Source organism: Azoarcus sp. Soil_N_20 (genome assembly GCF_057656155.1).
In genome coordinates, this window is record NZ_JBDGKX010000014.1 from 1 (window position 1) to 57,671 (window position 57,671).

Annotated in this window: 46 protein-coding genes and 3 tRNA genes; 32 read left to right on the top strand and 17 right to left on the bottom strand. The window is 63.6% G+C overall.

Annotated elements, in window-relative coordinates:
• Positions 1-155: 155 nt before the first annotated feature.
• From AC3A35_RS21955 to AC3A35_RS21965, 3 genes are all read right to left on the bottom strand, one after another.
• Positions 156-230: transfer RNA gene (locus AC3A35_RS21955), tRNA-Thr, on the bottom strand.
• Positions 231-254: 24 nt separating this feature from the next.
• A tRNA-Gly gene (locus AC3A35_RS21960) sits at positions 255-328 on the bottom strand.
• A 78-nt stretch (positions 329-406) separates the two neighbouring features.
• A tRNA-Tyr gene (locus tag AC3A35_RS21965) sits at positions 407-491 on the bottom strand.
• Between the two features lie 189 nt (positions 492-680).
• Between AC3A35_RS21965 and AC3A35_RS21970 the strand changes: the two genes are divergently transcribed.
• Positions 681-1,325 (top strand): LysE family translocator, encoded by a 645-nt coding sequence (locus AC3A35_RS21970; RefSeq protein ID WP_487438523.1) that lies wholly within the window; start codon positions 681-683, stop codon positions 1,323-1,325.
• 37 nt (positions 1,326-1,362) lie between these two features.
• Complete coding sequence (locus tag AC3A35_RS21975; RefSeq protein WP_487438525.1) at positions 1,363-3,177, top strand: ABCB family ABC transporter ATP-binding protein/permease; 1,815 nt, start codon at positions 1,363-1,365, stop codon at positions 3,175-3,177.
• Positions 3,178-3,225: 48 nt separating this feature from the next.
• Here the strand turns inward: AC3A35_RS21975 and AC3A35_RS21980 are convergent, their stop codons facing one another.
• Positions 3,226-4,626 carry a diguanylate cyclase domain-containing protein gene (locus AC3A35_RS21980; protein WP_487438527.1) on the bottom strand — a complete coding sequence of 467 codons (1,401 nt, stop codon included), beginning with the start codon at positions 4,624-4,626 and terminating at the stop codon, positions 3,226-3,228.
• A 123-nt stretch (positions 4,627-4,749) separates the two neighbouring features.
• Here AC3A35_RS21980 and AC3A35_RS21985 point away from each other — a divergent pair, with 123 nt between their 5' ends.
• Both AC3A35_RS21985 and AC3A35_RS21990 read left to right on the top strand, forming a co-directional pair.
• Complete coding sequence (locus AC3A35_RS21985; RefSeq protein WP_487438529.1) at positions 4,750-6,489, top strand: cation:proton antiporter domain-containing protein; 1,740 nt, start codon at positions 4,750-4,752, stop codon at positions 6,487-6,489.
• Positions 6,490-6,545: 56 nt separating this feature from the next.
• Entirely contained in the window at positions 6,546-7,436 is an 891-nt protein-coding gene (locus AC3A35_RS21990) for a transporter substrate-binding domain-containing protein (RefSeq protein ID WP_487438531.1), read from the top strand.
• Positions 7,437-7,455: 19 nt separating this feature from the next.
• On the opposite strand, the gene cysB is transcribed toward AC3A35_RS21990, so the two are convergent.
• The gene (gene cysB / locus AC3A35_RS21995; protein ID WP_487438532.1) at positions 7,456-8,397 is read right to left on the bottom strand and encodes an HTH-type transcriptional regulator CysB; all 942 of its coding nucleotides are present in this window, start codon (positions 8,395-8,397) and stop codon (positions 7,456-7,458) included.
• Between the two features lie 188 nt (positions 8,398-8,585).
• Between cysB and AC3A35_RS22000 the strand changes: the two genes are divergently transcribed.
• The 10 genes from AC3A35_RS22000 to AC3A35_RS22045 all read left to right on the top strand — a co-directional run bounded on the left by AC3A35_RS22000 (position 8,586) and on the right by AC3A35_RS22045 (position 18,499).
• Positions 8,586-10,265, top strand: a complete 1,680-nt coding sequence (locus AC3A35_RS22000; protein WP_487438534.1) for a nitrite/sulfite reductase — start codon at positions 8,586-8,588, stop codon at positions 10,263-10,265.
• Positions 10,258-10,797 carry a DUF934 domain-containing protein gene (locus AC3A35_RS22005; protein WP_487438536.1) on the top strand — a complete coding sequence of 180 codons (540 nt, stop codon included), beginning with the start codon at positions 10,258-10,260 and terminating at the stop codon, positions 10,795-10,797. Before AC3A35_RS22000 ends, AC3A35_RS22005 begins: the two co-directional genes overlap by 8 nt.
• Positions 10,794-11,576, top strand: a complete 783-nt coding sequence (locus AC3A35_RS22010; protein WP_487438538.1) for a phosphoadenylyl-sulfate reductase — start codon at positions 10,794-10,796, stop codon at positions 11,574-11,576. Before AC3A35_RS22005 ends, AC3A35_RS22010 begins: the two co-directional genes overlap by 4 nt.
• A 3-nt stretch (positions 11,577-11,579) precedes the next feature.
• A complete protein-coding gene (locus tag AC3A35_RS22015; protein ID WP_487438539.1) occupies positions 11,580-11,726 on the top strand; it encodes a hypothetical protein in 147 nt (48 codons plus the stop codon).
• Between the two features lie 8 nt (positions 11,727-11,734).
• Positions 11,735-12,649, top strand: a complete 915-nt coding sequence (cysD, locus tag AC3A35_RS22020) for a sulfate adenylyltransferase subunit CysD (protein WP_487438540.1) — start codon at positions 11,735-11,737, stop codon at positions 12,647-12,649.
• A 461-nt stretch (positions 12,650-13,110) separates the two neighbouring features.
• The gene (gene cysN, locus AC3A35_RS22025; protein ID WP_487438541.1) at positions 13,111-14,394 is read left to right on the top strand and encodes a sulfate adenylyltransferase subunit CysN; all 1,284 of its coding nucleotides are present in this window, start codon (positions 13,111-13,113) and stop codon (positions 14,392-14,394) included.
• A gap of 139 nt (positions 14,395-14,533) precedes the next feature.
• Entirely contained in the window at positions 14,534-15,466 is a 933-nt protein-coding gene (gene cbiB, locus AC3A35_RS22030) for an adenosylcobinamide-phosphate synthase CbiB (protein WP_487438542.1), read from the top strand.
• Entirely contained in the window at positions 15,459-16,439 is a 981-nt protein-coding gene (cobD, locus tag AC3A35_RS22035) for a threonine-phosphate decarboxylase CobD (protein ID WP_487438543.1), read from the top strand. The genes cbiB and cobD overlap by 8 nt, the downstream gene beginning before the upstream one ends.
• A gap of 13 nt (positions 16,440-16,452) precedes the next feature.
• Positions 16,453-17,361 carry a cobalamin-binding protein gene (locus tag AC3A35_RS22040; protein ID WP_487438544.1) on the top strand — a complete coding sequence of 303 codons (909 nt, stop codon included), beginning with the start codon at positions 16,453-16,455 and terminating at the stop codon, positions 17,359-17,361.
• Between the two features lie 85 nt (positions 17,362-17,446).
• On the top strand, positions 17,447-18,499 hold the full coding sequence (locus tag AC3A35_RS22045) for an MBL fold metallo-hydrolase (protein WP_487438545.1): 1,053 nt from the start codon (positions 17,447-17,449) through the stop codon (positions 18,497-18,499).
• Between the two features lie 3 nt (positions 18,500-18,502).
• Here the strand turns inward: AC3A35_RS22045 and AC3A35_RS22050 are convergent, their stop codons facing one another.
• Positions 18,503-19,651 carry a M48 family metallopeptidase gene (locus AC3A35_RS22050; protein ID WP_487438546.1) on the bottom strand — a complete coding sequence of 383 codons (1,149 nt, stop codon included), beginning with the start codon at positions 19,649-19,651 and terminating at the stop codon, positions 18,503-18,505.
• Positions 19,652-19,941: 290 nt separating this feature from the next.
• Between AC3A35_RS22050 and AC3A35_RS22055 the strand changes: the two genes are divergently transcribed.
• Both AC3A35_RS22055 and AC3A35_RS22060 read left to right on the top strand, forming a co-directional pair.
• The gene (locus AC3A35_RS22055; RefSeq protein WP_487438547.1) at positions 19,942-21,495 is read left to right on the top strand and encodes a DEAD/DEAH box helicase; all 1,554 of its coding nucleotides are present in this window, start codon (positions 19,942-19,944) and stop codon (positions 21,493-21,495) included.
• 336 nt (positions 21,496-21,831) lie between these two features.
• The gene (locus tag AC3A35_RS22060; RefSeq protein ID WP_487438548.1) at positions 21,832-23,127 is read left to right on the top strand and encodes an acetyl-CoA hydrolase/transferase family protein; all 1,296 of its coding nucleotides are present in this window, start codon (positions 21,832-21,834) and stop codon (positions 23,125-23,127) included.
• A 213-nt stretch (positions 23,128-23,340) separates the two neighbouring features.
• Here AC3A35_RS22060 and AC3A35_RS22065 read toward each other — a convergent pair whose 3' ends face one another.
• A complete protein-coding gene (locus tag AC3A35_RS22065) occupies positions 23,341-23,916 on the bottom strand; it encodes a tetratricopeptide repeat protein (protein WP_487438549.1) in 576 nt (191 codons plus the stop codon).
• 248 nt (positions 23,917-24,164) lie between these two features.
• Here AC3A35_RS22065 and AC3A35_RS22070 point away from each other — a divergent pair, with 248 nt between their 5' ends.
• The 6 genes from AC3A35_RS22070 to AC3A35_RS22095 all read left to right on the top strand — a co-directional run bounded on the left by AC3A35_RS22070 (position 24,165) and on the right by AC3A35_RS22095 (position 31,719).
• A complete protein-coding gene (locus AC3A35_RS22070) occupies positions 24,165-24,596 on the top strand; it encodes a pilin (protein WP_487438550.1) in 432 nt (143 codons plus the stop codon).
• Positions 24,597-24,724: 128 nt separating this feature from the next.
• Positions 24,725-26,680, top strand: a complete 1,956-nt coding sequence (locus tag AC3A35_RS22075; protein ID WP_487438552.1) for a tetratricopeptide repeat protein — start codon at positions 24,725-24,727, stop codon at positions 26,678-26,680.
• Positions 26,677-28,713 (top strand): hypothetical protein, encoded by a 2,037-nt coding sequence (locus AC3A35_RS22080; protein ID WP_487438553.1) that lies wholly within the window; start codon positions 26,677-26,679, stop codon positions 28,711-28,713. The genes AC3A35_RS22075 and AC3A35_RS22080 overlap by 4 nt, the downstream gene beginning before the upstream one ends.
• Positions 28,714-28,815: 102 nt before the next feature.
• On the top strand, positions 28,816-29,697 hold the full coding sequence (locus AC3A35_RS22085) for a glycosyltransferase family 2 protein (protein WP_487438554.1): 882 nt from the start codon (positions 28,816-28,818) through the stop codon (positions 29,695-29,697).
• Positions 29,698-29,875: 178 nt separating this feature from the next.
• Entirely contained in the window at positions 29,876-30,973 is a 1,098-nt protein-coding gene (locus AC3A35_RS22090) for a glycosyltransferase family 4 protein (protein ID WP_487438555.1), read from the top strand.
• On the top strand, positions 30,970-31,719 hold the full coding sequence (locus tag AC3A35_RS22095) for a class I SAM-dependent methyltransferase (RefSeq protein ID WP_487438556.1): 750 nt from the start codon (positions 30,970-30,972) through the stop codon (positions 31,717-31,719). Before AC3A35_RS22090 ends, AC3A35_RS22095 begins: the two co-directional genes overlap by 4 nt.
• A 169-nt stretch (positions 31,720-31,888) precedes the next feature.
• On the opposite strand, the gene AC3A35_RS22100 is transcribed toward AC3A35_RS22095, so the two are convergent.
• From AC3A35_RS22100 to AC3A35_RS22125, 6 genes are read right to left on the bottom strand one after another with little or no spacing between them, the layout of a single operon-like run.
• The gene (locus AC3A35_RS22100; protein ID WP_487438558.1) at positions 31,889-33,076 is read right to left on the bottom strand and encodes a glycosyltransferase family 4 protein; all 1,188 of its coding nucleotides are present in this window, start codon (positions 33,074-33,076) and stop codon (positions 31,889-31,891) included.
• Positions 33,030-34,004 (bottom strand): hypothetical protein, encoded by a 975-nt coding sequence (locus AC3A35_RS22105; protein ID WP_487438559.1) that lies wholly within the window; start codon positions 34,002-34,004, stop codon positions 33,030-33,032. The genes AC3A35_RS22100 and AC3A35_RS22105 overlap by 47 nt, the downstream gene beginning before the upstream one ends.
• 46 nt (positions 34,005-34,050) lie before the next feature.
• Complete coding sequence (locus AC3A35_RS22110; protein ID WP_487438560.1) at positions 34,051-35,172, bottom strand: DegT/DnrJ/EryC1/StrS family aminotransferase; 1,122 nt, start codon at positions 35,170-35,172, stop codon at positions 34,051-34,053.
• On the bottom strand, positions 35,169-36,146 hold the full coding sequence (locus tag AC3A35_RS22115; protein ID WP_487438561.1) for an NAD-dependent epimerase/dehydratase family protein: 978 nt from the start codon (positions 36,144-36,146) through the stop codon (positions 35,169-35,171). The genes AC3A35_RS22110 and AC3A35_RS22115 overlap by 4 nt, the downstream gene beginning before the upstream one ends.
• 2 nt (positions 36,147-36,148) lie before the next feature.
• Complete coding sequence (locus AC3A35_RS22120) at positions 36,149-36,871, bottom strand: class I SAM-dependent methyltransferase (protein ID WP_487438562.1); 723 nt, start codon at positions 36,869-36,871, stop codon at positions 36,149-36,151.
• Positions 36,868-37,731, bottom strand: a complete 864-nt coding sequence (locus AC3A35_RS22125; protein WP_487438564.1) for a methyltransferase, TIGR04325 family — start codon at positions 37,729-37,731, stop codon at positions 36,868-36,870. The genes AC3A35_RS22120 and AC3A35_RS22125 overlap by 4 nt, the downstream gene beginning before the upstream one ends.
• A 73-nt stretch (positions 37,732-37,804) precedes the next feature.
• Here AC3A35_RS22125 and AC3A35_RS22130 point away from each other — a divergent pair, with 73 nt between their 5' ends.
• The 3 genes from AC3A35_RS22130 to AC3A35_RS22140 all read left to right on the top strand — a co-directional run bounded on the left by AC3A35_RS22130 (position 37,805) and on the right by AC3A35_RS22140 (position 42,866).
• The gene (locus AC3A35_RS22130) at positions 37,805-39,139 is read left to right on the top strand and encodes a flippase (protein WP_487438565.1); all 1,335 of its coding nucleotides are present in this window, start codon (positions 37,805-37,807) and stop codon (positions 39,137-39,139) included.
• On the top strand, positions 39,123-39,803 hold the full coding sequence (locus AC3A35_RS22135; RefSeq protein ID WP_487438566.1) for a class I SAM-dependent methyltransferase: 681 nt from the start codon (positions 39,123-39,125) through the stop codon (positions 39,801-39,803). Before AC3A35_RS22130 ends, AC3A35_RS22135 begins: the two co-directional genes overlap by 17 nt.
• Before the next feature lie 1,104 nt (positions 39,804-40,907).
• Complete coding sequence (locus AC3A35_RS22140; RefSeq protein WP_487438567.1) at positions 40,908-42,866, top strand: carbonic anhydrase; 1,959 nt, start codon at positions 40,908-40,910, stop codon at positions 42,864-42,866.
• A gap of 29 nt (positions 42,867-42,895) precedes the next feature.
• Here the strand turns inward: AC3A35_RS22140 and AC3A35_RS22145 are convergent, their stop codons facing one another.
• The gene (locus AC3A35_RS22145) at positions 42,896-44,299 is read right to left on the bottom strand and encodes an aminotransferase-like domain-containing protein (protein ID WP_487438569.1); all 1,404 of its coding nucleotides are present in this window, start codon (positions 44,297-44,299) and stop codon (positions 42,896-42,898) included.
• A 154-nt stretch (positions 44,300-44,453) separates the two neighbouring features.
• On the opposite strand from AC3A35_RS22145, the gene AC3A35_RS22150 reads away from it, so the two are divergent.
• The 7 genes from AC3A35_RS22150 (at position 44,454) to AC3A35_RS22180 (ending at position 52,436) form a co-directional block, all read left to right on the top strand.
• Positions 44,454-44,909, top strand: coding sequence for a hypothetical protein (locus tag AC3A35_RS22150; RefSeq protein ID WP_487438571.1), 456 nt, complete (start codon positions 44,454-44,456; stop codon positions 44,907-44,909).
• Positions 44,910-45,062: 153 nt separating this feature from the next.
• Positions 45,063-45,707: a TetR/AcrR family transcriptional regulator gene (locus AC3A35_RS22155; RefSeq protein ID WP_487438572.1), complete on the top strand. Its 645-nt coding sequence runs from the start codon at positions 45,063-45,065 to the stop codon at positions 45,705-45,707.
• Positions 45,704-46,798, top strand: coding sequence for an efflux RND transporter periplasmic adaptor subunit (locus AC3A35_RS22160; RefSeq protein ID WP_487438573.1), 1,095 nt, complete (start codon positions 45,704-45,706; stop codon positions 46,796-46,798). Before AC3A35_RS22155 ends, AC3A35_RS22160 begins: the two co-directional genes overlap by 4 nt.
• Positions 46,795-49,989: an efflux RND transporter permease subunit gene (locus AC3A35_RS22165; protein WP_487438574.1), complete on the top strand. Its 3,195-nt coding sequence runs from the start codon at positions 46,795-46,797 to the stop codon at positions 49,987-49,989. Before AC3A35_RS22160 ends, AC3A35_RS22165 begins: the two co-directional genes overlap by 4 nt.
• A gap of 135 nt (positions 49,990-50,124) precedes the next feature.
• A complete protein-coding gene (locus tag AC3A35_RS22170) occupies positions 50,125-50,778 on the top strand; it encodes a protein-L-isoaspartate O-methyltransferase family protein (protein ID WP_487438575.1) in 654 nt (217 codons plus the stop codon).
• A 9-nt stretch (positions 50,779-50,787) separates the two neighbouring features.
• Positions 50,788-51,111: a rhodanese-like domain-containing protein gene (locus AC3A35_RS22175; RefSeq protein ID WP_487438576.1), complete on the top strand. Its 324-nt coding sequence runs from the start codon at positions 50,788-50,790 to the stop codon at positions 51,109-51,111.
• Between the two features lie 17 nt (positions 51,112-51,128).
• A complete protein-coding gene (locus AC3A35_RS22180; RefSeq protein WP_487438577.1) occupies positions 51,129-52,436 on the top strand; it encodes a TolC family outer membrane protein in 1,308 nt (435 codons plus the stop codon).
• Positions 52,437-52,524: 88 nt separating this feature from the next.
• On the opposite strand, the gene AC3A35_RS22185 is transcribed toward AC3A35_RS22180, so the two are convergent.
• The 3 genes from AC3A35_RS22185 to AC3A35_RS22195 all read right to left on the bottom strand — a co-directional run bounded on the left by AC3A35_RS22185 (position 52,525) and on the right by AC3A35_RS22195 (position 57,573).
• Positions 52,525-55,599 (bottom strand): efflux RND transporter permease subunit, encoded by a 3,075-nt coding sequence (locus AC3A35_RS22185; protein ID WP_487438578.1) that lies wholly within the window; start codon positions 55,597-55,599, stop codon positions 52,525-52,527.
• Positions 55,596-56,573, bottom strand: coding sequence for an efflux RND transporter periplasmic adaptor subunit (locus AC3A35_RS22190; protein ID WP_487438579.1), 978 nt, complete (start codon positions 56,571-56,573; stop codon positions 55,596-55,598). Before AC3A35_RS22190 ends, AC3A35_RS22185 begins: the two co-directional genes overlap by 4 nt.
• 85 nt (positions 56,574-56,658) lie before the next feature.
• Positions 56,659-57,573, bottom strand: a complete 915-nt coding sequence (locus tag AC3A35_RS22195; protein WP_487438581.1) for an FHA domain-containing protein — start codon at positions 57,571-57,573, stop codon at positions 56,659-56,661.
• Positions 57,574-57,671 lie beyond the last annotated feature (98 nt).

A 57,671-nucleotide genomic window follows, 5' to 3' on the forward strand; every position in this document is an offset into this window, starting at 1 on the left:
GTCTTGCCGTGGTCAACGTGGCCAATCGTGCCAACGTTTACGTGCGGCTTCGTACGCTCAAACTTGCTCTTAGCCATATCGACACCCTTTAATCAGAATCAGAATTTTCGAACCGATGACTCCGACACCGTCACGCCGGACGAGGCAGATAGATGTGGTGCCCTTGACGTGGATTGAACACGTGGCCTCTCCCTTACCAAGGGAGTGCTCTACCACTGAGCTACAAGGGCGCCGAAACCTGTACTTCCAAAAACTGGAGCGGGTGAAGGGAATCGAACCCTCGTCATAAGCTTGGAAGGCTTCTGCTCTACCATTGAGCTACACCCGCACACGCCAAACGACCGTCTGTCGACTCACTACAACCGCATCGCATGCTGCAAGCAACAACAGCACAACGACATGTGCCTGGTGGAGGGGGAAGGATTCGAACCTTCGAAGGCAGAGCCGTCAGATTTACAGTCTGATCCCTTTGACCGCTCGGGAACCCCTCCAAGCGCGAAGCCCCGCACTATAGAGGTGGATCACCGCCCTGTCAAACTATTTTGCGAAGAAGCCCCCGCGCCCGATTGCCGACCGGGCCGCGGGTCGCAGTGCATGCCGAGCGGGATCGCATCGATACGCAGCCGTTCATTTGACGCGCGAATGCCGGGGGCAACAGAATGCCACATTCGACCCCGCCCATGGCCATGCCTCCGCTCGAGACCCTTGCAAGTTTTCTGGCTGTTTCCGTGCTGATCACGCTCGCACCGGGACCCGACAATCTGATGGTGCTCGCTCACAGCCTGGCTCGGGGCCGCACGGCAGGGCTTGGCATTGCATTGGGGTGCGCCCTCGGCTGCTTCACCCACACGCTTTGGGCTGCGCTCGGCGTCAGCGCCCTGCTTGCGGCGTCCCCGGCGTTGTTCGCGGCGCTCAAGCTCGCCGGCGCAGCCTACCTGGCGTGGCTGGGCATCCAGGCGTTGCGCAACGCATCGCTCGTACCCGCCCGCTCCGCCGCCCGCCAGACGGGCGAATCCTGGTGGAAGGACGTCCGCAAAGGCTTCATCGCAAACGCAATCAATCCGAAGGTTGCGCTGTTTTTCCTTGCCTTCCTTCCCCAGTTCACGAAGCTGGAACATGGCGACGTGACGATGCAGATGATCATGCTGGGCGTGGCGTTCGCGCTGCAGACCACAGTGGTGTTCGGAACGATCGCAGTTGCGGCGGCAGCGATCGGCCGCGTTCTCGCGCACCACGCACGTGCCGGCCTGTGGCTCGACCGGATCGCCGGCATGATCTTTCTCGGGCTCGCCGCAAAGCTGGCTCTGGACGATCATCCGCTTTGAAGCATCCACTCAAGATCACAACGGACACCCCCTACTCATGAGACGCGGCCCGGCCATCGCCCTGCCTGCCCCCGAGCCCCGGGAGCGCCACGACTGGCACACCATCAAGAGCCTCATCCCGTTCATCTGGGCCTACAAGATCCGGGTGCTGTTTGCCCTTTCCTGTCTGATCGCAGCCAAAGGCGCCAATGTCACCGTTCCACTGACGTTCAAGCACCTGATCGATACCCTGTCGCTCACCGGCGAACAGGCGCTGATCGTGGTCCCTGCGGCGCTGCTGCTCGCCTATGGGATCCTTCGTTTCTCGACTTCGCTGTTCACCGAACTGCGCGAGATCATCTTCGCCCGGGTCACCCAGCAGGCGGTCAGGGAGATCACCCTGCGCCTGTTCCGTCACCTGCATTCGCTCAGCCTGCGCTTCCACCTCGAACGCCAGACCGGCGGCCTGACTCGGGACATCGAGCGCGGCACGCGCTCGATCGGCTCGCTGATCAGCTACACGCTCTATTCGATCCTCCCCACCCTGGTCGAGATCGGCCTGGTGATGAGCATCCTGCTCGTTCAGTACGACGCCGTGTTTGCACTGATCACCCTGGCCACGCTGTCGCTCTACATCCTCTTTACGGTAACGGTCACCAACTGGCGGACGGCGCTGCGGCGCCATGCCAACGAACTCGACTCGGCCGCCAACGCCCGCGCCGTCGACAGCCTGCTGAACTTCGAAACGGTCAAATACTTCAACAACGAGGGCTATGAAGCCCGGCGCTACGACGAGCAACTCGGCAAGTGGACCGCGGCACAGGTGCGCAACCAGTACTCGCTTTCAGCGCTGAACATCGGTCAGGCCGCGATCATCGCGGTCGGCGTGACCATCATGATGTGGCAGGCGGCAAGCAGGGTGACCACCGGCGAGATGACCATCGGCGATATCGTGCTGGTCAACGCCTTCATGATCCAGCTCTATATCCCGCTCAACTTCCTCGGCGTGATCTACCGCGAACTGCGCCAGGCACTGACCGACATCGAGCGCATGTTCGGCCTGATGCACGAGAACCTCGAGATCGCCGACGCCCCCGACGCGCTCACGCTGCCGTCCGGTCCCGCGAGCGTGCGTTTCGAGCGCGTGAGCTTCGCCTACGATGTCAAGCGCCCGATCCTGTTCGACGTCGATTTCGAGGTGCCGGCCGGGCGCACCGTCGCCATCGTCGGTCACTCCGGATCCGGAAAATCGACGCTCGCGCGCCTGCTGTACCGCTTCTATGACGTCCAGGGCGGCGCCATCCGGATCAACGGTCACGACCTGCGCCAGCTCACCCAGGACAGCCTGCGTGCAGCGATCGGCATCGTGCCGCAGGACACCGTGCTGTTCAACGACACCCTGCGCTACAACATCCACTACGGCCGCCCCACGGCCAGTCGCGACGAAGTCGAAGCCGCCGCCCGCGCCGCCCAACTGGAGGACTTCATCCGCCGGCTGCCCGAGGGCTACGAAACACGGGTCGGCGAACGGGGACTGAAGCTGTCGGGCGGGGAGAAGCAGCGCGTCGCCATTGCCCGCGCGCTGTTGAAGAACCCGGCGATCCTGATCTTCGACGAAGCGACCTCGGCGCTGGACTCGAAGACGGAGAAGGCCATCCAGGCACAGATCGAACTTGCGGCGGCGGGACGCACTGCGCTGGTGATCGCGCATCGCCTGTCGACGGTGATGAACGCGGACGAGATCATCGTGCTCGATCAAGGCCGCATCGTGGAACGCGGCCGACATGGCGAGCTGTTGGCGCGCGGCGAAGCCTATGCGCAGATGTGGCTGCTGCAACAGCAGGAGGAGACCGGCGAGGCCATCGCCGGTTGAACGGCGCGCTGTGCGCAGCGCACCCAGGACAGAAAAGGCGCCGCTGTATCAGGGGGCAACGACCGCTACCCTGCGCCCCGGACGTCCCTTGACTTCGTACATCGCGCGGTCGGCAAGACGCATCAACTCATAAAGCTCGATCGCATCGTCGGGAAAGATCGCAATCCCGATGCTGCCGCCCAGCGCGAGCGTATGCCCGTCGAGTGCCAGGGGTTGTGCCAGGGCATCGACGATCTTCTGCGCCACCCCGATCGCATCGTCGACCGTCGAGACGCGTCCCAGCACAATCACGAACTCGTCGCCACCGACCCGCGCGACGGTATCGCTCTGGCGCACGAAGCCTTTCAGCCGGTCGGCAATCGCACACAAGGTGCGGTCGCCGGCCTCGTGTCCATACTGGTCGTTGACCGGCTTGAAGTCATCCAGATCGAGATAGAGCAGTGCCAGGCGGTGGCCGTCACGGCGGGCAGATTCGGCCGCCTGCCGAAAACGACCGTCGAGCAGCACCCGGTTGGCCAGCCCGGTGAGGCTGTCGTGCAGCGCGAGGTAGCGCACCTGCTCCTCCGAGGTTTCCAGCTGCCGGCCGGTGCGGTAAAGGTACCAGGCGAGCCACAGTGCAAACAGCGCGCACAGCGCCGAGGCCGTTCGCGTCCACCAGCGGGTTCCGTTGAGCCCGCGCGGGGCCTCGAGGGGCACGGCAGCCAGCACCCAGCTGCCTTCGAGCACGTGAATGTCGAGTTCAACCGCATCCTCACGCTCGAACAGGGTCGGATCACCCCAGAACACGGCCCCTGCCCGGCCCGTTCCGTCGATGCCGCGCAGGGCCAGCGCCAGTCGCAGGTCTGGCGCGAGCAGACCTGCCGCGGCCAACAGCCGCTCGAAGTCGATCGGCGTGCTCATCAGACCCCAGTAGCGTCCGCTGCGGGGCGCGGCGCCGGGCGGAGTCAGAAAGATGGGGACGCGGTGAATCAGGGCTCGCCCCCCTTGCACCAGCTCGAGCGGCCCCGCCAGCACCGCCCGACCGGTCTCGATCATGCGCCGGGTCGACGCGCCCTGGACCGGGTGCCGGAGCAGATCCAGCCCGATCGCGACCCTGTTGCCTTCTTCCGGATAGACCATGGAAATCACGTTGTCGGGCGCGAGGGTGATGTTGCGCAGCAGACTGCGCGCCGCCATCAGTTCGCGGGCGAGCAGGTGGAAACGCTCGGGCTCCATGCCGCCGTCGAGTGCCACCTGCGCAACGAGACCGGCGGTGAGGCTGGTTGCGCCGTTGAGTTCGCCCTCGAGGCGTGCCCGCAGACCGGACAGCTCCGACAAGGTCTGCGCCCTCCAGCGCTCGTGCAGTCGGGACTCGACGAGGTCGCCGGCAACGAAGACGAGCACCGCCACAGCCAGGCCCAACAGGCCAAGGCCGACGCTCATCCAGCGCTGACGGGAGTCCAGCTTCACCCCTGCTCCTGATTCGGACATACGCCGCCATTGTAGGCACCCACGCCATCGAGCCGCTGCGCATATCAGCGTTTGCTGTGCACTGGATTACACTCGGTCGCAGACAAACGACAAAGCAAGCACATGGAAGCCCACGGCACCTTCCCGTTCCTGAAGGAAACGATCCTTTTCCTCGCCCTCTCCGGCATTCTGATTCCCCTGCTTGCACGGCTTCGGATCAACCCGGTACTGGGTTTTCTCGCCGTCGGCACCGCCTTGGGGCCGTACGGCATGGCGAGCTTTGCCGATGCCTCGCCGTGGCTGAACTACGTGACCTTCTCGAGCCAGGACGACGTCGAGCAGCTGGCCGAACTCGGCGTGATCTTCCTGATGTTCATGATCGGGCTGGAAATGTCGATCGACCGCCTGTGGTCGATGCGCAGACTCGTCTTCGGTCTCGGCACCCTGCAGGTCGGGCTCACCGCACTGCTCATCGGCGGCGTCGCGGCGTATTTCGACCACGGTACCGAGGCGGCGGTCGTCCTCGGCCTTGCCCTGGCCTTCTCGTCGACCGCAATCGTGATGCAATTGCTGGCCCAGCAGCGCGAGCTCGGCACCCCGCTCGGCCAGGCTGCATTCGCCATCCTGCTGCTGCAGGATCTGGCCGTGGTCCCGCTGCTGGTCCTGATCAGCGTCCTCGGCGCCAGCGGTGGCGACGGCAGCTTCGGCGTCCTGCTCGGGAGCGCAGCGCTCAAGGGTCTGGTCACCGTGGGCATGATCTATCTGATCGGACGCCGCGTGGTACGCCCGGTATTTCATCAGATCGCCGCCAACCGCCAGCCCGACACCTTCATGGCGCTGACCCTGCTGTCCACCCTCGGCGTCGCCGCGCTCACCTGGGCTGCCGGACTGTCGATGGCACTGGGCGCACTGCTCGCCGGTCTGATCATCGCTGAAACCGAGTTTCGCCATGAAGTCGAAGTCACCATCGAACCGTTCAAGGGCTTGCTGATGGGGCTCTTCTTCCTGTCGGTGGGCATGGGCATCGATCTGCGCGCACTGATTGCCGAACCGCTGTGGACCCCCTTGTCGGTCATCGGGCTGATCGCCATCAAGGGTCTGCTCATCTTCGGCCTGCTGCGACTCTTCGGCCTGTCCTGGGGGCGCGCGGCAGAGGGCGGGCTGCTGCTCGGCCAGGGCAGCGAGTTCGCCTTCATCGTGATCGGTCTCGCGCTCTCATTCGGGGTGCTGCCTCGCGATACCGGCCAGTTCATGCTGCTCGTGGTCGGCCTGAGCATGCTCGCCGCACCGCTCGTCGCCCGCGCCGGCAATCGCATCGGCAGCCATATCGAACAGCGGCAGGGCCGACGCGAACCGCAGGAGCCGGAAGAATTCGGGGAACTGCGTGGCCACGTCATCATTGCCGGCTATGGCCGGGTCGGACAGATGGTGGGCCAGTTGCTGGCCGAACAGGGGGTGCCGCATCTGGCGATCGAGAGTGATGCCAAACTGGTGGCGCGCCAGCGCAAAGCGGGCATCCCGGTCATCTACGGCGACGCCAGCCGGCCCGAGCTCCTGCGCCGACTACGCCTCGATCGCGCCCTCACAGTGGTGCTGACGATGGATCATGTGGCCGCTGCCATCCATGCGGTCAAGGGCATCCGCCAGACCATGCCCCACATCCGCATCATTGCCCGTGCGCGCGACGAGAAACATGCCCTGGCCCTGCGCGAGGCCGGCGCCAGTGCGGTGGTGCCGGAGACCCTGGAATCCGGGCTCAAACTCGCCGGCTCGGTGCTCGAGAGCCTCGGGGTGCCGGCCGACGCCGCCTCCCGCCTGCTCGAGCAGGAGCGCGAACGGCGCATCACGGCCTTCCGCCGTTGACGCGCGATAACGTATCCTCCTCAACCGCACACATCCGACGCTGCCGACCCGCCTGCATGAACCTTCCCGCCCGCATCCTGCTTTTCCTCGCCGCGCTGCTCGCCAGTCCGCTCGCGGGTGCTGCGCCCGGCACGCTCGATCGCATTCGCGAACAAGGCGTGATCCACCTCGGCTACCGCAGCTCGTCGATCCCGTTCTCCTACCTCACCCCGGACGGTGCGGTCCAGGGCTATTCGCATGCGTTCGCGCTGCGCATCACCGAGGCGGTCCGTACCCATCTGGGCCTGAGCCGGCTCGATGTCCGCCTGGTGCCGATCACCTCGCAGAACCGCTTTCTGCTGATCGACAGCGGACGCATCGACCTCGAATGCGGCTCGACCACCCACAACCGCGACCGCGAGCGGCTGGCCACCTTCTCCAATACCCTGTTCATCGCCGGCACCCGGCTGCTGGCCCGCCACGACAGTCCGGTCAGGGAGTTCGACGACCTTGCCGGGCGGCGCGTCGTCACCACGGCAGGCACCACCTCGGAGCAGTTGCTGCGGCGGATGAACAACCGCAGCGCGCAAGCCATGACGATCATGTCGGCCCACGACCATGACGACGCCTTCCTCGCCCTGGAAGCCGGGCGGGCGGCTGCCTTCATGATGGATGACGCCCTGTTGTTCGGCGAACGCGCCAAGGCGGCGCGACCGGACGAGTGGCGGGTGAGCGGCGCGCCGCAATCGTTCGAGGCCTATGCGTGCATGCTGAAGAAGGACGATCTCGCCTTCAAGCGCGTGATCGATCAGGCCATCACCCACACCATGCGCAGCGGGGAAGCCGAACGCCTGTACCTGCAGTGGTTTACGCAACCGATCCCGCCTCAGGGGCTGAACCTCGCCTTCCCGCTGTCGGACGCCATGCGTGCCCTGTTCCGCAAGCCCAACGACGAACCGTACGAATGAGCCGAAAGGCGGTCATCGCCTACAGCTGATAGTCCTCGCCGCCACCGCTCAGCGCGGTTTCCACCATGCGCCGGGTCAGGTGCGGCGCAAAACCCTCGATGAAGGCATACACATAGCCGCGCAACCAGGCGCGCCGGCGCAGGCCGATGCGGGTCGTGCTGGATTCGAACAGGTGAGCGGCGTCGATCATGCCGAGATCGCGGTCTACCGCCGGGTCGTAGGCCATGCGGGCCAGGATGCCGATACCGAGGTCCATCGCCACATAGGTCTTGATCACATCCGAGTCGATCGCGGTGAGCACCACCTTGGGCTTGAGTCCGCGCCCGAGGAAGGCCTTGTTGATGTGGCCACGCCCGGTAAAGGCGTCGTCGTAGGTGATCAGCGGATGGCGGGAGATCGCCTCCAGCGTGAGCGGGTGCTCCTTCAGGATCGGATGACGCGGCGAGGCGACCACGCAACGGTTCCATTGATGGCACGGCAGCATCACGAGCTCGTCGACCTCGGCGATGGCTTCGGTGGCGATGGCGATATCGGCGCTGCCGTCGAGCACCATTTCGCACACCTGCTGTGGATTGCCCTGATGCAGTTCGAGCTTGACCTGCGGGTAGCGCCGCATGAAGTCGCGGATCACGCGCGGCAGCGCGTAGCGCGCCTGGGTATGGGTGGTGGCGATCGACAGCCTGCCGGCGCTCTCGTTGGCAAATTCCTCGCCGACCTGATGCAGGTTGTCCATGTCGCGCAGCATACGCTCGGCGATCGCCAGCACCGCCCGCCCCGGCTCGGTCACTGCCACCAGACGCTTGCCATGGCGGGTGAAGATCTCCACCCCCAGCTCGGTTTCGAGCAGACGGATCTGCTTCGACACCCCGGGCTGCGACGTGAACAGGGCATCCGCGGCGTCGGAAACATTCAGCCCGCGGCGGGCCACCTCATGGATGTAGCGCAACTGCTGAAGGTTCATCGCCGGGTCCTTAATAACCAATTCTTCTTAAAGTCTAACGCAAACCCCCTTTATGAGCCTAAACATCCAAGTTACGATGCGCCGCAGCATGAGCAGGTGTCTGCCGCAAGGGATACCGAATTTCGACAGCCCTACGCAAAGCCTGCACGAACCCACTTCGATGCAGGCTGCTCAACGAGAGAGACGCGATGTACCAATACGACGAATACGACCAGCGGATCGTGGATGAGCGGGTCGCCCAGTACCGCGACCAGACTCGCCGCTATCTGGCCGGCGAGCTGAGCGAGGACGAATTCCGTCCGCTGCGCCTGCAGAACGGCCTCTACATCCAGCGTTACGCGCCCATGCTGCGGATCGCGGTGCCCTACGGCAACCTGCGTGCCGACCAGGTCCGCATGCTCGGCCACATCGCGCGCACCTACGACCGTGGCTACGCCCACTTCACCACGCGCCAGAACCTGCAGTACAACTGGCCCAAGGTCGAAGATGTCCCCGAGATCCTGGCACAGCTCGCCACCGTGCAGATGCACGCGATCCAGACCTCGGGCAACTGCATTCGCAACGTCACCTCCGACCCCTTCGCGGGCGTCGCGGGCGACGAGATCATCGACCCGCGCCCGTGGGGCGAGATCGTGCGCCAGTGGAGCACCTTCCATCCGGAATTCGCCTACCTGCCGCGCAAGTTCAAGATCGCGGTGAATGGCGCCGCCGAAGACCGCGCGGTGATCCAGGTGCACGACATCGGCCTCGACCTCAAGCGTGATGCCGCCGGCAACATCGGCTTTCGCGTACTGGTCGGCGGCGGCCTCGGCCGCACCCCGATCATTGGCGAGGAGATCGCCGCCTTCGTGCCGTGGCAGGACATCCTCAGCTATTGCGAGGCGGTGCTGCGCGTATACAACCTGCACGGCCGCCGCGACAACATGTACAAGGCGCGCATCAAGATCCTGGTCAAGGCACTGGGCATCGACGCCTTCCGCACCCAGGTGGAGGCCGAGTTCGCCCACCTCAAGGGCGGCCCGGCCACGCTGACCACAGCCGAAGTCGAGCGCGTCACCGGCCACTTCGTCGATCCGGCCTACGAGGTCCTGCCCGCCACCGACGCCGGCTACGCTGCCCAACTCGTCGCCAACAAGGGCTTTGCCGCGTGGGCCAGGCGCAACGTGCGCGGCCACAAGCAGCCGGGCTACGCCAGCGTGGTGCTGTCGCTGAAGAAGCCCGGCATCGCTCCGGGCGACATCACCGCAGACCAGTTCGACCGCGTCGCCGCGCTCGCCGAGCGCTACAGCTTCGGCGAAGTGCGCGTCACCCACGAGCAGAACCTGGTGCTCGCCGACGTGCGCCAGTCCGACCTGTTCGCGGTGTGGGAGGCCGCCCGCGACGCCGGTCTCGCCACCCCCAACATCGGCCTGCTGACCGACATCATCGCCTGTCCGGGCGGCGACTTTTGCGCGCTCGCCAACGCCAAGTCGATCCCGATCGCCAACGCGATCCAGGCCCGCTTCGACGACCTCGACTACCTGCACGACATCGGCGAGATCGAGATCAACATTTCCGGTTGCATGAACGCCTGCGGCCACCATCATGTCGGCCACATCGGCGTGCTCGGCGTCGACAAGAACGGCGAGGAGTTCTATCAGGTGACGATCGGCGGCGACCAGGGCAACGACACCGCAATCGGCAAGGTCATCGGCCCGTCGTTTGCCGCCGCGGAGATGCCGGACGTGGTCAGCTCGCTGATCAACACCTACACCGACACCCGTCACCCGGACGAACGCTTCATCGACACCGTGCGCCGCGTCGGCGTCGAGCCGTTCAAAACCCGGGTCTATGCCGAACGCGAACAGAGGAAGCAAGCCCATGTCTGACATCATCAAACACGGCGCCATCCACAGCGACGACTGGACCCTGGTGCGTCTGGCCGAAGGCGAGGATGCGACCAGCGTCGAACTGCCCGCCGGCCGCGTGATCGTGCCGCTGGCCGTGTGGCTGGCACGGCGCGAGGCCCTGCAGGCGCGGGCGGAAGCCGGCGTGATCGGCGTCTGGCTGGCCGGCACCGAGGATCCGGCCGCGCTCGCCGACGACCTGCTGCGGCTGCAGCTGGTCGCGGTCGATTTCCCCAAGTTCGCCGACGGCCGCGGCTATTCGATCGCCACCCTGCTGCGCGCGCGCCACGGCTACGCCGGCGAATTGCGGGCGGTGGGCGACGTGCTGCGCGACCAGTTCTTCTTCCTGACCCGCTGCGGCTTCGACACCCTGCAGCCGAAGGAAGACAAGTACACGCGCGCCCAGCTCGAAGCCGCGCTCGCCAGCCTGAACGATTTTTCCGAGCCCTACCAGGGCGCGGTGGACCGCGCCGAGCCGCTGTTCCGCCGCCAGCCGCGCAAGGTGGCCGCATGAACATCAGCGTCTCCATGCTCCGCCCCGGCGGCACCGGCGCCGCGCGCAATCCGGCCACCCATCCGGAGATCACCCCCGAACTGCGCAGCACGGTCGCGGCCAAGTCGGCCGCCGCCCTGCAGTTGCTGCAACAGGTCGTGGCCGAGCTCGGCGGCGCAGGCGAACTCACCTTCGCCAACAGTTTCGGCGCCGAGGACATGGTGCTGACCGACCTGATTCTCGCCAACAAACTGCCGATCGAGATCTTTTCGCTCGACACCGGACGCTTGCCGGCGGAAACCTACAAGCTGATGGGCGAGGTCGAGCAGCACTACCGCACCCGGCTCAAGGTGTTCTTTCCCGAGTCCGCCGCGGTCGAACAGTACGTCCGCAGTGAAGGAATCAACGCGTTCTACAATTCAGTGGAACTGCGCAAGGCTTGCTGCCAGATCCGCAAGGTGGAGCCGCTGCGCCGTGCGCTGGCCGGCAAGAAGGCGTGGATCACCGGGCTGCGCGCCGCGCAGTCGACCACCCGCAGCGGTCTGCCGCTGCGCGAGTTCGACGCCGGCAACGGTCTCGAGAAGCTCAACCCGCTGTCGGACTGGAGCGAGACCGAGGTGTGGGCCTACATTCGCCTGCACCAGGTGCCGTACAACGCGCTGCACGATCAGTTCTACCCCAGCATCGGCTGCGCGCCCTGTACCCGGGCCATCGCACTGGGCGAGGATGTCCGCGCCGGGCGCTGGTGGTGGGAAGACCCCGAGTCCAAGGAATGCGGACTGCACGTGAAAAAGGACTGAATCATGCCGAGCAATCATCCTGCCAGCGCGCCGCACAGCACCGCCGTCGGTGCATCGCGGCGCAGTCTGCAACATCGCATCCATGCGCTGCGTGCCGGCTGGCGCGCCGCCCTGCGCGCGCTGCGCGGCCGTCACCCCGTGAAACCCTGAGAATCCAGATGTCGACGCTGACCAAACAGACCCTCTCCCACCTCGACTGGCTCGAAGCCGAGGCGATCCATATCCTGCGCGAAGTCGCGGGCCAGTGTGCCAATCCGGTGCTGCTGTTTTCCGGCGGCAAGGATTCGATCTGCCTGCTGCGTCTGGCCGAGAAGGCCTTTCGCCCGGGTCGCTTCCCGTTTCCGCTGATGCACATCGACACCGGCCACAATTACCGGGAAGTGACCGATTTCCGCGACAAGCGCGCGGCCGAGCTGGGCGAGCGCCTGATCGTGCGTTCGGTGGAGGATTCGATGGCGCGCGGTACGGTGGTGCTGAAGTCGGCCGACGAGTCGCGCAACAAGCATCAGTCGGTGACGCTGCTGGAGTCGATCGAGGAGTTCGGCTTCGATGCGTGTATTGGCGGCGCCCGGCGTGACGAGGAGAAGGCGCGGGCGAAGGAGCGGATCATGAGTTTCCGCGACGAGTTCGGTCAGTGGGATCCGAAGAACCAGCGCCCGGAGTTGTGGAATCTGTACAACGCGCGTTCGCACAAGGGCGAGAACATCCGCGCGTTCCCGATCAGCAACTGGACCGAGCTCGACGTGTGGCAGTACATCACCCGCGAGCAGCTGGAGCTGCCGTCGATCTACTTCGCTCATGTCCGTCCGGTGGTTCGCAAGAACGGGCTGTTGCAGCCGATCACCGACGTGACGCCGGCGAAGCCGGGCGACAAGATCGAGGATGTGCTGGTGCGCTTCCGCACCGTGGGCGACATCACCTGCACGGCGCCGGTGGAGTCGGATGCGGATACGCTGGAGAAGATCCTGGCCGAGACCGCAACCACCACGATCACCGAGCGCGGCGCGACGCGAATGGATGACCAGACTTCCGAGGCTTCGATGGAGCAACGGAAGAAGGAAGGGTATTTCTGAGTTTTTGTGTTTTTGTCTGGGGTGGTTGGAAGGACGGTGCCAAGGCGCCATGTGGGGTGTTTGCTCCGAGGGCTGCCGCTACGCGGCGCGGCGGAGGTTACGCAAATGAGCGCCCTGCGGGCTCAGACAGTCCTCGCCCTCTCCTCAAACACCCCACACACCGCCTGAACGCATGTGCGGGAACGACGGAAAGGCAAGAAGCAAAGGCGGAAGACCGAACCGGGCAGTCGCTGGGATCGTGAAGATCTTAGGTTCGAAGTGACTTGAAGAAGCAAGCCGGGGATGTGTGGGGTGTTCGTGGCGAAGGCGAGGACTGTCCGAGCGAAGCGAGTTCCGCAGCCTTCAGAACGAACACCCCGCGCAGCCCCGGCGGACTAGCAGCACCACTCGCCCACTGCCCCGTCAAACCAGACCATACAAAGCAGCAACCGAATTCTTGAAAGCTTGAAGGAACAATGAAAATGTCCGCCCTCGAACTACTGCCCGAAATCGACAACGGCCTGCTGCGCTTCCTCACCTGCGGCAGCGTGGACGACGGCAAGAGCACCCTGATCGGCCGTCTGCTGTTCGACACCAAGACCATCCTCGCCGACACCATGAACGCCATCGAGAAAACCTCGGCCCGGCGTGGCGGCCTCGGCGCGGTCGACCTCTCGCTGCTCACCGACGGCCTGCAGGCCGAACGCGAACAGGGCATCACCATCGACGTCGCCTACCGCTACTTCACCACCGGCCGGCGCAAGTACATCATTGCCGACGCCCCCGGACACGAGCAATACACCCGCAACATGGTCACTGCGGCGTCCACCGCCAACCTTGCCATCATTCTCATCGATGCGCGCAAGGGCGTGCTCACCCAGACCCGCCGCCACTCCTACCTCGCCAGCCTGGTCGGCATCCCCCACCTGCTGGTCGCAGTGAACAAGATGGACCTCGTCGACTATGACGAAGCCACCTACGAACGGATCAAGGCCGACTACCTCGCCTTCGCCGCCCAGCTCGGCATCAAGGACGTGCGCTTCATCCCGATCTCGGCCCTCGACGGCGACATGATCGTCGACCGTGGTACGCGCCTCGGCTGGTACACCGGCCCCACCCTGCTCGAGATCCTCGAAGCCGCACCGGCCGCCCACACCGAGCAGGCGGAAGACTTCCGCTTCCCGGTGCAGTACGTATGCCGCCCCCAGGACTCCGCCAACCCCGAACTGCACGACTACCGTGGCTTCATGGGCCGGGTCGAGTCGGGCGAGGTCGCCGTCGGCGACGCCGTCACCGTGCTGCCCTCGGGCGCCTCGAGCAAGGTCAAGGCGATCGAGATCGGCGGTCAGCAACTCGAACGCGCGATCCACGAACAATCGGTCACCCTGCTGCTCGAAGACGAAATCGACATCTCGCGCGGCGACATGATCGTGAAATCGGCCGAACTGCCCGAATCGGTCAAGCAGATCGATGCCACCGTGTGCTGGCTGTCGGAAACACCGATGTCGCCAGCGCGCACCTACCTCGTGCGTCACACCACGCGCGAGGCCAAGGCCAAGATCGCGAAGATCGACTACCGCCTCGACGTCAACACACTCGAGCAGCAGTCCGTCACCAGCCTGGCGATGAACGATATCGCCCGGATCACGCTCAAGCTCGCCCAGCCCATCGTCGCCGACCGCTACGCCAGCAACCGTGCCACCGGTGCCTTCATCATCATCGACGAAAGCACCAACAACACCGTCGGCGCCGGCATGATCGGCTGAAGTTCGCTCGCTTCAACCCTGTCACGAGCGCCGACGGCTACCGCCCTCGGCGCTCGTTTCCTTTTGCCAATACGCCACCGCATGGCGTAACCTCCGGCCCCGCCTCCGTCATTCGTCAGCGCCTCGGCGCCCGCCCTCCATGTCCGTATTCACCCTCGTCGTCATCAAGCTCGCCGCTGGCCTGCTGCTCGACCGCCTGCTCGGCGAGCTCCGCCAGGGCCATCCGCTGGTCGGCTTCGGACGCTGGGCGGTGGCGGTCGAAGCGCGTGTGCGCCGGATCGGCGATCAGCGCGTCGACGGCCTGCTCGCCTGGCTGCTCGCCGTCGCGCCCTGGGTGGTGCTGGCGATCATCGTGCGCAATCTCCATCCACTGGCGCACTGGCCGGTGGACATCGTGCTGCTGTATTTCGCCCTCGGCGGGCGCAGCCTGACCGAACATGCCGAGGCCGTCGCCGCGCCGCTGGAAGCGGGCGATCTCGCCGAGGCGCGGCGCCGGGTCGGCTGGATCGTGAGCCGCGACACCACCCGGCTCGATGCCGAAGGGGTGGCCCGCGCCGGCACCGAATCGGTCCTCGAGAACGGCAACGATGCGGTGTTCGGCGCGCTGTTCTGGTTCTTGCTGGCGGGCGGGCCGGGCGTGCTGCTGTTCCGCCTCGCCAACACCCTGGATGCGATGTGGGGCTATCGTACCCCGCGCTACCTCCAGTTCGGCTGGGCCGCGGCCCGCATCGACGACCAGCTCAACACCGTGCCGGCACGACTCACCGCGCTCACCTACGCAGTCCTCGGCCACACCCGTCGCGCGCTCGTCTGCTGGCAACGCCAGGCTGCGGCCTGGGACAGCCCGAACGCCGGTCCGGTCATGGCGGCAGGTGCGGGGGCGCTCGGGGTCGCCCTTGGCGGCGCGGCCGTCTATCACGGTCGCACCGAACAGCGACCCGTGCTCGGTGAGGGCATGGCCCCCGATGCGCGGGCAATTCGCGGCGCGATTGCGCTGGTACGCCGCGGCATCGTGCTGTGGCTGGGACTTGCCATGCTCGTCGCCGGTGTCGTGGAGTGGATCCATGCTTGACCATGGCGGTCGACTGCGCCACGCGGCGGCCACCTACGGTATTCCGCTCGCGCACTGGCTGGATCTGTCCACCGGGATCAATCCCCACCCCTATCCGATTCCCGACCTCCCGCCCAGCGTGTGGCAACGCCTGCCCGAAGACAATGACGGCCTCGAAGCCGCAGCGGCCGACTACTACGGTACCGACCAGTTGCTGCCGATCGCCGGCACGCAGCCGGTGATCCAATTGCTGCCGGACTTGCTTGCGGGCACGCGGGTCGCCATGCCCGGCCCGACCTATGCCGAGCATCCCCACGCCTGGCGGGGGCGCAATCTGCGCATGACCGGCGACCACACGGCGGCCATCGAGGCCGTCATCGAAGACACCGACGTGCTGCTGCTGGTGCATCCCAACAACCCCTCGGGGGCCTGCTTCGGACGCGACCAGTTGCTCGAATGGCAGCACCGGCTGGCCCAACGCGGCGGCTGGCTGGTGATCGACGAAGCCTTCATCGATGCGGACCCGGCGGCCAGCCTGGCCGCCGAGGCCGGTCGCCCGGGTCTGGTCGTGCTGCGCTCGGTCGGCAAGTTCTTCGGCCTCGCCGGCGCCCGCGCCGGCTTCGTCCTCGGGCCGCAGGCGCTGCGTATCGCCATCGCCGAACGGCTCGGGCCATGGACGGTAAGCGGGCCGGCCCGCTTCGTCGTGCAGGCAGCCCTTCGCGACCGCGCCTGGCAGCACACGATGCGGCTCAGACTCGCGGCCGAGTGCCAACGTCTGGCGACGCTGCTGCAGGCCTGCGGCCTCGGCACTCCGCGCGGCCCCGCGCTGTTCCAGTGGCTCGAACATCCTGCGGCGGGCAGCATCCATCATGCACTGGCGCTGCGCGGCATCCTCGTGCGCCGCTTCGATGCCCCCTCCAGCCTGCGTTTCGGTCTGCCGCCGGATGAATCCGGTTGGCAGAAACTGGCCGACGCCCTGGCCACCCTGCACTGAAGGAAGCCTCCCCATGGACACCCTCCGCCGCATCCTTGCGCTCGCCCTGGCCCTGGGCCTGCCGGTCGCCGCAGCCGTTGCGGCCGAAGTCCGCATCGTCGACGACAGCGGTCGCGAGTTGCGCCTGCCGCAGCCGGCGCGACGCATCGTCAGCCTCGCCCCGCACCTGACCGAACTCCTGTTCGCCGCCGGCGCCGGCAGCCGCGTGGTGGGGGTGGTGGCCTACAGTGACTTCCCCGACGCGGCAAAGACCTTGCCCCAGGTCGGGGGCTACACCAGCGTGGATATCGAGGCCGTCGCCGCGCTCAAACCGGATCTGGTCGTAGCCTGGAAGAGCGGCAACCGCAATGCCCACCTCGACCGACTGACTGCCCTCGGCGTACCGGTCTATCTCAACGAGCCGCGCAGCCTGGACGATGTCGCGCGCAGTCTCGAGGCGCTCGGCCATCTCGCCGGCAGCGATGCCGACGCCGGCGCCGCGGCCCGTGCGTTTCGCAGCCGGCTGGCCACCCTGCACCAGCGCTACGCCGGCCAGCCGCCGGTTCGGACCTTCTACCAGGTGTGGGACCGTCCGCTGATGACGATCAACGGCGAACACCTCATCGGCGACGTGATCCGGCTGTGCGGGGGTGTGAATGTGTTTGCCGGGTTGGGCCAGCTGGCCCCGACCGTCAGCGTGGAAGCCGTGCTCGCCGCCAATCCCGAGGCCGTCGTCGCCAGCGGCATGGGGGAGGCACGGCCGGAATGGCTCGACCAGTGGCGACGCTGGCCGGACCTGGCCGCAGCCGCCACCGACAGCCTGTTCTTCATTCCGCCGGCGATCATCCAGCGCCATACGCCGCGCATTCTCGACGGCGCCACGCTGCTGTGCGAACACCTCGACACGACGCGCACACGGCGACCGGCAGGCGGCGTCAGGTAACGCGTACCGCCCGGTCCGGATCGCGGCCGCCAGGATAGCCCCACCCAATCAATCAGTTTTCGTTAATATTCTGGACATCTCATCCATGACAACGGAGACAAACCATGCCCCCCCCCTGCCAGCACCGCTCACGCGCCGCCGTTTCCTCAAGCTCGGCGCCGGTGCCGCCGGCGCGCTGGGAATCGGTCTCGGCTACCCCCGGGTCGCCGCGTTCGCCGCGGACCTGGAGGACTTCATCGTCGGCCCGCCGATGCCCGACATCGCCCCGCAGCAGCTCTCGGCGCACGTGTGGATGATCTACGCGAAGGACGGTTTTCCGACTCCCGAGAATCAGGGCATGATGAGCAACATCACCTTCGTGATCACGCGCAAGGGGGTGGTCATTCTCGATCCGGGCGGCTCGCTGCAGATCGGCCAGATGGCGCTGCGACAGGTTCGCAAGCTGACCGACAAGCCGGTCGTGGCGGTATTCAATTCGCACTATCACGGCGACCACTGGCTCGGCAACCATGCCTGTGTCGATGCCTGGGGCACCGATCTGCCGATCTATGCCCATGCGCTTACCAAGGAGCGCATCGAAGGGGTCGAGGGCAGCAGCTGGCGCAGCCTGATGGAACGCTGGACCAACCAGGCCACCGCCGGCACCCGCATCGTGCCCCCCAACCAGATCGTGGATCACGGCGCCGAGTTCGATTACGGCGACGTCACCCTGCGGGTGCACCATTACGGCACCGCACACACGCCCGGCGACATCTGCATGGAAGTGGTGCAGGACCAGCTCACCTTTGTCGGCGATGTCGCGATGGACCGGCGCATCGCCAACATGGACGATGGCTCCTACCTCGGCACCTTCCGATTCTATGACGCGCTGGAAAAGAACGCGTCGTCGCGGATCTGGGTGCCGGGACACGGCCATCCGGGCGACCAGGTGCTGAACTGGAATCGCGCGTTGTTCGAGGGCATCTACGAGAACTGTGTGACCACGATCAAGGAAGGGCTCGGCATGGAGGTGGCGCGCGAGCGCGTGATCAAGGACCCGCGGGTGGCAAGCAGGGCGGCGGACACCCTCGGTTTCGACGCCAATATCGGCAAGTACACCAGCATCGCCTACCTGGAAGCCGAGAAGGAAACCTTCTGAAAGCTAGCGCCGTTCCGGCCTGTCGCATGCACCACGGTACTTATCCCGCCAGCCGGAGCGGGTATCCTGCCACCAGGCACGGTCGAACACCCAGGCGAGCGTGGGCAGCAGCGGCGCAAAATAGTGCCGTGCAGCCGACGGCCGATCTGCCGCCGCGGCACGCAGCGGCACCCGCAAGGCCCGCAGACGCTCATGCAGCGACGGATGAAAAGGGAGCGCGTCCTCATCGCCGGTCTCGAGCAGGGCGTCGGTTGCCGCACGCACCGACGCGGGCCGCAGGAAGCCGGTTTCCACGCCGAGCCCCATCTCCCGATACGGTCGAATCGATGGCCGTGCGCGGATTTCGCTCTGCGCCATGACCTTGGGCCAGTAATCCTGACGCAGGAAGCGCTCCTTGAGGGTCACCTCGACCAGGGTCTCACCCAGCAGCCCCGGCCCGACCAGTTGCGCGGCCATTGCATCGGCCTCGAACTCCTCGATCCGCGACAGCCGCAACATGTTGCGGTAGAAGCGCCGCAAACTGCGGTCTGCAATGGATTCCATCAGCGGCATCGTCTCACACGCCGAGTCGAGCACACGCAACCACCAGGCGCGTACATGCGCACCGACCTTGCCTACGCCCTTGCGCTGCACCGCCAGGTGGGCAAACTCGTGAGCCAGCACGGCGGAGAGTTGCGAGCGGGACACGCTGTGCACCAGCGACAGCCCCAGCATCAGATGGGTTTCGATCCGCCCGACACACCCCCAGCGGGCGCGCTGCATCACGGTCGCATTGATGTCGCGCGTGATCCAGACCCGATCGATACGATCTGCACCGAGGTGGCTGGCGATGTGGTCGACCAGCAGATAGAAATCCGGCGCCGCACCGCGCAACAGGCGAACACCCTCCGGTACCGGCGGCGGCACGAACAACACGGCGGCAAGACGGGCGCCGACATAGGCGGCCACCACGGCCGCCAGGCTCGAACCGAGGGTGCTCAGCGGCGCGCCCTGGGTGAGCGACTGCCAGCTGTGCATCAGTGCGATGACGACGCACCACAACGCCAGCAGCACCAGGCCGCCGACCGTTACCAATCCGAGCGAGGCCAGCATGCCAAGCCGCATCGCCAGGCGCGGTCGAAGATCGAACAATCGGGAACGGGGCACATACATTGGCACTTACTCCTACAACGCACCGCAACATCTGCCGCACTATACGCCACGCAGACACGAACTAATATTGCACGAAAGCAATATCCCTCTGAAAAAAATGGATTTAAATTCAGGTCTGTGCCCATTTCCTCGCTTTCCCCGCCGGAAGCGTCTACAGTGTCGCCACGCTGCGTGCCCGACCAATCGGCCGCAACGCCTTCAACGACCTTTCCCGGTCACGAATCCCGCCCGCCTCGATTGGTGTCGTCCGCATTGCGGATGACAGGCCGACGCCGGAGCACTCTTCTCGCATGAACACCGAATCAAACTTTGCCAGTCTCGGACTGGCCGAACCCCTGCTGCGCGCCATTTCGGAAGCCGGCTACACCACCCCCACGCCGATCCAGGCCCAGGCCATTCCGCAGGTTCTGGCCGGCGGCGATCTGCTGGCGGCGGCACAGACCGGCACCGGCAAGACCGCCGGCTTCACCCTGCCGGTACTGCACCTGCTGTCGCAGACGCACGTGCATCCGCATCCGCCCGGCCGCCCGCGCTGCCTCATCCTGACGCCCACCCGCGAACTCGCGGCCCAGGTCGAGGAGTCGGTCAAGACCTACGGCAAACATGTTCCGCTGACCTCGATGGTGATGTTCGGCGGGGTCAACATCAACCCGCAGATCTCCGCGCTCAAGAAGCGCGTCGACATCCTGGTCGCCACCCCCGGCCGCCTGCTCGATCACGTCGGCCAGCGCACGTTGGATCTGTCGGGGGTCGAGATCCTGATCCTGGACGAAGCCGACCGCATGCTCGACATGGGCTTCATCCGCGACATCCGCAAGGTTCTCGCACTACTGCCCAAGAAGCGTCAGAACCTGCTGTTCTCGGCCACCTTCTCCGAAGAAATCCGCGAACTCGCCAACACCCTGCTGCACAAGCCGGCCTGCGTCGAAGTTGCACCGCGCAACACCGCTACCGAACTGGTCGAACAATCGGCCTACATGATCGGACAAAAGCAGAAACGCGAACTGCTGGCGTGGCTGATCAAGGAGCACCAGTGGTTCCAGGCGCTGGTGTTCACCCGCACCAAGCACGGCGCGAACAAGCTCGCCGAATACCTCACCAAGCATGGCATCGAGTCGGCGGCGATCCATGGCAACAAGAGCCAGGCCGCCCGTACCCGCGCGCTGTCGCAATTCAAGGACGGCTCGCTGCCGGTCCTGGTCGCGACCGACATCGCCGCACGCGGGCTCGATATCGACCAGCTGCCGCAAGTGGTGAACTTCGAACTGCCCAATGTGCCCGAAGACTATGTGCACCGCATCGGCCGTACCGGTCGCGCCGGGGCGACCGGCAATGCGATTTCGCTGGTCGACCGCGAGGAAGTCAAAATGCTCGCCGACATCGAGCGCGTGATGCGGCGCAAGATCGACCGCGTCACCGCCGAAGGCTTCGTTCCCAGCGCCGGCGCCGAGGAGGCCCATGACGCCGATCAGCGACGCGAGCCGATGCCGCGCCGTGGCGGCGGTCGGTCGGGCCAGGAACGCAAACCCGCTGGCGCGCCGGCAACGCGTACCGAGCGCCCTGCCGGACGTGGCCCCGCCAACGGCGGCCAACCCGGCAACCGGGCGCCGCAACGCGCCCGCGGTGAAGCCGACGGCAACCGCGCCCGCCCGGCAAACGCTCCGCGCCCCGAGGTCGACGGCAACCGCAGCGCGCCGAGTCGCCCCGAGGCCAATGGCAACAACGGCGCAAACCGCAGCCGTCCCGAAGCCAATGGCAACCGTGCGCCACAGCCCGGCGAGCGTCGCAGCCCGGCACCGCGGGCGGCGCTGTTCTCGGCCAGAACCGGTAACGGCAACCGCTGACCCGATCGCCGCCGAAAGACGTAGTCACAAGAAGGCCACCGCAAGGTGGTCTTTTTGTTGGTGCAGAGGACGCTGCACCTCGCCGCCCCTGGATTGCATGCCGCCAACCCGATCGGGACCGGCCATCGCATTCCGCGACATTCGGCGAGCACGTGACTGCCCCCCATTCCGGCAGCCGCGTACGTGTGGGCCATGGCAGACTGATATCCGGTCGCAACAAGCGCGGGTTCAATCCGGCCGGACAGACGGATCCGGTCAGCACCCATACGCACCAGTATGGAACATCCGTATAATCCGCGACTTCACATCAGAAAAACATTGGACAGGAGCGAGAGGATGACCATGCAGTCCCTTTACGAGCAGAAGCGAATGAGCCCCGCCGACGCGGTGGGCCTCGTACACAACGGCGACGCGGTGATCGTGCCCACCGGCGTAGGCGAGCCGCCCACCCTGCTGCACGCCCTGTCCGAGCGCCGCCACGAGCTGCGCAATGTCGCGGTCAGCCAGATCCTGCCGCTGCGCAAGTTCGCCTACATCGATCGCGACGTGCGCACCAACATCCGCCACGACGCCTACTTTTTCGGCGGCGCCACCCGCGCCGGCGGCCAGGCCGGCTGGGTGGATTTCGTTCCGGCCTATTTCTCCGAACTGCCGATGCTGATCGACCGCGGCCTGTCGCCTGCCGACGTGGTGCTGTCGATGGCCTCGCCGATGGACGAACACGGCTACTTCGCGCTCTCGCTCGCCCCCGACTACACCATGGCCGCCGTGCGCAAGGCACGGGTGATCCTGCTCGAAGTGAACCCGAACGTGCCGTTCGCCAACGGCGACTGCCATGTACACATCTCGCAGGTCTCCGGTCTGGTGGAGAGCAGCGAGGAGCTGTTCGAGGTCGGCCTGCCGGCCATCGGCCAGATCCAGGAGGCGATCGGCAAACATGTCGCCGACCTGATCGAGGACGGCTCCACGCTGCAGATCGGCTACGGCGGCATCCCCGATGCCGTGGTGATGCAGTTGCAGCACAAGCGCGACCTCGGCATCCACACCGAAATGGTCGGCGACGGCATCCTGTCGCTGATCGAGTCCGGCGCGGTCACCAACCGGCGCAAGACCTTCATGCCCGGCAAGATGGTCGCCACCTTCGCACTCGGCTCGCGCAAGCTCTACCGCTTCCTGCACCGCAACCCGATGCTGGAGATGCATCCGGTCGACTTCACCAACGACCCCTACATCGCCGCCCGCAACGACAAGCTGTGCGCGATCAACGCCACTCTGCAGATCGACCTGCTCGGCCAGTGCGGCTCCGAGAGCCTGGGCCACACGCCCTACTCCGGCACCGGCGGCCAGGTCGACTTCGTCCGCGCCGCCAACCGCTCGAAGGACGGCAAGGCCTTCATCGTGCTGCCCTCCACCGCGAAGAACGACACCGTGTCACGCATCGCGCCCGTGCTGTCGCCCGGCACCCACGTCACCACCAGCAAGAACGACATCAACTACGTGGTCACCGAGTACGGCGTCGCCCAGCTGCGCGGCAAGAGCGCCAAGCAACGCGCCGAGGCGCTGATCGGCATTGCGCATCCGGATTTCCGCAGCGAGCTGCGCGAGGCGGCGAAACGGATGAACCTGTTGTAAGCATTGCCGACGGGTCCGAACCCCGTCCAAGAGCACGAAGATCGTGATCGAAGCTGACGGATCGACTCGTGAGGGTCGGTTCGGCGGCTACCGGGCAAGGCGGGGGATCGCCGGGGAGAACCTTCACATTGGTGCACGCAGCGGGAACGAGCATGCCGAAAGCAGGGCTAGCGCGGCAGCCAACTCGGCCGTACCCGCAGCTGATTGATTGCCTCAGCCCGGCGTACGGTTCGCGGTATCGACCAGTGCTTGCAGCACCAGTTCGCGCTCGAGCCGGTCCAGGGTGCTATCGAGCACTACCGTGTCGCGCAGCTCGATGGCAGCGGATCCGTTGCCGGCATGTAGCCGGTCCAGCAGGTGACGCGCAACCACATGGCCGTGGCTGGCCGCCTTTTCCAGCCACGCGATGCCGGCGGCTGCGTCGACCGGCACCCCCTCACCGGAAATGTGGCAACGGGCCAGCCAATACATTGCCTCCGGGTAGAACTGGCGCGCGGCCTTCTGCATCCACCCTATGGCCTCGGCTGCGAGCGCCTCACTCAGCATCAGCAAGGCCAGTTCACATTGCGCCTCGGGGTTGTTCGCATCGGCCTGTTCGATCAGCTCGTGGTCTTCCGGCGCCAGTGGCAACCGCGCGAACCGGAGCACGTCGGCCACCGCGACGCGGGCACGCTCTCCCGGCGCGGCGGCACCCTCGGTGCGCAACACCCCCTCGGCAATCCGCCGCCACAGCGTACGTTTGCTCAGCCCGGTAATCGAACTGGCAGTGTTTAGAGAGATGAAGGACATGAGGTCAAGAGCGTTCCGAGGCAGCGTAAGATTGTGACATATTCGGTGACTGGCACACCTCGGGTGTGCCAAGAACCTGCAATGGAATCCAGCGAGGCCCGTGCTCTGGCACAAGCAGCGGCGGTTTTCGGCCATATCCCCCGAAGCTCAACTCTGGCAAGGATATTGCTTTGACGTTACCGGAAGGCGCGTAGCATGCGATTTCAACACCAGACAACTCTACTGTCTTAATGTAAAGGGGTATGACCATGAAAAAGATTCAACAAGGCTTCACCCTGATCGAACTGATGATCGTCGTCGCGATCATCGGCATTCTGGCGGCCGTCGCGCTGCCGGCATATCAGGACTACACCATTCGTGCGCAGGTTACCGAAGGGATGACGCTCGCCTCTGGTTCAAAGACCGCGGTGGCAGAATTCTTCAACCAGACGGGAAGATTCCCGCCTAACAACGCGTCCGCTGGCCTGGCAAGCGCAGCCAGCATCAAGGGCAAGTACGTCACCGGGGTCAACGTTGGCACCACTGCGGGGACCATCCAGGCTACGTTCGGTGGCGATGCCAACACGAAGATTTCGGGCGACATCCTCCTAATTTCGGCAACCACGAGTGCCGGCTCAGTAGACTGGGCTTGCAAGTCCACCACGGTCGATCCCAAGTATCTTCCGACCAGCTGCCGCTAATCGTAATCTGATTGGCTGACCGAACCCAGGCCGGCCCCATTGGTGACCAGTGCCCCGCTCCTGCGGGGCACTTTTTTTCACTCAAACACCAACGCCCGGGCTTTCTTGAGCAGCGACAATCAAAATTGATGCCACTCCGGATACTCTTTGGCGTTGCACTGATCCTCGCCTGTACGGTGCTGGTATACGCACCGGGCCTGTCTGGCGGATTCGTCTTCGATGATTTCGTCAACATCGTGGACAATCCCGGACTACGGGTAGGCACCCCGACCCCGTCATCGTGGCTGGGCGCGGCTTTCGCGAGCGACGCGGGGCCCCTCGCCCGACCGCTATCCATGCTGACTTTCGCGGTGGAAATTCATTCGTTCGGGCTCGACCCCGGCCCCATGAAGGCAACCAACCTCGCAATCCACCTGTTTAACGCGGCGCTGGTCTTCCTGCTCTTGAGCACGCTGCTGTCGATCTACCGGGACCGACGACCTGAAGCCTTTGCCATTGTCACGCCGGCATCCCTCTCCCTGCTCGTCACCGCGGCCTGGGCGCTCGCTCCGATCAACCTGACGGCCGTGCTGTTTGTCGTTCAGCGCATGGAGAGCCTGTCCACGCTCTTCATGCTGTTGGGCTTGCTGGCTTACACGCACGGCCGGCGCCTGATGGAGGCCGACGATGCCGGCGCGCGCGGCTGGCGCTGGATTCTCCTCGGCCTGCTGGGCTGCGGCAGCCTCGCCGTGCTGAGCAAGGAAAGCGGCGTCATGCTGCCCGTCTATGCCCTGATCATCGAAGGGCTAGTGTTCGGCTGGGGTAAGCCTGGAAGCCACGTCCGCAAGAATCTTGTCCGACTCTATACGTTTGTGCTGTTGTTGCCGGGCCTTGCCGGCCTGGCCTGGTTGGCGCCTTCGACCCTGTCTGGCGCTGCGTTCGTGGATCGCCCCTTCACCCTGTCCGAGCGTTTGTGGACGGAATCCCGGGTGATCTGGGACTACCTTGGCTGGATTGTCGCGCCATCCCCGGCCACGCTGTCGCTGTACCATGACGCCTACCCGATCTCGCGTGGGCCGCTAGCCCCCGCCACCAGCCTGCTGGGCGCGCTGGGACTCGTGACGCTGCTTGTTGTTGCCGTCGCCCTGCGAAAAAGGGCGACCTTGTTCAGCCTGGGCGTGTTCTGGTTTCTGACGATGCACCTGCTGGTTTCCACGGTATTGAGCCTTGAATTGGTCTTCGAGCACCGGAACTACATGGGGTCGCTCGGCGTTTTCCTGGCAGTATTCGCGCTGATTTTCACGCAACGAAACGCGGCGCGAATGAAAGTTGCGTGTTATGCAATTGCATTGGCGGCGATCGCCCTGTATGCCATCCTGACTTTTCTTCGCGCCAATGAGTGGTCCGATCCACTGAAGCTGGCCTATTTCGAAAATAGCCGTCACCCGGAATCGCCCCGCGCCGCTTACGACTTAGGGCTCATGCTTACCAAAGCCAGTCCGCCCCCGGGAAGTATTGCTTTCGCCACCGCTATCCACACGTTCAAGCACGCGGCCGGCCTGCCGCGGACTTCGCTGCTCCCCCATCAGGCGCTCCTGTTCATGCATGGGAAACATCGTCTGAGCATTCCAGATGGGTGGTGGGAAAACACCTATGCCTACATTGAGAATAGACCGCTGTCGGCGCAGGACACCAACGCCCTTCATGCACTGCTCACGGCCCAAATGGAGGGCGTCATTCATCTCGACGAGGAGAAACTGGGCGCGTTGTTCAAATCGGCCTACATCCGCCACCGTCGCCGAGCGGATATCGTCACGTTGTACGCCAACTTCCTGCTGAACGTGGCGGGCAGCCATGCAGAAGCGGAGCCCTTCCTGCAGGAAGCCGTTGCGCGGGACCCACGCAATGTCCAGATGTGGACGAATCTCGTGCGTTATCAATTTGCTGTCGGCCGGTTCGCGGAAGCTGAAGCCGGTCTTTCCCGGTTGCGCAATCTGAACCGCTTTGGCCGACACGACGCAGTAGTTGCCGAACTCGCGGCCATGCGTCCGGCCCCGAAGCAAGGTCGTGTGCGTAGCGGCGGGGTGGAAGCCGGAATCCCATGATTGCCACCGCTCGAGTGCATCCGGACCGCTGGCAAACTCCACTGGGGCTTGCGGCAGTGCTGGCCCTGTGTGTGCTTGTCTACTGGCCCGGACTCCAGGGCGGCTTCCTGTTCGACGACTGGAGCAACCTCCCCCTTCTGGGAATGTACGGCGCGATCGACAGCCTTGAGAACCTCGTTCTGTATCTGCTCTCGGGTTTTTCCGGCCCCACCGGCCGCCCGTTGTCGCACCTGAGTTTTCTCCTCGATGCACGCGATTGGCCCGCGTCGCCTGTATCGTTCAAACGCACGAATCTCATCATTCATCTGCTGAACGGCGTCGCGCTGTTTGGATTGCTCCGCCAACTCACACTCGCACTGGGGGTGCGATCCGGCACAGCCGGAAAAGTGGCCCTGCTGGCTGCAGGAATCTGGCTACTGCACCCTTACTGGGTGTCCACCACCTTGTATGTGGTCCAGCGCATGACCCAGCTTTCGGGGCTGTTCGTGCTGCTCGGACTGTGGCTCTATGCGTGGGGTCGCATGCATTGCGCGCCTCAGCTTTCCGTTCGGCTCGGCTCGGTCATGCTGTTTTCCATCGCAGGATGCAGCGTGCTCGCGGTCCTGGCGAAGGAAAATGGTGCGCTTCTCCCGTTGCTCGCGATCATTCTCGAACTCACCGTCCTTGACGCACACGACCACCGCCACCATCGGACGCCCTCCCGCACGTTCCGCATTGCGCGCTGGATGGTGCTGGGGCTGCCAACCCTGTTCATTCTTCTCTACATGGCTCGCGGGATCCCTCCTCTCCTTGCTGGAGATCCCGGCGTACGCGAATTCACGCCGGGGCAACGGCTGCTGACCCAGGGACGGATGCTGTGGGACTACCTGTTCAACATCGTGCTTCCCAGGCCATCCTCCGGCAGCCTTTTCAACGACGACATCGTCATCTCCACAAGTCTGCTGCAGCCATGGAATACCGGGTTGGCGTGGGCAGGCTGGATCGCGTTGGCCACCTGGGCATTCAGAAGCCGACTACGCCATCCAGCCTGGGCGCTTGCCATTCTCTTCTTCCTGACCGGGCATCTGCTGGAATCCAGTCTCCTGCCGCTCGAACTGTATTTCGAACACCGCAATTACCTGCCTGCGGCAATGATCGGACTTCCCCCTGCCCTTTGGCTTGCCCAAACTCAAACACCACGCCTGACTGCTTCCGGACGCAGACAAATTGCACTCGGACTGGTCTCGATACTCGCTTTTCTGACCCTGATGCGCACAGACCTATGGGGGCGGCCGTTCCCGCAAGCGATGAAATGGGCGCAGGAGCACCCGAACTCACCCAGGGCACTGCATTATCTGGCCGGTTTCTGGCGCACGACGGGCAATCTTGACGAAGTCCTTCGCTTGAATCGGCTTGCTCGGGAGCTTGATCCAAGCGGGCTTCCCTGGTTGATCGAAGCGGCGACGCTCAACTGCAGTCGGGGGCTTGACCCATCGATCGAGATCGCGACACTTCTGGCTGCGCTGGATCGGCGCACCTACCCGTCGGCGGTCGCGACCGCGCAAGTCGCCCAATTTCTCGACCATCTACTCGATGGACGGTGCGCTGCCGTGGATACGCGGGCAACACTCGAACTGATTGCCGGGCTGGAGCAAACCGGCCAGGCCCAGACAACCCCGAGCTTCCTCACCATGCTCACGCAGCGGGAAGGGCGTGGCTGGCTCGTGCTCGGCGAACCCGAGCGGGCCATGGCCGTTTTTATCGCGTTCCGGGCTCGCGTGCCCGATGAGGGACCGCATCTTTCCAACGTGGCGATGCTGGCGAGCTTCGGCCATTATGAGCACGCGCTGGATCTGCTTGACCGAACACCCGCGCCCACCGACAGGACCGCCGGTTTGTCCATTGCCGCCCTCAAGACCATTTACATGGACGAGATCGGCTACTACCCCAGGGAGAAGACGCACTTGCGCGAAACCTTGCTTGCCGACATCACCAGCAGCAAATCGAGGCCCAGGGCGTCCAACCCGAACAAGCCTCCTGCAACGCATGAATGACGTGAGAGAATCCACAGTCTTCAGCCACCCCGACGATGGGCGACACCCATCCATTCAGTATCGGCTATGTCGCACCTAAACCTTCCAGCGGAAACGCACACCATGCCGAGCACAGCGACCACCGTCTCGCTGTCGATCATCCTTCCCGCGCGGAACGAGGCGGGTGCGATAGGCAACACCCTTGCCCACATCATGGAGCTCTATCCCGATGCGGACATCCTTGTGGTAGACGACGGATCCACCGACGGCACAGCCATCTTGGCCTCGGATATGGGAGCGCGAGTGCTGAGACACCCGTACCCGAAAGGCAACGGCGCGGCAATCAAGACCGGTGCCCGTGCCGCAAGGGGCGAGGTTATCGTCTTCATGGATGCCGACGGCCAGCATGACCCTGCAGACATTCCGCGCCTGCTTGTGCGCCTGGACGAAGGCTACGACCTGGTGGTCGGCGCCCGCCAGACGGGCTCACAAGCCAGCCTTGGAAGAGGTCTTGCCAACAAGTTCTACAACCGTCTCGCCACCTACATGACCGGGCATGAGGTGGAAGACCTCACATCCGGTTTTCGCGCGGTGCGCGCAGAACGGTTCCTCGAATTCACCTACCTGCTGCCCAATGGGTTCTCCTACCCCACGACCAGTACGATGGCCTTCTTCCGGGCTGGATACTCGGTTGCCTACGAACCGATCCATGCGTCCAAGCGCGTGGGAAAGAGTCATCTACATCCGGTGAAGGATGGCCTGCGATTCCTGCTGATCATTTTCAAGATCGGAACGCTCTATTCGCCGCTCAAGCTCTTCGCTCCATTGGCATTCGTTCTTTTCCTGCTCGGGCTCGGGTGGTACGGCTATACGTTGGCGATCATGGGTCGCTTTACCAACATGAGCGCACTATTGTTCACGGGCGGCGTCGTTGTCTTCATGATGGGACTGATCTCGGAACAGATCACGGCATTGATGTACAAGGACTCCGGAGACAAACATTGACTGCCACCCAAACCACTGCCATCGATCTGAACATGGCCCCGGGTGAAACCCTCACGGCCAAATGGCCAACTGACGGCCAGCGTTGATAGTGTCGCCTTCCGTTGCACGCCCCCAATCGGTCGAAGCGAAGCATGGCGCCATGCTCGTTAGCAGGAACTTTCCGCCGTTGGTGGGCGGGATGGAGCGTCTCAATTATCACGTTCTCGATGAACTCAGCGCAGTCTTCGATACCACGCTTGTTGGCCCGAGCGGAGCTGCGGAACACGCACGCAGGTCGGCACATGTGCGCACCTGTCCGGCAACACCGATTGCGTCGTTCCTGGCTTGTGCATGCGTCCAGGCTGTTTCGCTCGCTCGGAAGACGAAGCCGAGACTCGTCCTGGCCGGAAGCGGAGTCAATGCACCGCCTGCCTGGTTTGCAGCTCGGGCGAGCGGAGCAAAATTAGGCGTGTACGTTCACGGTCTGGATCTGTTGGTCGAGCACTTTGCATATCGACATGCATTTCTGCCCTTCATCCGCAGGGCCGACTTCTGGCTGGCCAACAGCAACGCGACGGCGAACGCCGCGCACGCGATCGGGCTCGAGTCTTCCCGCGTGCATCTGCTCCACCCGGGCGTCGCGATACCCGCCTCCCGCCCGACGGAGAGCGAACTAGACGACTGGCGCAAGCGCCAGAATCTGGGCACGCACCCCCTGATGCTCTCGGTCGGGCGACTTACCAGACGCAAGGGCCTTGTTGAGTTCATCCAGAAGGCCCTCCCCGCAATACACAATGCCCGGCCTGATGCCCTTCTTGTCGTGATAGGAGCCGAGCCGGGGAATGCCTTGCATAAAGGCACGATTGGGTACGAGGTGCTCCGCAGCGCCGCGCGTGAAGTCGGGCTGGAGGCGAGCTTGCGGATACTCGGGCCAGTCACCGACGCAGAATTGATCGTCGCCTATCGCGCTGCAGCCGCTCACATCTTTCCGGTGCGGGATCTTCCCGGGGATATGGAAGGATTCGGGATGGTCGCCATCGAAGCCGCTGCAAACGGATGCCCGAGCGTAGCCTTCGCCGTAGGGGGCGTGCCTGACGCTGTATTACCCGGGAAATCGGGCCAACTGATCATCCCCGACGACTACGCCAGCTTCGCCAGCCATGTTATCGAGCAATTGAAAGTCGGGCGCTCCTCCCAAATCGAGAACTCCTGCATGGAGTTTGCCAAGCGCTTCTCTTGGGAAGCCTTTGGACAGAAACTTCGCTGTTGCCCCCCAATTCAGGAGAGTGCCAGATGACCAAGGACCACCGTACCGTAGCTGCATTCTATAACGACGTGTACTACGCGAAATTGGGGGCACAAAGTGGAGTACCAGACCGCCACCTTCTGAGACTTGCCGATAGACTTGGTGTCAGCCCCGGCCAGAATGTGCTCGACATCGCGTGCGGAGCTGGACAGTGGTTGCAAGTTGCACATGGCAGAGGTGCCGAGGTTGCGGGAATAGACATTTCTGATCGTGCTATCGACGTATGCCGAAAGAACCTACCCAGCGGAAACTTTCACGTTGGACCCGCCGAGACCCTTCCGTTTCCGACAGAACACTTCGACATCGTGACCTGCCTCGGATCGCTGGAGCACTTTCTAGATCAGGCAGGAGCGCTATCCGAGATGCGACGCGTGGCGAAGCCTGGCGCAAGCATTCTGATTCTGGTTCCGAACTCGGGCTTTCCACCGTACAGAGCAGGCCTCTATCGTGGAACGCAGCAGAAGAATATTCGGGAAACAGTTCGATCCATTGAAGAATGGACCAAACTTTTCGATCATGCAGGGATCGAGGTATGCGATCGCTGGCGCGATTTGCATGTACTTTCACGAAGCTGGATCCTTCGGAAGCCATTTCCGATGGTTCCTTTGCGCTGCCTACAGGCTGCGCTCCTTCCGATATGGCCGATACGCTGGCAGTATCAGATCTATCATTTATGCAAGGCTAAACGCACCGAGTTAGCCGCTCACGTACCCGCTGACGCAGGCGTACTTAGCTGAAAATGAATACCGTGACACCTTGAACGGATATCGTGGGCCGAAGCGAAATATCTGCGCATCCGGTGCAGACGGGTCTTGTCTGCCCTTCGTCAGCCGCACAGACCAGAACGTTTTCTCAGCAAGATGTCCAGCTTACCCATCTCAATTGATAAAGGCTGCGTTAAGCTCGCTAAGACCTCGCCTCACGCTCGAGGGGGAGGCACAGCCGTTCAAGCATCGACGAAAGTGACGTGGCGCGATCGTGCCAACTCTTGACTGCCTGTGAACTGACACCATGCGGAGCGTGTAGTTGTTCCTCAAGCCTCATCGCGAGGGTTGCCGGTGACTCCGGAGGAAAAAGGCAGTCCGGTCGATCTGCGAGCAAGCTGGACATTTCCCCTACGTTGGCCGCCACGATAGGCGTCCCGCATGCAATGATCTCCTGAAATTTCTGTGGATAACAGTAGCGCCCAAAGTCTGAATCCCTGTTGCAAATCACCGCTACATCAAGAGCACTAAAAACATATGGAATGCGGTGTGCAGGAAGATCTCCAAGGTAAATAACGCGTGGGTGTCGAAGTCTTTTGATCACTCTGTCACATGGTCCGGCAAGAACCAGGTGCAGTGATGGAAGCCTTTCCGAAAGAATTCCAAAGGCATCAACCAGTGTGCTGATCTGGCGACTCGCGTCGAGTGCGCCAGCAGTGCCTATCAACATGCCCGACTCAGGAAGCCCCAGCGTTCGCCGCGCTTCGACCGCCAATATATGGCGAAAACGATTCGGATCAACTGCATTGCCCAATACAAGACTCGGGATTGTTCCAAGACGATATCTGGATCGGACATAGGCATCCAAAGTGTTGCTCACTACCGTCAGACCGACTGCATTTCGGCAGGCTAGACGCAGGAGCGCCTTCACCCCAGGCAAACGAGTCAGCCCAAAATGCTCATAGTTGTCGTAGAGATCGACGACATATGGCACGCCGACTGCGCGGCAAATCCACCATGCCGCAATTGCATGCCACGCGTCGGAACTGGCCCAAACCACGTCAGGGTTAAATTCCTGGACTGCCTGCCTTAGCCTCTGAAGGTGGCGAACACTGCTTGGTGGAAGAAATGGCACGCCATTCATCGACTCCCAACGTACGGTATTGGCACCACTGCCTTGGTAGATGCCCTCCTGCGTCGGCCTGTAACTCAGGACAAGCCCGCGAACCTCATGGCCTTGGGCAGCTAAAGCAGCAGGAATTTCGAACAGGCGACCATAGCGATCCCCAAGCAAATCACGGCCACTGTACTGGCGCTTGGCAATTACAAGTATCCGCACGTTATCAGAGCAGCACCAGAGCTTGGTGGTAGGCCTTGCGGAGGATCTCACCCAAGGTATCCAGCCTGACGCCACTGCCGCGCCGGGCGTGGTCTTTCAAGAGCAGTTTCGGACCACCTTTCTCCATGATGAAACTACAGGTCTTCCTGAGTTCGCGTACATAGCCCGCGTAGAACCATCTGCACAGCTTGTGCGGCATCAAACCCCAGTCCAGGAGCCCGGTCGATATGAAATGAGGACTGAATATCTTAACGCCGTGAAAATGGTAAAAGATCAGTGCCTCGCCGTCGGGACAAGGCTTTCCGTCCTGCCACGGCATAGGGACTCCCGCCCAGTTCCAGGGCGCGACCCCAGCCCCAGGGTGCCGAGCAATGACGAGATCGCTCCGATAACGCTCTGGCCACTCGTCAAGATACTTCTGATCTCCATATTTTCCATCCTCAGGGCGGTCATAGCACCATTCATGGCACTGGGCGCGCCACCGGTCGAGGCAGTCCATGCCCCCCGGGCTTCTTCGAAAAGACAGATACTGAACATTGAAGCGACCGTAGACCTCCTTACCTTTAAGGGACGGCGAGTATCGATGCTCGATTGCGAGGATGGACCGATCCCCGAGCTCAGTAAACAGAGGCTCAGGGGACGAATAGAAGTACAAATCGGCATCCAGGTAGGTGATGAGAGGAATCTCGAGCCTGGATTGAAGGAGGTAAAGCGGAAGATAGGGGCTCAGCGTGAAATAGTATTCGATGAGACTGCGACGATCTTTGACTTCAGACAGTTCCGGCGCCCAGGCTTCGAGGGTACCAAGAGGAACGGCCTCCAGGTGCTCAAGCCCCAGTGATCCCAAGACTTCCAATGTTCGCGCGTCCATGGCCAGGACAAACAGCTTGCACTTGCATCCGGATTCTATCAAAGAACGATAAAGGGTCAGCCCTCGGACCAGATAGTTGCTGTCAAAGTAGGTACAGAAGTAGTGCATGTCGGATTATCCAAGGGATCCCATAAAATGAAGCCGATACAGCAGGTCAGCCGCAGCAAGCAACACACTCCTGGAGTGCAAGGCATACCGACTCGATGTCGTTCTCGGCGAGCTCTGGATACATGGGCAGACTGAGAATTTCGCCGACAATCGACTCAGTGTGGGGAAGTGGAGCCGGTCGGCACACCTCCGCGGAGAACGCCGGTTGCTGGTGTACCGCAAGTGGATAGTGGATCAGCGTTCCTATTCCACAGTCCCCGAGTCGGCGTCTGAGCTCATCGCGAGCATGGGTCCTAATGACATACTGGTGAAAAACATGACTGCTTCCAGGTCGCTCGAAGGGAAGAACAATTGGCAATCCAGACAACCGTTCACCATACCGTTGTGCAACGGCCCTGCGCCGGTCGTTATCGAAACTGAGGAAGGGCAGCTTCTCCCTCAGAATTGCAGCTTGCAATTCATCAAGTCTGGAATTGAATCCAATGGTGTCACTAATATATCGAGCACGCCATCCATATTCCCTCAGGAGCCTTACTTGCTTTTCCAAATTTCGATCACTGCCAATGACCGCCCCGCCGTCGCCCAAAGCTCCTAGATTCTTGGTGGGATAAAAGCTAAAACAACCGAGGTTTCCCCATGTCCCGACAGGTCTTCCATCCAATAGCGCACCATGCGCTTGGGCACAATCTTCGACGACCGGCAAGCCTTTTTCCTGTGCCAATGCCATCAGGGCCGGCATGTCGGCCGCTTGGCCGTAGAGGTGCACGACTACCACAGCCCTGGCACTTGCAGCAGCTTGGCTTGCCAGGACGGATTCAAGACTGCCCGGAGACATGGTGTAGGACAGGGGGTCAATATCCACAAAGAGTGGGCGGGCTCCAATTCTAGCGATAGCAGCAATGGTGGCCACGGCAGTATGAGAAACGGTAACCACTCCATCACCGGCCTCTACGCCTACTGCTCGCAAAGCCAGTTCAATCGCGTCGGTGCCGTTAGCTACGCCAGCGGCCCACTCAGATCGCATCGCCCGCGCAAATTCCATCTCGAAGGCACTGACCTCCTCTCCCAGAATATACCAGCCGCTCTCCAGTACCCGCGCGACGGCCGCCTCAATGGCACTACGATGGGATGTGAAACTGGCTTTGGGATTCGACTGTGGAATGCTCACAGGTAGTCGCTCCCACATCGTCTGAAATACTCGAGTGTTCGGCTGATACCATCACGGAGCGTCACCTTCGGCGCCCATCCCAAGGTCTCACGGATGAGACCGAAGTCGGAGTAATAGTCGCCAATGTCGATTTTCTTCCGCTCAGCCGGGAACGTCTTAACCTCGAAGGAACCACTGCCATTCGCGGCGACCAGAATGTGGGCGAGTTCGGCCAGGCTAACAACCTCGTCCGAACCCAGATTGAAAACCATACCATCAGCCTTGTCATCTGCTGCAGAAAGAAGGAAGGCATCAACAACGTCCTCGACGTAATTGAAATCACGCAACTGCTCGCCACCCCAGACTTCGAACGCCTGGCCCTCCAGCAACCTTCGGATCCATACGCCGATGAAGGTCTGCCGAGCATCACGAATGCGCATTCCTGAGCCATAGGTATTGGTCAGACGCAATGCACTGGTACGCATGCCGTACACCTTGTGGTAAAGCAGGTGATAGCTCTCGCCAGCAATCTTATTGATGCCATTGACGTCAACTGGGCGAAGCGGGTGCTTTTCGTCAACCGGCAAGTATTCTGGTCGTCCGTAGATCTGACGGGTACTCGCAAAAACAACCTTAGCGCAAGGATTGTGGTGTCGCAGGGCCTCAAGTATCGAAAGCTGCGCGCGGCTGTTGATATCGAGATCCGTGTAGGGATCGTGCATGGAATCAAGGTGGCTCGTCTGTCCGGCAAGATTGAACACGACATCGACTCCCTGCACCAGATACTTCATGCTATGGGGATCTCGAACATCAGAAATATTGAGCCTGACATCCTTGCTGAAATCCGATATGTTCGTCAGATTACCGCCGTACTCCGGAATCAGGGAATCGACGAGGGTAACATCAGCCCCGGCTCCAACGAGGCGTCTGGCTAAGGAGGAACCGATGAAACCCGCGCCGCCGGTAATAAGTATTCGTTTGCCATGGAAGGTCATGATTACTCCCCCGAGAAAGGTTTGTGGGCGCGTACGAAATTGTCCAAGTAGAAATTGGGGTCCGCCCGCACCAGAGGCTGGACGCACACGCCAACCAATGAAATCGGGGGAATACACAGCATTCTCAAGCCCAGCCTGAAGAGCGTCGGCAGCGCTCTGATCCGGGCATTGAGGCCGTCGGCCAACAGCGCCAGGAGCGCCGACATTCCGCCAACCAGTTTCTCGTGTTCATCGATGTGGAAACCAGCAGCACGGAGTTTGTCCTCCAAGCCAAACGAAGTGTAGCGTAGGCAGTCCCAGGGCTGCTCGTGTTCAGGCCAGACAAATGGCACAGACAAAATCAGCGTACCACCCGGGGCCATGGTTCGATATATCTCATCCAGAAACACAGTCGGATCAAATACGTGCTCCAAAACCTGATTACACAGAATGCCGTCAAAATGACCATCAGAAAACGGGAACACGGCTCCTTCGTAAAATATGTCCGCCTGCTTCTTCGCCCGATTCTGCGGGGTATCTAGCTCCAGCCCGACTACTTCTCGGGCTTTCGTCATCAGGTGCCGGTATGGCTGCACACCGCAACCTACATCCAGGACTCTCCCACTCAGAGAGTCAACCGAGCGGCTCATCGCGCCATATAGGGCGCGCCGGGGGATGAAGTGCGGATTGATGAACAGTGCCCACCAAGGCGCTTCAAAAAGGGCGCGCTTTATGAGGCGATTCACCGGATTCCCCGAAGGCGTAACAGGAAGCCGTGGAAGCCCGCACCTACGCTCCCGCTAGACCAGATCGGGGGATCCTTCCCCTCCCACTGCGTGATCAACTCGTAACTGTGTCCCAAGCGTTCGATGAAGCGTCTCCGGTCGAAAAGCCAGGACGGATAGCTAGCCTTATACAACGCAGCAGGGATGCGTTGCACGGTAATCACCTCCCCGTTGAATGAACACGGATGACGGTCTACCAGCATGTACGGAATCCCCATAGATGCAATCTCGTCCATAAGTCGATAGGGATACTCCAGGTACTGAAGGACACTGGAAAGCAAGACGACATCCGGTAGCGGGCCTCCCGCATCCCTGACGGCCTCCAACGTCAGGTAAAAGCGCAGCAGGGGGGTTTCGAACTCGGCCCGACCGGCCTCAACGAGAGACTGTTGCTCCACAATACTCCACTCGAGTCTCAGATCGTCTGGAAGGTGGGCTCGGCACTGATAATAGGAACTGCCGAATCCACCACCGAAATCGACGACGCGCAAGCAATCGATCCGTCGTTCGACAACGATACGAAGCAACCCCGCAAGCAGCGGAAAGTGGGCTGGGATTTCAGCATGCGTGACACCATCCTGTTCCCATGCAGCCTCGCCTCGCCTGACCGCTCGCGCAGCGTCCAGCAGGCGACTCACGAGCTCCGCGTTGTCGTATCCGGCACCTTTCATTTTCGCTTCTTGCCAGGTGTCGTAGCGACCCTCGTAGGTGATGGCATAGCCAGCGAGCCGATTTACGAGATCCCTGGCGCCCTGCGGGATCCAGCGACGTATAAAACTCTTCCCGCGGGGGCTGCCCGTCATCCAGCGAAGCAAGTACATTTTTCCTGACTTAGGGTGTCTTTCCGGCTATCCTAACCCAACTTGTGCTCTCTAGTGTTGATCCCCCCGCTTCATGCCTAATGGTCTTGGCCAACGACGTCTTGCCCTCAATGTCCTGTGGTTGATACTTGATCGAGGCTTGCGGCTTGCCATAGCCTTCGCGGTGAGTGTGTGGGTGGCCAAGCGACTCGAACCAGCGGTGTTTGGAGTACTAAGTTACGCCAATGCAACGGTAGGTGTGCTTTCCTTTCTTGCCACTCTTGGGATAGAGGCTGTGGTAGTCAGGATGCTGGTCGAAGAGCCCGAACGGCGGATGGAAATCCTATCCAGCGCCATGCTCATGCGATTCTTGGGCGGGGCAAGCACCATCGCGGTTTCCTACGTTGTAGTGTGGTTGCTTCAACCTGACAAACCCATCTTCCTGCTGATTACACCTCTTATTGCAACAGCCAGCATGTTTCAGGCTGCGGAGGTGGTTGAATATTGGCTGCGGCAGAGACTCTTGTCTCACTGGATGGTTATTGTCCGCCAAGCTGTGTTGTTGCTGGGCGCCGGAGCCCGCTTGCTTGCGTTGACGACGGATCGTCCTTTAGTTTTTCTGGCCCTTATCCAGGCATTGGAGGGGCTACTCATTGCCCTTGCATTACTGACCGTGTATCAACGCCTTGGCGGCCAGGAACGATCATGGCAGCCGAGACTCGACCGAGTGCGAATGATATTCAGACAGTCATTGCCGCTCTTGATTTCTGCTATTTCCGTCGCACTTTACGCCAGGGTCGGCGTGCTGTTTCTTGGTCACTATCACAGCACGAACGACGTTGGAATTTACACCATCGCTGCCTTGATATCCGAAGCAACACACGCACTTCCTTTTGCGATCATGGCTTCGTATGCGCCGATTCTGTTAGCCATTCGCAAGAGCGACCCAGAGAATTTTGACCCGAAGGTCTATCAATGCATTCGTTTTGTGGCTGGATTGGGCCTGGTAGTCGCGTTGCTATTCACGCTCATTGCTGACTGGGTTGTTCCCTTCCTGTTCGGAGCGAAATATGCGGCCGGCGGCGTCATTTTGATGATTCATGTCTGGTCGGCAGTATTCGTGTTCGTCAGCACGGCGAGTGAGCCATGGTTCATGGGACACGGCAACCAAGTGTACTTTATTCCCAAGACACTCCTTGGCGCTGTAACCAACGTCCTGCTCAACCTCTGGCTTGTACCGGATTACGGAGCAAAGGGAGTGGCAATTGCAACGGTCATCTCATACTCCGTCTCAGCCTACTTCGCAAACGCCATATTTCCCAAAACCAGGCCTTTGTTCCGTTGGCAGACGAAAGCACTATGTTTGATGCCTTGGCATGACGAACTAACTGTAGGATCAAAAAGGGTAGGCAATGTACGACGGCTATAGGAAGTACGGTGAAAACGAAGCACGAGAATACGACGTTGCGCGGGAAGTGGAGCCGGTTTGGCACGCGGAGAATCGCTTTGTCGAAGAATACTTTCAAACATCCAATCCTGGGCGCTTGCTTGATGCCCCAGTCGGAACAGGGCGCTTCTTGCCTTACTACCATCAGGTAAGGGAGGTCGTTGGATTGGATATCTCCGAGTCGATGTTACTCGAAGCCAAGTCGCGGGTATCACGACTTGGCCTTGGGAACACACGTCTTACGTCCGGCGATATCTTCGCCCTCAGCTACCCCGATGCTTACTTTGATGTCGTTGTAAGCTGGCGCTTCCTACATCTGTTGCCACGGGAAATGCTTGTGCCTGCTCTACGCGAACTGCGGAGGGTAGCGTCCGGCGACGTGCTGATCCAAGCTTATCTCGCCCCAGGTCCATTGGGCATGCTCATCGGCGCAGTGCGACGTAGTCCGAGGACGGTCGCCCGCCTCCTCGGTTTTCCACAGAAGCACGGAGCAAAGGAAGCTTGGTCGCATATCCAGGCGTATCACCACTCATGGGAAACGCTGGTTTCCGCATTCGTTGCTGCAGAGATGCAGGTGAGTAGGAGGGTGAAACTTGCCCCCTACGGGGAGGGCGAGGCAGTAGCGGTAGTTTTGAGGAGAAAATAGGTGGGATGGGATCTTAAATGGAGGGTACGTGAGGTCGCCATCGCAGATTGTGTGCACTACTGTGGATTTCGGTATGGGCGGCGAGAGTTCAATCCGTATGAGAATTACGTTACAGGACTGGCTGAAAGATTGACGACAGTCGACCTTCGGAGCCGTTTTTTGGACTTTATCCGTTTTTATAGACCCCAGAGTCTTGGTGAGGCACTCGGGGTACCAACATCGCGCGCGATACCCCTTTGGTGGTTGCCTTGGAAGTCGTGGCGCAAACTATTCCGGCAAACTGGCTGGTGTGCGTCGCCTAACGAGATTCCCGACATCCTCACTTATTTTTGCGCGCAAGGTGTTCCGTGGATTCGTATCACTGAAGAATTCTTTTGGCTGGAAAGTGCATGGAAGGCTATTTCCACAAGCGGCTACCGTCCGCAAGAGCATTGCTACGTCACCGTCATGGAACTCGCGGACAACTCCGGCTCGTCTTTCCTCGTAACCGATGGCAACCACCGCCTCTCCGCACTAGCCGCCCTAGGGATGAAGACGGTGCTGGTAAGGCAGAGCAGGTTCTCGGTAGCCCATCGGAGCAGAGCAACTTTGTGGCCCCTGGTTCTCAGCAGGCATATAGGAGTTGCGGATGCTACGGCGTTGTTCGACGCTTACCGGCTTGGAAATCGATCAGTATTTCGTGCACTGCAACCAGCAAACATTCTTGACAACCATGGCAATGAAATGAGTGAACTTGAGTTGCAAACACTCATCGAGACATCAGATCCACCGAGAATACCGTAGGCAGCCGGATGGATGCCTTTTCAAGTGCCAGCACCATGATCGAACTTGTATTTTCTTGCAGACCAGTACAGCAAAACGCCCAGACGCCGGCTACGATGCTCGAACTCTTCATGCTGGAGTGAGGGGATACCGCGGTGTATCACCACCAATAGGCCCGGTGCGGTTTCATGCCCTCGTCCGATTGGTCCAATACATTCTGCTCGATGGCATAGAGTCGATTTCCGGGCCCTCGTCAGTGCCTTCGAGCATAGGAACCGCAGAGAAGCACCTGCGCAGAGCCATCCGCAGGGCGCCACGCCGACAGTGGCCTGCAGAGTATTCATGAGGCTCACCAAAATACATGCAGCGGCAATATATCGATGCTGCAAACTGAGACTGCGAAGCGAGTTTGGCTCTTGCGACCGCTACTGGTCGGAACTTGGTTTCAACTACACGGTCTCGCCGCGAATCGACGGCGTCGGACTTCGGCAAACAGAGCCCCGGCGGCAATGCAAGCGGTGCGCGTCATTCAGCATTCACTCCTCATCTCGGGCTAAAGATTTCCCACAAACTGCCGATACCCTGAACAGCAACCCTGGATGTTCTGCAATGAAGCTCACCCGGCTCCACTCCCTGTCGATGCAACTCGCCGCCGTGCTCTGGCTGTGCGCTGGGGGACAGGCGTATGGCGCCGACTGGCAGAAGGTGCTCGGCGACCGCGGGCGCACGGTGGAGATCGACCGGGAGAGCATCTTCGACTCGGACCGGGGCACCAAGGTGTCCTGGGGGCGGGTGGTGCTGGCGGACGCGGAGGCGGCCACGGCAGGGTATCGGACGATCAAGGCGTTGAACCGTTACGACTGCCCGCAGCGGAGTTTCTTCACGATCAAGCGGGTGTATCTCGACTTCAACGAGCGGGTGCTGCGTGAAGAATCGGTCGCCGACCAGACCCCGGTGGTCGTGACGCGGGATACCGCCGACGAACGGATGTGGCGCGAAGTATGTCGGCCTCCGGGCGGGGCCGACCTGCAGCAGATTGCCGAAGCGGCCAGCAAGGCTGCGGCCAGTGCCGTCACTGCGGCTAAGCCCGTGGCTGCCGCACCCGCGATTGCGCCGCCACCGAAAGTGGTGCCGGTGGTCGAGGCGAAGAAGGCCGACGTCGCACCGAAGCCACCGACCGCGGCGCCTGTTCCCGCAACACCTGTCACGTCGGCTGCGGCGCCCGCGAAGACGGCCGCGCCATCGACACCGCCGGCCGCCACCACGGCACTCGGAAAGCCGGTTCAGGTCATCAAGCCAGGATCCACGCCGGCGGCGATGCCGATTCCGTCCATCCGGCCAGATCTGGCCGCGCTGGCAGCGAAGAACCAGGCGCAGATGGTGCGCCCGGCCAACGCCACGCCGGCTGTAACGACCGCGCGTCCTCCTGCGCCTGCCACTCAACCGACACCAGCCACTTTGCCACCGCCAGCGATCGTTTCCTCAGCTGCACCACCGCCTGCGCCAGCTCGGGCTGCCCCGCGCCCAGCCGAAACCCGCGCCGCGCGTCGGACACCCGCGCCCCGCGCACAAGCGATTGCGGCGCCTCGCCCGAAACCGCAGACCACCTTCCGCCCCCCGCAAGGAGAAGGCTGGAGCTATGCCGGCGACACCGGGCCCGATCGCTGGGGCGGCCTGCGCCCCGACTGGAAGCTTTGCAGCACAGGGCTCCGCCAGTCGCCGATCGATCTGCGTAACGGGATCGCGGTTGAACTGGACCCGGTGAAGTTCGACTATGGGGCGACGCGGTTCCGCATCATCGACACCGGCAACATGCTGCGGGTGAATGTGGACAGCGGCATGACCATGGAGGTGCGCGGCCAGCGCTACATGCTGGACTACATCACCCTGCATCGCCCTTCCGAAGAGCGCGTGGGCGGCGGCGCCTCCGACATGGTGGTGCACTTTCACCACCGCGACGGCGATGGCAAGCCCGCAATGCTCGGCGTGCTGCTGGCAGTGGGCGAGCAACGCAATGCGCAACTGCAGGTGGTGCTCAACAACCTGCCGCTGGAAAAGGGCAGCACCTACATGCCGGAAGCGACGATCGACCTTGCTGCCTTGCTGCCGTCCAACCCGGGGCATTTCCTGTACATGGGCTCGCTCACCACGCCGCCGTGCACCGAAGGCGTGCTGTGGGTGGTGATGAAGGAACCGGTCGTGCTATCGGCCGGGCAACTGGAGATCTTCACCCGGCTGTACCCGCGCAACTCGCGTCCGATCCAGCCCACCGCCGGGCGTCTGGTGCTGGAATCGCGCTGATGCCTGCCGTCGCATAGCGCCGCGCCTGCTCACCTCGCAGCCAGCGCCTCGCCCAGGAAGCGCTCGACCTTGGGCACGGTCGCAAAAGCGACATTGAAGCGCAGCCAGGGGCTGGGCTGCATCTGCGGGCGGAAGACCTTGCCGGGGGCGAGCATGATGTCTTGCGCGGCGGCGGCTGAGGCCAGGCATGCGGCATCCTCGATACCGGGTGGCCGCGCCCACAGGAAGACGCCGCCTTTGGGCTCCAGATACACCTCCAGTCCTACCCGCTCGAGCATGCGCAGGCACGCGTCGGTGGCTTGGGTGAGACGCCCCTGCAGGCGATCGATGTACTTGCGGTAGTGACCGTCGGTGAGCATCTGGTACACCAGTTGCTCGTTGAACTCGCTCGACGCCACCGTGGTGAGCGTTTTCACGTCGGTCAGCTCGGCGGCGAGGTCCGGGCGCGCGGCGAGGAAGCCCACCCGCAGGCTGCCCGACAGGGTCTTGGAAAAGCTGCCGACGAAGATCACCCGGTTGAGCTGGTCGAGATTGGCCAGACGGGTGGTGGCGTGGGGGTGGAAATCGGCATAGGTGTCGTCCTCGATCACCAGGAAGTCGTGCTTCTCCGCCAGCTGCAGGATACGGAAGGCCACCCCCGGCGACAGGTTGGCGCCGGTCGGGTTGTGCAGCACCGAATGGGTGAAGAACACGCGCGGCTTGTGGTGGGCGAGCAGGGCTTCGAGCTGCTCGACGTCGGGGCCGTCGAGGTTGCGCGGCACGCCCACCAGCGTGGCCCCCTGCAGCCGCAGGTTGCCGAAGAAATTGAAGTAGCCCGGATCATCCACCAGCACGGTGTCGCCCGGCTTGACCAGATGACGGGCAAGGATGTCGAGGGCGCGGGTGGCGCCCTCGGTGAGCACGATCTGATGCGGCGCGGCGCCGATGCCGAATTCGGCCAGCTTGATCTGCAACTGCTGGCGCAGCGGCAGATAGCCCTGTGCGGTGCCATAGGCGGTCAGGCGCGCATCGGGGCGCCGCGACAAACTGCGCAGGTGGCGGCGCAAGCCTTCGCCATCAAGCCAGTCGGATGGCAGCCAGCCGGCGCTGGCCTTGATCTGCCCCGGCCGATCATCGAGCGCCTGACGCATCATCCAGGCGACGTCCACCGCCCGGTCCACACTCGCCAACTGACGCCCTTCGCCGCCTTCGTGCCGGGGCGCGACATAGAAGCCGGAGCCGCGGCGCGAACGCAGATAGCCCAAGGCCACCAGCCGGTCGTAGGCCTCGACCACGGTAAAGCGGCTCACCTGCTGGCGCTCTGCCAGCTTGCGGATCGGTGGCATTTTCATGCCCGGGCGCAGGATGCGATCGTCGATCTGGGTGCGTACCGCATCGACAATCTGCTCCACCAGCGGCATGGCCTGCGTATTGTCCAGACTGACCATCAGCATCTCTTCCTCCTGAATTCACCAGTCCATGTGCATGGACCTGTACTGCTCGCACGACCGATACGATTCAGCGCATCGCCACACAATGTGTCCGTTCAAGATCGACAAGTGTCAGGTAGTGTCTGACTGACGATGAACGATTGTCAAGGAGACCGACATGCGCCCGAACCGGAAATTCCTGCTTCCCCTGCTGCTGACGGCGGCCCTGCTTGCGGGCTGCGGTGTCGTGCCGGCTGATGGCCAGATCGAACTCCTGTGGCCGGAACGGCAATCGATCTTCCGACTCGACGCGGCGCGTACCCGGCTCGAGGTGTTCTCGATCCGCGGCGGCATTACCCCGCTGGGGGCCGTTCCGCTCCCGGCGACCCTGTGCCCCGGTGCGATGGCGCTCGACGCGGCGGAGAACCGGCTATGGCTGTGGAGCGCTCAGGGCGGCGTGGTCATCGACGCGCGCAGCCTGAAGGTGGTGCGCCAATGGCAGTCGGAGACCCACCCGGAGACCGCGGTTCCGGGGCGGGTGAGCATGGTGGCGCTGCAACTCCCCTTCCGCCCGGGCTGCCATTCCAGCGCAAAAACGCTGCATGCAATGCGGGAAGCGCCAACAAAAGATTAACTTGCGGGATCCATCCGGCTCGTCTTTAATGACTAACCAGTCAGTTATTAACAGAACGAGCCGTGATGAATTTCCCCATCGATCAGTGCCCGCAGACCACCGCACGGCACACGCCGGACCGCGTCATCCCCCTCATCAGCGGAAGGTATCCGGATGTCCGCTGAACGCAACGCCCCGCGCCGTCGGCGCAAGGAAGCGCGGCCCCAGGAATTGACCGCGGCCGCGCTGACGCTGTTTGTCGAAAAGGGCTTCGCCGCCACCCGGCTCGATGAAGTCGCCGCGCGGGCAGGCGTTTCCAAGGGAACGCTCTATCTCTACTTCGACAGCAAGGAAGCGCTCTTCCAGGCGGTGATCCGCGAAGGGGTGATCCCGGCGATCGAAGCCGGCGAGGCGATGCTCGCCGGGCAGGCCGACGACCCGGCCACCCTGCTGCGCTTCGTTTTACAAGGTTGGTGGGATCGTATCGGCAGCACCGCCCTCGGCGGCATCCCGAAGCTGATGATGTCTGAGGCCGGCAACTTTCCCGAGGTTGCCCGCTACTACCACGAAGCGGTGATCCAGCGCGGTCTCGCGTTGCTGCGCACCGTGGTCCAGCGCGGCATCGACCAGGGCATTTTTCGTCCGGTCGATCCGGCGCTGATCGGCGCCCTGCTGATCGCCCCGCTGATCCACCTCGCGAACTGGCGCAACTCGTTTGCCGCATGCTGCGACAACGGACTCGACGCGCAGGCCTATGTCGACGCTCACATCGATCTGGTCCTCAACGGGCTCACCGTCCGCCCCGGAGTACCCCAATGAAGCCACTGCCCGCGCTGTATGCGCTGCCACTGCTGCTGTCGCTGTCCGCCTGCTCGCCGCCGCCGGCCACCGCCCCGACCCCCCGTGCGGTGCTGGTGCGCACCGTGGGCGAGGACGTCGGGGCGCCGGTGATGCAGGTCTACACTGGCGAGATCCGCGCCCGTTTCGAAAGCGACCTGGCCTTCAGGCTCGGCGGCAAGCTGATCGAACGCAAGGTGGATGCGGGCGCCCGTGTCAGTCGCGGCCAGGTGCTCGCCCGCCTCGACCCGCAGGATGCCCGCCTCGCAGCGAGTGCGGCCACCGCCCAGGTGGCCGCGGCCGAGGCCGATGCGGCGCTGGCGCGCGCCGAGTTGGCGCGCACCGAAACCCTGCTGGCGAAGAACTTCATCAGTGCTTCCGCGGTGGATACCCGACGCACCGCGATGCAGGCGGCCGCTGCGCGTCTGCGCCAGGCCCGCGCTCAGGCCGCGACCGCGAGCAATCAGACTGCGTACACCGAACTGGCCGCCGACAGCGAGGGCATCGTCACTGCGGTCGTCGCCGAGGCGGGTCAGGTGGTCGCCGCCGGACAGACGGTGTTGCGCCTGGCCCGCCCGGGAGACCGCGAAGTGCTCGTCCACGTGCCCGAGAGCCGGGTGCAGCAGCTTGCACCGGGCGCGCCGGCCGCCGTCCGGCTGTGGCTTGCGCCGGAACAGTCCCGCGCCGGGGTGGTGCGCGAGGTCTCGCCCGCGGCCGATCGTGCGACCCGGACCTATGCGGTACGCGTGAGCATCGCCGACGGTGACGATCTGCCGCTCGGCGCCACCGCCAGCATCGCCCTCGGCAGCGTCGCCCCGCAGCAGAGCGTACTGCCCTTGAATGCGGTTACCCGCCACAACGGCCAGGCATCGGTATGGTTGGTCGATGACGCCGGCGCGGTTGCGCCGCACACGGTCGAGATCGTCGCCTTCCGCGAGGATGGCGCCGTGCTGCGCGGCACGCTCGCGCCGGGAACCCGGGTGGTCGTCGCCGGCGTGCATCAGCTGGTCGCCGGCGAAACCGTGCGTCCGATCGAGGAAGGCAGCGCACCCGCGCTGGATGTAAAGCGATGAAAGCCGACGAGTCGCGCTTCAACATCTCGGGATGGGGCCTGCAGCATCCGGCCCTGGTGCTGTATTTCCTGATCGCACTGACCCTGATCGGGCTGCTCTCCTACACCCGCCTGGGGCAGTCGGAAGATCCGCCATTCACCTTCAAGGCGATGGTGGTACGTGCCGAATGGCCCGGTGCCAGCGCACGCGAGGTGGAACAGCAGGTTACCGACAAGATCGAGAAGAAGTTGCAGGAAGTCGCTCAAGTCTACGTAGTACGCAGTTACTCCAAGCCTGGCGAAGCGCTGGTGTTCTTCCTCGCCAAGGATTCGACCCCGGCACGCGACATGCCGGAGGTCTGGTACCAGGTGCGCAAGAAGGTCGGCGACATCCGCGCCACGCTGCCGACGGGCGTGCAGGGGCCGTACTTCAATGACGAGTTCGGCGACACTTACGGCAACCTGTTCGCCCTGGTCGGCGCCGGCGTGCCGCATGCAGAGCTCAAACGCAACGCGGATGCGATCCGCAACGAGTTGCTGCGGATTCCCGACGTCGCCAAGGTCAGCTTCTTCGGCGAGCAGTCGCAGCGCGTCTTCATTGAACTGTCGAACACCAAGCTCGCCACTTTCGGCCTCGATATTGCCGACATCGCCGGCGCGCTGTCGGCGCAGAACGCCGAGACCGGCGCCGGATTTTTCGAAAGCGCCGACGAGCGCATCTGGTTGCGCACCTCGGGCCAGTTCGACGATCTCGATGCGATTCGCGACACCCTGATCCGGGCTGGCGGACGGGCCTTCCGCCTCGGTGACGTGGCCGAGATCCGGCGCGGGCTGGTCGACCCGCCGGGCGAGCGCATGCGCTTCATGGGCGAGGACGCATTCGGGATCGGGGTGTCGATGCGTGCCGGTGGCGATATCGTCGCGCTCGGTCGCGATCTCGACGCCGCCGTCGGCCGGATCGAGGCCCAGCTGCCGGTGGGCATCCGGCTCGAACGGGTGGCCGACCAGCCGCGGGCGGTGCGCAGCTCGGTCGGCGAGTTCGTCAAGGTCCTGATCGAGGCGGTGGCGATCGTGATGGCGGTGAGCCTGATCTCGCTCGGGCTGCGCACCGGCGTGGTGGTGCTGATCATCATCCCGGTGGTGCTGTCGATCACCTTCGTGTTCATGGATCTGTTCGACATCGGTTTGCACAAGATCTCGCTCGGCGCGCTGATCATTGCGCTCGGCCTGCTGGTCGACGACGCCATCATCGCGGTGGAAATGATGGCGACCAAGATGGAACAGGGCTGGGAGCGCGCCAAGGCAGCGAGTTATGCCTACACCTCGACCGCGATGCCGATGCTGTCGGGCACGCTGGTGACCGCGGCCGGCTTCCTGCCGATCGCCACCGCAGCGTCGAGCACCGGCGAGTACACCCGCTCGATCTTCCAAGTCACGGTGATCGCGCTGTTGGTGTCGTGGGTCGCCGCGGTGCTGTTCGTGCCCTATCTGGGTTTCCACCTGCTGCCGGACTTTCGCAAGCAGAACGGCAAACCGTCGCCGCTCGCACGTCTTGCCGCGCGCGTGTCGCCCGCTCTCGGCCGGCGGTTGGCAGAACGCGCAGCACACCGCCATGAGCAACACGACGAGTTCGCGATCTATCACACGCCCTTCTACACCCGCTTTCGCGCCCTCGTTGACGGCTGCGTGCGCCGGCGCTGGCTGGTGATCGGGCTCACCGTGCTGCTCTTCGGGCTATCGATGGTCGCCTTCGTGCGTCTGGTTCCGCAGCAGTTCTTCCCCGACTCCACCCGGCCGGAGCTGCTGGTCGACCTGCGCCTGGCCGAAGGCGTCTCGCACCGGGCGACCGAGGCTGCGGTGAAGCGCCTCGAAGCCTATCTCGACCGCCAGAACGGAATCGACAACTACGTGGCCTGGCTCGGCGGCGGCAGTCCGCGCTTCTACCTGCCGCTGGATCAGCAACTGGCGCAGACCAACTTTGCCCAGTTCGTGATCCTGACCAAGAACACGGCCGAGCGCGAGGCGCTGCGCGCCAAGTTGATCCGGCTGTTCGAGGACGAACCGTGGCCGCTACAGGCGGCCATCAGTCGCCTCGAGAACGGCCCGCCGGTCGGGTTTCCGGTGCAATACCGGGTAAGCGGACAGGACGCCAGCGAAATGCGTCGCATCGCCCACCAGGTCGCCGATGCGATGCGGCGTAATCCGCAACTCTCCAACGTCCACCTCGACTGGGAGGAGCCGTCGAAGGCCGTGCACCTCAAGATCGACCAGGACAAGGCGCGTCTGCTCGGCGTCTCCAGCCAGGACGTCGCGCAACTGCTCGCCACCTCGCTGCAGGGCACGACCGTGACCCAGTTCCGCGAGGGCAGCGAAACCATCTCGGTGGTGCTGCGCGGCGCCGCGTCCGAACGCGTGCAGCTCGGTCTGCTGCCGGATCTGTCGGTGCCGGTGGCCGACGGCCGCAGCGTGCCGCTGGCCCAGGTCGCAACCGCCGAATACGGCTTCGAGGAGGGCGTGGTGTGGCGCCGCAACCGCATCCCGACCGTGACCGTCCGCGCCACGCTGTATGGCACGACCCAGCCTGCGGTGGTGGTGGGCCAGCTCGCCGCGCCGATCGACGCCATCCGCGGCAGTCTGCCGCTGGGCTATCGGCTGGAAGTCGGCGGCTCGGTCGAGGAGAGTGGCAAGGGCGGCAGCTCGGTCGTGACCGGCGTCCCGCTCTTCGTGCTGGTGGTGCTGACCGTGCTGATGCTGCAACTGCAGAGCTTCTCGCGCACCTTCATGGTGGTGCTGACCGCGCCGCTCGGCATGATCGGCGTCACCGCCTTCCTGCTCGCGTTCGACAAACCCTTCGGCTTCGTCGCCATGCTCGGCACGATCGCCCTGTCGGGCATGATCATGCGCAACTCGGTGATCCTGGTCGACCAGATCGAACAGGACCTGCACGCAGGCCACGCGCCCTGGGAGGCGATCGTGGAATCCACCGTGCGCCGCTTCCGCCCAATCATGCTGACCGCGGCCGCGGCAATCCTGGCGATGATCCCGCTGTCGCGCTCGGCGTTCTTCGGCCCGATGGCGGTGGCGATCATGGGCGGGCTGACCGTGGCCACGCTGTTGACCATGCTGTTCCTGCCCGCGCTTTACGCCGCGTGGTTCCGGGTCAAACCGGCCCCCGGCCCGAGCGCGTCGCCCGCGGCGGTCGCGGGGCGGTGACGAACCATGCTGCTCCCACCGGCCCGTCGCCCCCCACTGCAGGCGTGCGGTGCACCAACTACGCTAGAATACGAAAGTTTTTCGTTTGAACACTTAATACATTAGCGTGTGCTAATATTTCGCCAGGAGTACCTGATGAATTTCGAACAAGCGCGCTTCAACATGGTAGAGCAGCAGATTCGCCCCTGGGAGGTGCTGGATCAGGGCGTGCTCGACCTTCTGATGACCGTCAAGCGCGAGGAATTCGTGCCTTCCGCCAGCCGTTCGCTGGCCTTTGCCGAGGTGGAGATCCCGCTGCCCTGCGGCCAGGTCATGCTCAAACCGGTGATCGAGGCCAAGATCCTGCAATCGCTGCAGCTCCACCGCTCCGACTCGGTCCTCGAAATCGGCGCCGGCTCGGGTTATTTCGCTGCCCTGCTCGCGGCCAAGACCGAGTGGGTGCGCACCATCGACATCGAACCCGAACTGGTGAAGCTCGCATCCGCCAACCTCGCCCGCAACGGCGTCGACAACGTGATCGTCGAGGAAGGCGATGCCGCCCAGGGCTGGGCGGAGCGTGCGCCTTACGACGTGATCGTGGTCTCCGGCGGCCTGCCCTTCGTGCCGCAGTCGCTGCTCGCGCAACTGAAGGTCGGCGGTCGCCTGTTTGCCTTCGTCGGCGAAGCGCCGGTGATGAAGGCGCGCCTGGTGAGCTGCGAGTCCGAAGGCCGTTTCCGCACCGAGGACATCTTTGAAACCATGGTGCCGATGCTGCGCAATGCGGCACGTCACGACAGCTTCAGCTTCTGACCGATCGCCATGCGCCAGATATCTCCCGTAGAACTTGCCGAGTGGCTCGATGACCCGCGGCGCCCGGCGCCGCTGCTGCTCGATGTGCGCGAACCCTGGGAGTTCCAGCTCTGTCACATCGAGGGCTCGCAAGCGATACCGATGGGCGCGGTTCCCGCCCGCAGCAACGAACTCGACCCCGAGCGCGAGATCGTGGTGATCTGTCATCATGGTGGCCGCAGTGCGCAGGTTGCGATGTTTCTCGAACGTCAGGGCTTCGGCAAGGTGATCAACCTTGCCGGCGGTGTGAACGAATGGTCCGCCCGGGTCGATCCACAAATGCCCCAGTACTGAGAACCACGGAGAACCCGATGAAGCGAGTGATTGCGGTATGTCTTTCCAGCCTGGTTGCGGGCGGCGCGTTCGCTGCCGACCTGATGCAGGTGTACCGTGATGCGCTCGCCAACGACGCGGTGTTCTCGGCCGCCCGCGCCCAGCTCGAGGCCGGGCAGGAAAGGGTGGTGCAGGGCCGCGCCGGGCTGTTGCCCACGATCGATGCCTCGGCCAATACGACCTGGAACGAGCTGGACTCGGACGACGCGTTCGGCATCCAGCGCGATAGCCGGTTCAACAGCAACGGCTATGCCGTGCAGCTCACCCAGCCGCTGTTCCGGTGGCAGAACTGGGTGCAGTACAAGCAGGGTGAACTGCAGACCGCCCTTGCCGGCAGCCAGTTTGATCTGGCGCGGCAGGATCTTGTCCTGCGCGCGGCCGACGCCTACTTCAACGTGCTCAATGCGCAGGATGCGCTGGAGGCGGTCAGTCAGTTGCGCACGGCGGCGGCCGAGCAGCTGGAGATCTCCAAGACCAGTTTCGAAGTCGGCACGGTGACGATCACCGACGTCCACGAAGCGCAGTCCCGTTTCGATCTTGCCTCGGCGCAGGAGATCGCGGCGCAGAACGAGCTCGACGTGCGTCGCCAGACCCTCGCCCAGGTCATCGGCAAGGAGCCCGAGCCGCTTGCCCGGCTGCGTCCGGGCGTGGCGCTGCAGCGGCCTCAGCCCGACAACATCGGCGAATGGGTGGTTGCGGCCGAGCAAGGCAGCATCGGGGTGCAGGCGCAGCAACTGACACGCGAGATCGCCATCCGCGAAGTCGAGCGCGCGCGCGCCGGACATCTGCCCACCGTCGACCTCGTCGCCACCCACGCGCTCAGCAAGCGCCCCACGAACCAGATCGGGCGCAGCGAGAGCACGGCCATCGGTCTGCGCCTCAACGTGCCGCTCTTTCAGGGCGGCGGCATTTCCTCGCGCGAACGTGAAGCGGCCGCGCTCAAGCTCAAGGCCGACGCCGACCTCGAAGACGCCCGCCGCAGCGCCGCCCTCGCCGCCCGCCAGTCCTATCTTGGCGTGACCAGCGGCATGGCCCAGGTTCGGGCACTGGAAGCGGCCAGAATTTCGTCGATCTCCGCGCTCGATGCCAACAAGCTCGGCTACGAAGTCGGCGTACGGATCAACATCGACGTGCTCAACGCCCAGAGCCAGCTTGCCGATACCCTGCAGCGCCTGTCCCGCGCGCGCTACGACACCCTGCTTGCCCAACTGCGCCTGAAGGCGGCCGCCGGCACGCTGGGAGAAGACGACGTGCAGGCGATCAACGCGCTCCTCATCGATCAGTAGCGCCCGCGTCGGTAGCACCGTCGGCCGACGGGCCCGGCGCCTGTCCGCCGCGGCCACCACAACCCATCCTGCTCCAGCCAGGCCCCGCTCAGGCGGCACCCCGTCCCATTGCCATCCGGTAGATCAGCGGAATCGCAAACAGGGTGAGCACGGTGGAGAATCCGAGCCCCCAGACGATGCTCGCCGCCACCGGCCCCCACATCAGCGACTTCCCACCCAGGCCGATGGCAAGTGACAGCAGCCCGCCGATCGTGGTCGTCGAGGTGATCAGGATCGGCACCACGCGGCGGCGCCCGGCGTAGATCGCGGCATGGTGCACGCTCATGCCCGCGGCGCGGCGCTCGTTGGCGGCATCGATCAGCACGATGGCCGAATTGACCGCAATGCCGGTCAGGGCGATGACGCCGTAAAGCGTATAGAGCGACAGCGGATTGCCCGAGATCAGCAGGCCGAGCACCACCCCGGTGAAGGCGAGCGGCACGGTCACCAGGATGATGAACGGCTGCCAGTAGCTGCGGAACTGGGTCGCGAGGATCAGGTAGATCAGGCCCACGCCGAGCGCAAACAGCTTGCTCATCGAATCGATGCTTTCCTGGATATCCTCGAGCTCGCCCGAGTAGTCCAGCTCGACCGACGGATACTGTGCCCGCATCGCGGCCCATGCCGTCTTCAGACGCTCGTTCGCGCTCACGGTGTCGATCTGCGCCTTGTCGATCTCGGCCTCGACGGTGATCGCACGGGTCAGCTGGTAGTGACGGATGTAGCCCTTGGACAAACGGATCTGGTGATCCACCAGTCCGCCAAGATGCACGCTGCTGCCGTCGTCCAGCTGCACCGGTCGCTGCAGAAACTCGGCGATGTCGTTCAGCGCCTCGGGCCGGGCGCGTACCACGACCTCGACCTTTTCGCCGCCGTCGCGCGTGGTGGCGACCATTTCGCCCTCGCCATACAGGCGCAGCAGGCGCGACACCTCGCCGGCGCTGACCCCCGCCCGTGACAGCTTCTCGCGGTTCAGCACCAGGCGCAGTTCGCTCCGGCCGGGCATATCGTCGTCGGTAATGTCGTGCACGCCCGGCAGCTTCGCCACTTCGGCGAGCAGCGCATCGGCCGCCGCCCGCAGCTGGGCGTAGTCGTCGGACTTGACCTTGATGCTGATCGGCCGCGCCGTCGGCGGGCCGCCCTTGAGCTCGAGGAAGGAAAAACGGGCCTCGCCGCCGAGGGCCTCGATCTGCGGACGCAGGCCGGCAATGATCTCGGCGGTATCCCGCATGTCCCCCTTTCGCGGCAATAGCGAAACCAGCACCTGCCCGTACTGATCGCCGTAGACCGGCTCGGTGTCGGTGAACTTGATCCCGGCATAGCTGGTCACCGCCCGCAGTTCGGCGCCATCCAGTGCCGACTCCACCACCTTGAGCGCGCGGTTCGTCTCCGCGAGGGAGCGCTCCAGGGTGACGCCGGGAGGCAGATCCACGCTGACGTAGAACAGCCGCATCGAATCGAAGGCGAAAAACTCCACCTTCACCAAGCCTGCACCCAGCGCGCCCCCCGCTCCCGCCATCACCAGCAGGAGCGCGGCCAGCGTCCGCTTCGGCCGCCGCAGCACGAACACCAGGGCTTGCGAGTACTTGACCCGCACCCGGTGGGTAAACCGTTCGCGTAGCTCCTGCGCCCGACTGCGTCGGGCCGCGTCGGGGCGCAGTGCAAGGACGTGGGTGGGCAGGATCCAGAAGGCCTCGAACAGGCTCACCAGCAAACCGACCGTCACCACGAAGGGCACGATGAACATGAACTTGCCCAGGATGCCGGGCAGCAACATCAGCGGCAAGAAGGCCGCGATCGTGGTCAGCACCGAGGCGAGCACCGGCAGCCCTACCTCGGCCACGGCGGCCGTCACCGCGTCATGCGCGGGCTCACCGCGCTGCAGACGGTAATAGATCGCCTCGACGATCACCACCGCGTCATCCACCAGCATGCCGAGGGCGATCACCACGCCCAGCAGCACGGTGAGATTGAGCGTGGAATCGATCAGATCGACCGCAATGAAGGTACCGGCGAGCGCAAACGGCACCCCGATCCCGACCAGCAGGGCGAGTCGCGAACCGAGAAAGATCCAGCACATGCCCAACACCGCGATCAGGCCGAATACCGCGTTCGACTCCATGATGCCGATCGCACTGCGGGTGGCATGGGTCTGATCGTCGACCAGGGCGAGCTGCAGCCCCTGCGCCGCCAGCAATACATTGCGGTCGGCCACGAAGCCGCCGAGGCGCTCGACCAGTTCCAGCGTGTTGGCACGGGCATCCTTGGTGATCGACAGCATCACGGCACGGCGATCGTGGTAGCTCACCAGTTGGGTGGCGCGCTCGTGTCCGCGCTCGACGGTGGCGATCTCGTCCAGCGTCACCCGGCCCTGTGGTGTCACCACGGCGGCGCCGGCCAGCACTTCGGGATCCGCGGTCTTGCCTTCGATGCGCACCAGCCACTCGCGATCCTGCACCGGAATCCGCCCACCCAGCGTGTTGCGGAACCACGCCCCCACCGCGTCGGCGACCTCGAGCGGCGACAAACCCGCCGCAGCCACCCGGGCCGAATCGAAATTCACCTGCAGTTGCGGATCATCGAAACCCGCCGCGATCACCTGATCGACCCCACTGACCCGCTCGAGATCCTTCTTGACCTCGAAGGCGGTCGAGCGCAAGGCTTCGCCGCTGTTACCGTACAGCACCAGGATCGCGGTCGGAAATCCGTTCGACGAGGTGATCTCGAGCACCTGCGGATCGTTCGCATCGGGAGGCAGTTCGGCTGCGGCCTTGTTCTGGATCTCGCGTCGCAAGTCGTTGATCCGCTTGTCGAAGGTGCGCTCCCCGACCTCTTCGAAACGCACCAGAATGGACGACACCGACTCCCGGCTCGACGAGGACACAAAGCGGATGTCCTTGACCTGCTTGATCGCGTCTTCGAGCGGCCCGGTCAATTCACGCTCCACGTCCTCGGCGGACGCGCCCGGCAGGGTGGTCACGATGCTGACCCAGTTGAAGTTGATCTCAGGGTCCTGCGCGCGCGGCATGGTCAGATAGCTGAACACGCCCCCCAGCAGGACGAGTAGGAAGGTGATGTTCGCCAGCGGGTGATTGTCGATCAGCCGCTGGTAAAGACCGCTCACTGCGCGCTCCGGTTCAGGGTCAGGGCAAAGCGCCCCTCATCGATCACCCGGGTATCGGGAGGCAGGTCGATCGCGGCCGCGCGTCCGGCCTGCGCCTCGGGCAAGGCGACGAAGACCGGCCGCCCGTCGCGTTCCACATAGACCCCCTGGACCCCGCCATCCTGCTGCAGGTAAGTGGGCGGCAGGTGTGGCGTCGCACTTCGCCACCGCAACTCTCCGGCCAGACCGGGAGGAAGGGCGGCATCGGCGATCAGCAGCACCTCACGCGCCTGACCGGCCCGCTCCACCAGGGGCGAAATGCGCTCCATGCGCAGCCGATGCACGGCCCCGCCGGCATGCAGCACCCACTCCTTGGCCGCCTGCAGCCCGGCAATCTGATCCTCCGGAACGCGCGCCCGCACTTCGGCATCGGCGGTTGCCGAAAAAGTCAGCAGTGCCGAGCCGGGTGCGGCCAGATCGCCGACATTGGCCAGCCGGTCGCGCACCACGCCAGCATAGGGCGCGCGGACCACGGTGCGCTCCAGCGCGAGCCGGGCCGCACGCAACGCAGCCCGCGCCGCATCGCGCTCGCTGCCGAGCACGGCGAGTTCGGTTTCCTTGATCCGCAGACCGTCAGCGCTGATGAAGCCCTTGCCCGCGAGCGCGCGCGATTGCGACAACTGAACCTCGGCCAGCCGGATCCGGTTGTCCACCAGTTCGGCCTGCGCGCGGGCACGCTCGACATCGATGCGGTAAGTCGCGTCGTCGAGGCGGACCAGTTCGGCCCCTTTTTCAACCGCCTGCCCCTGGCGTACCGGCATCGCGACGACCCGCGCGCTGACCTCGGCGGCGAGCTTGGCCTCGTCGCGCGCCAGCACACTCGCCGGTGCCCGGAACTCCGGAAAGAGCGCAATCTCGGCCAGCGGACGAGTGGTCCAGTCGGCCGCGAAGGCAAGTGACGACAGGCAGAACAGCAGGGCAGGCAGGCACTTCATCGGGCTCGTTCCGAAAACGGCAGACTACGGAGGAGAAGGCGGGAAAGGCGGCTCATCGCAGCTGCAGCCAGCCGGACGCCGACGCTCAGGCGTCGTTCAGCACCTGAAAGGACAGGGTCGGTGCGGTGAAGTCATCGGGCGTTGCGCCCAGACCGATCTCGCCCCGTCCATGCAGCATGCAGCTGTCGCGCTTGAGCATCACCGGCGCACCGGCCCCGGCAAAATTCACCCAGGTGCCGTTGCTGCTGAAATCGCTCAGCACGCACTGCCCGCCTGTCCATTCGATGCGCGCATGACGGCGCGAGACCCGCGGATCGTTGATCACGAAGCCGGCCTCGTCGCCGCGCCCGATCACCAGGGGGCCGTCGGACGAGAGCAGCTGAAGGTGCTGGTCGAGCAGATCGAGATCGAGGCGCTGGACCAGCGCGGCACGGGTGCGTGCCTCGAGCATTTCCATCGGAATGGTGAGGGTGGTCTCCGCGGTGCGCGCCCAATCGATGCGCCACACCCGCAGCGGCTCGGTCTTGCCCTTGACCACGATACGGTCGAGGCTACTGCATGACAGACGCTGGACATCGGGCAGGCGGCGGAATACGGCCTCGCCGATCAGGATCTCGTTGGCCTCGGCCCGATCGCTCAGGCGCGATGCGACATTGACCGCATCGCCGTAGCAATCGCCATCCTGCTCGATGATCGGCCCGTGCTCGACGCCGATCTTGAAGCCGAGCGGCGCATGACGGAACTGTTCGGTGTTGAGGTCGTGGAGGATGTCGCGGGTTCGGATACAGGCCTCGATCGCGGCAACGGTATCGTCGAACATGACCAGAACCCCGTCGCCGAGGTATTTCACGACATACCCGCCTGCCCGCGAAAAATGCGCCCCGAGCGCCTGCGTGCAGCGGGTGACGACATGGGTCGCCACCACGTTACCCGCAGATTCGAACAGGCCGGTACTGCCGGTCAGATCGGCAAACACCACCGTTTTTCCCGCTTGCTCCACAAGCCTCCTCGCCCTATTCGTATGACTGCACCAGAACCGCGCCGCTCCGTGACAAAAGTCACTTGACGTCGACTGCGATCGTAGCATTACCGTCGATA

Excerpts from the sequence above, each read along its gene's own strand:
- cysN (WP_487438541.1), top strand. The coding sequence starts at position 13,111 with ATGTCCGCCCTCGAACTACTGCCCGAAATCGACAACGGCCTGCTGCGC.
- AC3A35_RS22115 (WP_487438561.1), bottom strand. The coding sequence starts at position 36,146 with ATGACCTTCCATGGCAAACGAATACTTATTACCGGCGGCGCGGGTTTC.
- AC3A35_RS22045 (WP_487438545.1), top strand. The coding sequence starts at position 17,447 with ATGACAACGGAGACAAACCATGCCCCCCCCCTGCCAGCACCGCTCACG.
- cysD (WP_487438540.1), top strand. The coding sequence starts at position 11,735 with ATGTCGACGCTGACCAAACAGACCCTCTCCCACCTCGACTGGCTCGAA.
- AC3A35_RS22065 (WP_487438549.1), bottom strand. The coding sequence starts at position 23,916 with ATGTCCTTCATCTCTCTAAACACTGCCAGTTCGATTACCGGGCTGAGC.
- AC3A35_RS22080 (WP_487438553.1), top strand. The coding sequence starts at position 26,677 with ATGATTGCCACCGCTCGAGTGCATCCGGACCGCTGGCAAACTCCACTG.
- cbiB (WP_487438542.1), top strand. The coding sequence starts at position 14,534 with ATGTCCGTATTCACCCTCGTCGTCATCAAGCTCGCCGCTGGCCTGCTG.
- AC3A35_RS21970 (WP_487438523.1), top strand. The coding sequence starts at position 681 with ATGGCCATGCCTCCGCTCGAGACCCTTGCAAGTTTTCTGGCTGTTTCC.
- AC3A35_RS22070 (WP_487438550.1), top strand. The coding sequence starts at position 24,165 with ATGAAAAAGATTCAACAAGGCTTCACCCTGATCGAACTGATGATCGTC.
- AC3A35_RS22155 (WP_487438572.1), top strand. The coding sequence starts at position 45,063 with ATGTCCGCTGAACGCAACGCCCCGCGCCGTCGGCGCAAGGAAGCGCGG.
- AC3A35_RS22165 (WP_487438574.1), top strand. The coding sequence starts at position 46,795 with ATGAAAGCCGACGAGTCGCGCTTCAACATCTCGGGATGGGGCCTGCAG.
- AC3A35_RS21985 (WP_487438529.1), top strand. The coding sequence starts at position 4,750 with ATGGAAGCCCACGGCACCTTCCCGTTCCTGAAGGAAACGATCCTTTTC.
- AC3A35_RS22060 (WP_487438548.1), top strand. The coding sequence starts at position 21,832 with ATGACCATGCAGTCCCTTTACGAGCAGAAGCGAATGAGCCCCGCCGAC.
- cysB (WP_487438532.1), bottom strand. The coding sequence starts at position 8,397 with ATGAACCTTCAGCAGTTGCGCTACATCCATGAGGTGGCCCGCCGCGGG.
- AC3A35_RS22170 (WP_487438575.1), top strand. The coding sequence starts at position 50,125 with ATGAATTTCGAACAAGCGCGCTTCAACATGGTAGAGCAGCAGATTCGC.
- AC3A35_RS21975 (WP_487438525.1), top strand. The coding sequence starts at position 1,363 with ATGAGACGCGGCCCGGCCATCGCCCTGCCTGCCCCCGAGCCCCGGGAG.
- AC3A35_RS22075 (WP_487438552.1), top strand. The coding sequence starts at position 24,725 with ATGCCACTCCGGATACTCTTTGGCGTTGCACTGATCCTCGCCTGTACG.
- AC3A35_RS21990 (WP_487438531.1), top strand. The coding sequence starts at position 6,546 with ATGAACCTTCCCGCCCGCATCCTGCTTTTCCTCGCCGCGCTGCTCGCC.
- AC3A35_RS22180 (WP_487438577.1), top strand. The coding sequence starts at position 51,129 with ATGAAGCGAGTGATTGCGGTATGTCTTTCCAGCCTGGTTGCGGGCGGC.
- cobD (WP_487438543.1), top strand. The coding sequence starts at position 15,459 with ATGCTTGACCATGGCGGTCGACTGCGCCACGCGGCGGCCACCTACGGT.
- AC3A35_RS22010 (WP_487438538.1), top strand. The coding sequence starts at position 10,794 with ATGAACATCAGCGTCTCCATGCTCCGCCCCGGCGGCACCGGCGCCGCG.
- AC3A35_RS22000 (WP_487438534.1), top strand. The coding sequence starts at position 8,586 with ATGTACCAATACGACGAATACGACCAGCGGATCGTGGATGAGCGGGTC.
- AC3A35_RS22105 (WP_487438559.1), bottom strand. The coding sequence starts at position 34,004 with ATGCACTACTTCTGTACCTACTTTGACAGCAACTATCTGGTCCGAGGG.
- AC3A35_RS22090 (WP_487438555.1), top strand. The coding sequence starts at position 29,876 with ATGGAGCGTCTCAATTATCACGTTCTCGATGAACTCAGCGCAGTCTTC.
- AC3A35_RS22005 (WP_487438536.1), top strand. The coding sequence starts at position 10,258 with ATGTCTGACATCATCAAACACGGCGCCATCCACAGCGACGACTGGACC.
- AC3A35_RS22145 (WP_487438569.1), bottom strand. The coding sequence starts at position 44,299 with ATGCTGATGGTCAGTCTGGACAATACGCAGGCCATGCCGCTGGTGGAG.
- AC3A35_RS22125 (WP_487438564.1), bottom strand. The coding sequence starts at position 37,731 with ATGTACTTGCTTCGCTGGATGACGGGCAGCCCCCGCGGGAAGAGTTTT.
- AC3A35_RS22055 (WP_487438547.1), top strand. The coding sequence starts at position 19,942 with ATGAACACCGAATCAAACTTTGCCAGTCTCGGACTGGCCGAACCCCTG.
- AC3A35_RS22190 (WP_487438579.1), bottom strand. The coding sequence starts at position 56,573 with ATGAAGTGCCTGCCTGCCCTGCTGTTCTGCCTGTCGTCACTTGCCTTC.
- AC3A35_RS22040 (WP_487438544.1), top strand. The coding sequence starts at position 16,453 with ATGGACACCCTCCGCCGCATCCTTGCGCTCGCCCTGGCCCTGGGCCTG.
- AC3A35_RS22015 (WP_487438539.1), top strand. The coding sequence starts at position 11,580 with ATGCCGAGCAATCATCCTGCCAGCGCGCCGCACAGCACCGCCGTCGGT.
- AC3A35_RS22160 (WP_487438573.1), top strand. The coding sequence starts at position 45,704 with ATGAAGCCACTGCCCGCGCTGTATGCGCTGCCACTGCTGCTGTCGCTG.
- AC3A35_RS22150 (WP_487438571.1), top strand. The coding sequence starts at position 44,454 with ATGCGCCCGAACCGGAAATTCCTGCTTCCCCTGCTGCTGACGGCGGCC.
- AC3A35_RS22130 (WP_487438565.1), top strand. The coding sequence starts at position 37,805 with ATGCCTAATGGTCTTGGCCAACGACGTCTTGCCCTCAATGTCCTGTGG.
- AC3A35_RS22095 (WP_487438556.1), top strand. The coding sequence starts at position 30,970 with ATGACCAAGGACCACCGTACCGTAGCTGCATTCTATAACGACGTGTAC.
- AC3A35_RS22085 (WP_487438554.1), top strand. The coding sequence starts at position 28,816 with ATGCCGAGCACAGCGACCACCGTCTCGCTGTCGATCATCCTTCCCGCG.
- AC3A35_RS22050 (WP_487438546.1), bottom strand. The coding sequence starts at position 19,651 with ATGTATGTGCCCCGTTCCCGATTGTTCGATCTTCGACCGCGCCTGGCG.
- AC3A35_RS22140 (WP_487438567.1), top strand. The coding sequence starts at position 40,908 with ATGAGGCTCACCAAAATACATGCAGCGGCAATATATCGATGCTGCAAA.
- AC3A35_RS22175 (WP_487438576.1), top strand. The coding sequence starts at position 50,788 with ATGCGCCAGATATCTCCCGTAGAACTTGCCGAGTGGCTCGATGACCCG.
- AC3A35_RS22135 (WP_487438566.1), top strand. The coding sequence starts at position 39,123 with ATGTACGACGGCTATAGGAAGTACGGTGAAAACGAAGCACGAGAATAC.